The sequence below is a fragment of the Gordonia sp. CPCC 206044 genome (assembly GCF_048537895.1).
In the GTDB taxonomy this organism is placed as follows: Bacteria; Actinomycetota; Actinomycetes; order Mycobacteriales; family Mycobacteriaceae; genus Gordonia.
The window spans coordinates 57672-113892 of the sequence record NZ_JBCLVL010000005.1; the positions used below are offsets into that span (position 1 = coordinate 57672).

Sequence of the window (56221 nt, forward strand, 5' to 3'; positions counted from 1 at the left end):
ACCGCGCGGCCGTCGACCTCGGCGACAATGGAGCTGGTGGAGAAATCGTGACACCACAGGACATAGGAATAACTCGAGTTGACGTCGAGAACCTTTGAGTCCGAGGCGATTTCCCAGAGTCTCGCACCGTCGTCGACGGTGGGCTGTCGATAGTCGACAGAGATGGTAGTGGTTGCTGGGGCCGTGCTTGTTTGGGACGGGCTCATGACCTTTTCGACGTTAACAACGGGTTTCTGCGATGTCATGCTCCCTTCGAAATCGGTCATCAGAAGCCCGTCTAAGCCCCTGATCAGCACCTCTTTGTGATACGGGTCACACCCGTGTCACCCGGTGTCGACCCCGTGGTAAAAGCGTCCTGCTTGGCGCGGTCGGCAGCCAAGGGCAGAATGGCCTCAAATGACCAGGATCATCGCCGGAGAATTCCGTGGACGCCGACTGAGGGTTCCCGATGAGGGAACCCGGCCCACGTCAGATCGTGTACGCGAGGCCGTCTTCAACATCATCGATGCGCGGATCGACCTCGACGGTGCCCGTGTCCTCGACCTCTACGCAGGTTCGGGCGCGCTCGGTCTCGAGGCGTTGTCACGGGGTGCCGCGAGCGCCGAGTTCGTCGATTCCCGGCGTAAGGCCACGACGGTGATCGCGGCCAACGCCCGCGCGTGTGGCGTCGAGCGCCGGGTCCGGGTGACGGCGCGGCCGGTGGCCACCCAGCTCGCAGGCGATCCCTCGGAGCTGTTCGACATCGTCTTCCTCGATCCCCCGTATGACCTGGACAACGATGCGATGTCGGCGGATCTGGCGCGAGTGGCCGCCGCGTGGGCGGCGCCGGGCGCGCTCGTGGTGGTGGAGCGGGCCATACGGGCAGCGGTCACCGAGTGGCCGATGGGGCTGCGGGTGCTGGTGAGCAAGACCTATGGGGACACACGAGTGGAGGTGGCCGGACATGACTGACCGTACGGGCGGACCGATGCGCATCGGAGAACTCGAGGTGGCTCTGCCCATCGTGTGTGCACCGATGGCCGGCGGACCGACGACACCGGCACTCGTCGCCGGTGTGGGCAAGGCAGGAGGGCTCGGCATGCTGGCCGCCGGATACCTCGGCCCGGAGGTTCTCGACGGTCTCGCCACCGAGGTCGAGGCGCTGACCGATCGGCCCTACGGCGTCAACCTCTTCGTGTCCGGTCCGCAGTCGCCCGCAGGCCCCGACGGTGGGTCCGCGGTGGCGGACTATCGCGCAGAGATCGACCCCGACGCGCGCCGATTCGACGTCGCCCTCGGCGAGCCCCGCTACACCGACGAGTTCGTCGATGACAAGTTGGAGGTGCTCTCGACTCACCGGCCCGCGGTGGTGAGCTTCACTTTCGGTGATCCGGGTGCCGCGGTGGTGCGTCGCGTGCACGAGACCCTCGGCGTCCCCGTCGCCGTCACGGTCACCTCGATCGAGGAGGCGCGGACCGCGCTCTCGTCGGGAGCCGATGCGCTCGTCGCCCAGGGCATCGAGGCGGGCGGACACCGGGGGATCTGGGTCGACGATCCCACGGTCGAGGCCGGTGGTCCCCGGACCCCGACCGTCGAGTTGGTGCGCCGCATCGTCGCCGAGGTCGACGTGCCGGTGCTGGCCGCCGGTGGCATCGGTGACGGTGCCGCGATCCGTGCAGTCTGTACCCAGGGCGCGGTGGGGGCCCAGCTCGGTACCGCGTTCCTGTGCAGCGACGAGGCGGGCACGTCGGATGCCTATCGTCGGGCGTTGCTCAAGCGCTCGTACGTGGACACCGTGGTGACCCGTGCCTTCTCCGGTCGGTCCGCGCGATCGTTGCGCAACGGATTCGCGGCCCGTCATGTTCGCGCGCCTGCGGCGTACCCATATGTCCATCACCTGACGAAGCCGCTGCGCGCCGCAGCGGCGGCCGCCGGCGATTCCGACCACATCAACCTGTGGGCGGGGACCGCCTGGCGATCGGTGACCACCGGTCCGGTCGCGGCGATCATGGCCCGACTGACAGCAGAACTGCTCGACGAACCCTGACCGACTCCGACTCCTGGCCGACGCGCCGCAGAGAACCGCGATCCGCGGAACCTGTGAGCAACGATGTGTGCCGCTACATCCGCGGGTGTCTGGAGCGTCCGCAACCAGTCGGGTTCAGCGGGGTGCGCTCGCGTAGATTTCGCGTATGAGCTCAGCTGTGTTCCCCGGATCCTTCGACCCGTTCACCGTCGGCCACCGCTATGTCGTGGAGCGGGCCGCCACCCGCTTCGACACCCTCGTCGTCACCGTCGTGGTGAACCCCAACAAGCGTGGGATGTTCGACGTCGACGAGCGCATCGCCCTCATCCGTGAGGACTGCGCCGATCTGCCCAACGTCCGCGTCGACCGCTGGACCGGGCTGCTCGTCGACTATCTGCGCAACGAGGGCATCGACACCATCGTCAAGGGCCTTCGCTCGGGCACCGACTTCGACTACGAGGTACCGATGGCGCAGATGAATCGTGAACTCACCGACGTCGAGACGATGTTCCTGCTCACCGACCCGAGATTCGCCCACGTGTCGAGTTCGCTGGTCAAGGAGGTCGCGAAACTCGGTGGTGACGTCGCCCCGTTCCTGTCGCCGCACGTGCACGAGCGGTTGCAGGCGGCGCTCGCGGGGGAGCGGCGGGTCTGATCACCCGAACCGCGAGCTCGCGCGACACACCCCTCGCGCCTCACTAATCACACGCACACCATTCGGCACAATGGTCACAGTTGTTCCGGAACTGACCTAGGCAAACGCCGGATTGGGGTGGCTGTGTACCGCGTCTTTGAAGCGCTCGATGAACTCGTCGCGATCGTCGAGGAAGCGCGTAGCGTCCCGATGACCGCAGGTTGCGTGGTCCCGCGGGGTGATGTCCTCGAGTTGCTCGACGACATCAAGGATTCGATCCCCGGCGAACTCGACGACGCACAGGACGTGCTCGACGAGCGTGACTCGCTGGTCGCCAACGCCCGCCACCACGCGGACACCGTCATCACCAAGGCGGATTCGGAGTCCGAGGCGGTGATGGCGCACGCCCGCGCCGAGGCCGACCGCATCCTGTCCGACGCCAAGGCGCAGGCCGACCGCATGGTCGACGAGGCGGGCACCCACGGCCGCCAGCTCGTCGAGGACGCCACCGAGGAGGCCCACCGCCTCTCCACGAGTGCCTCACGAGAGTTCGAGGCGGTGACCGGGCGTGCTCGCGCGGAGGCGCAGCGCACCGTCGACTCCGCCAACAACATCTACGACAAGTCGGTGGCCGACGGTATCGCCGAACAGCAGCGTCTGGTGTCCGAGGCCGAGGTGGTGGCGGCATCGAAGTCGGAGGCCGAGCGGATCATCGACGCGGCGCACGCCGAGGCGGACCGCCTGCGTGGGGACTGCGACGTCTACGTCGACGAGAAGCTCGCGCAGTTCGAAGAGATCCTCACGGGCACCCTGCGGTCGGTCAACCGTGGTCGGCACCAGTTGCGGACCGGTGCGGCGATGCACGACTACGTGGAGTACCCGCGCAGCGTCGACGACGGGCCCGCGCCGCGGGGAGCGGAGCGAGGCCACGACCACGCCGACGACCAGGCATCCCGCCTGGCGGTCTGAGTGCGCCGGCCGTAGTGGCACGCGCCGCCGTGGCGGTCGTTCGATCCGCGTAGGACTCGGGCGTATCGTGCAACTGTGACCGATCACGTGAAGAGCCCGGAGACCGCGACCGGGGGCACCCCGGCCCGTCCGGCCGACGCTGCCGCGATACGCGATCCGTTCGTCCTCGATGTCCGCACACTGGGCCGCCGGCCCGGCACGATGTCCGAGGTGCACCGCACCCTGACCTCTCCGGAACGCCTCGGTGTGGACATGATCGGCATCCCCGCCGGGTCGGAGATCGAACTCGACCTGCGCCTGGAGGCGGTCAGCGAGGGGGTGCTGGTCACCGGCACGGTCAGCGGCGACACCGAGGGCCAGTGTTCCCGGTGTCTGGAACCGATCGACGGTGCCGTGACGGTGTTCCTCACCGAGCTGTTCGCCTACCCCGACAGCGAGACCGAACAGACCACCGACTCCGACGACGTGCACCGCATCTCCGACGAGCGCATCGACCTCGAGCAGTCGATCATCGACGCGGTGGCGTTGGAACTGCCGATCTCACCGCTGTGCTCGGAGGACTGCCTCGGCCTGTGTCAGCACTGCGGTGTTCGCCTCGCCGTGGCCGAGCCGGGACACTCGCACGAGGTCATCGATCCCCGATGGGCCGCCCTGCGGGACAAGTTCGCGACCGGTGATGCGACCGATGACGCACAAGGCGGTGACTGAGGCGCCGTGACGGAAGGACGAGGCGTGACCGACGGTGCTGTGAGTGACGGTGCCCTGGGCGACGGTGCCGTGGACCCGAAACCGCAGGACAGGTTCGTCGATCTGCTCGATGCGGTGGGGGCGCGCCTGTCACCCGAACTGTTGACCCTGGCCCTCACGCACCGTTCGTACGCGTACGAGAACGGCGGCCTGCCCACCAACGAGCGCCTGGAGTTCCTCGGTGACTCCGTGCTCGGGGTGGTCATCACCGAACGGCTGTATCTGCGTTATCCGGAGAAGTCCGAAGGCGAACTCGCGAAGATCCGTGCCAGCGTCGTCAACATGCATGCACTGGCCGAGGTGGCCCGCGGACTCGGCTCGGGCGGCCTCGGGCGTCACCTGTACCTGGGACGTGGCGAGGAACTGACCGGCGGACGGGACAAGGACAGCATCCTGGCCGACGGTCTCGAGTCGCTGTTCGGTGCCCTGTACCTGGAACACGGTCTGGCCGAATGCAAGACGATCATCCTCGGACTGTTCGACGAGATGATCGGACACTCCGGACATCTGGGCGCAGGCCTCGACTGGAAGACGTCGCTGCAGGAACTGTCCGCCGAGGGCGGGCTCGGCCCGCCGCATTACCAGATCACTTCCACCGGACCCGACCACGACAAGGAGTTCACCGCCGTCGCGGTGGTCGCGGGCGAGAGCCTCGGTGAGGGCATCGGCCGGACGAAGAAAGAGGCCGAGCAGAAAGCGGCCTCGCTGGCCTGGCGCACGCTCACCGACCGTGCCGCCGCGAACTGAACGGCGCTGACGTGCCGGAATTGCCGGAGGTCGAGACCGTACGGCGGGGACTCGTCGACCACGTGCAGGGCAAGCGCATCGTCGCCGTGGAGGTGCTGCACCCGCGTGCGGTCCGGCGGCACGTGCCCGGTGGTGCCGACCTCGCGGGGCGCCTGACCGGGCGCACGGTCGCCGGAGTGCATCGTCGCGGGAAGTACCTCTGGCTCGACATCGCCGACGACGCCGATTCGTTCCCGCTCGTCGTCCATCTCGGGATGAGCGGGCAGATGCTCATCACGGAGGCCGGCGCCGACGACCATGTTCACCTGCGCATCCGCGCGGTACTCGACGACGGACACGAAGTGCGGTTCGTCGACCAGCGCACGTTCGGCGGCTGGCACGTCGACGAGTACGCGGACGCTCCAGACGCGACGAAAGTCGTTGACGGGCAACATCTTCCCGAGTCGATCGCGCACATCGCCCCGGACCCGTTCGATCCGGCCTTTCGGCCGGAACTCGTGGTCGGCGCGATGAGGTCCCGACACAGCGAGATCAAGCGGGTGCTCCTCGACCAGTCGGTGATCTCCGGTGTCGGCAACATCTATGCCGACGAGGCGTTGTGGCGCAGTCGAATCCACGGTGGCCGCAGCGCCGACGGATTGAGTCGTGCAAAGCTGGCCGAACTGCTCGCCGCGGTCACCGCGGTGATGAACGAGGCTCTCGACGTCGGTGGGACGTCGTTCGACGCGCTCTACGTCAACGTGAACGGACAGTCGGGATACTTCGAACGCTCACTGAACGCCTATGGCCGGGAAGGTCAACCGTGCCGCCGATGCGGCGCGATCATGCGGCGTGAGCAGTTCATGAACCGCAGTTCGTACTATTGCCCCCGATGCCAACGGCGCGCGGCGGGCTCGCGGAAGCAATCCGGGGCCGTACGCGTTGTCGCAGCTGCCACGTCCGGCGGGCCACGACGAGAAGAAACGAGACAGTGATCATGACGACCGATCAGCAGACCGCCCAGCAGTCCACGGCCGAGCCGGGAGACAAGCCGCACACCGAACTCTGGGTGGAGCGGACCGGCACCCGTCGTTACGTCGGTCGGAGCTCGCGAGGTGCCGAGGTGCTCGTCGGGTCGGAGGACGTCGAAGGGGTGTTCACCCCCGGAGAACTGTTGAAGATCGCGCTCGGCGCGTGCACCGGCATGTCGTCGGATCGCCCGCTGGCCCGTCGCCTCGGCGACGACTACGACGCCACGATCCGGGTCAGCGGCGCCGCGGACCGGGAGAACGAGGTCTACCCGGCTCTCGACGAAGTGCTCGAGATCGACCTGTCCGAACTCGACGACGACGCCGCCGAACGGTTGCTCATCGTCGTACAGCGGGCCATCGACGCGGTGTGCACCGTCGGGCGGACCGTCAAGGCAGGCGCCGCGGTGAACCTGGCCATCACCACGGACTGACGATGAGCGCGAGCGAACGCGTCCGCCTCACCGCCCACGTGCACGGTCGTGTGCAGGGGGTGGGCTTTCGCTGGTGGACACGGTCGCGCGCCCTGGAACTCGGACTGGTCGGCTACGCGGCCAACCTCGTCGACGGGCGTGTCCTGGTGGTGGCCGAGGGCGATCGTGACGCCGTCGAGGCACTGCTGGACCACCTGCGTTCGGGGCAGACACCGGGTTTCGTGGACACCGTCGTGGAACGATTCGACCCGCCCCGCGGTGATCTGCAGGGATTCGTCGAGAAGTGAGGGCTGCACAGGTCCGCGTGGGGACACCGCTGAGGCCACGATGGTGAGTATTCTGTACCGTCGTGCACCTCAAAAGCCTCACCCTCAAGGGCTTCAAGTCGTTTGCGTCGTCGACGACGCTGCGCTTCGAGCCCGGGATCACCTGTGTGGTGGGGCCCAACGGGTCGGGTAAATCCAACGTCGTCGACGCCCTGACCTGGGTGATGGGCGAGCAGGGTGCCAAGGCACTGCGTGGCGGCAAGATGGAGGACGTCATCTTTGCCGGCACCTCGGGTCGGCCGCCGCTCGGTCGTGCCGAGGTCACCCTCACCATCGACAACGCCGACGGTGCGCTGCCCATCGAGTACTCCGAGGTCTCCATCACCCGCCGGATGTTCCGCGACGGCGCGGGCGAGTACGAGGTCAACGGCAACAAGTGCCGCCTCATGGACGTGCAGGAACTGCTCAGTGACTCCGGCATCGGGCGAGAGATGCACGTCATCGTGGGCCAGGGACGACTCTCGGCGATCCTGGAGTCGCGTCCCGAGGACCGACGGGCGTTCATCGAAGAGGCCGCGGGCGTGCTCAAGCATCGCAAGCGCAAGGAGAAGGCGGTCCGCAAGCTCGACGGCATGCAGGCCAATCTCGCCCGGTTGTCCGACCTCACCGCCGAACTGCGCAGACAGCTCAAACCGCTCGGCCGCCAGGCCGAGGTGGCGCGTCGTGCGCAGACGGTGCAGGCCGACCTGCGCGACGCGCGCCTGCGCCTGGCCGCCGACGACCTGGTGACCCGACGCGGCGAGATGGCCGAACACACGGCCGTCGAAGACCAGGTGCGCCAACAACAAGACGAGGTCACCGCAGCGCTCGACGAGGCGTCGGCCACGCTCGCCGAACACGAGGAGCACCTCGCCGCGGTCACGCCCGCCGCCACCGCGGCAGGACAGACCTGGTTCCGGCTGTCCGCGCTGGCCGAGCGCGTCGATGCGACATGCCGGGTCGCCGCCGAGCGCAGTCGCCACCTGAGCGAACCCGTCGCACACAACAGCGGTCCCGATCCCGATCAGCTGGAACGACAGGCGGAGGAGGCCGCGCTGACCGAGGCCGAACTCGACGCCGCGGTCACCACGTCGTCGGAGTTCCTCGAGGCGGCGCAGGCCGAACTGGCCCGCTGCGAATCCGAGGCAGCCGAGGCCGAGCAGGCACACATGGCAGCCGTGCGGGCGATCGCAGATCGCCGCGAAGGGCTGGCACGGCTGGAGGGCCAGGTCGCCAATCTGCGCACCCGATCGGAATCGGTGGATTCGGAGACCGATCGACTCACCGCCGCGATCAAGGCGGCCAATGAACGCGCCGAGGCGGCTCAGACGCAGCAGGATGCGACCGCGGCCACCCTGAGCCGGTACGAGGCCGCAGAGAAGGGCCTCGACGAACACCACGAGCGGTCGGTGACCGCACTGAACCTCTCCAACGAGCGGGTCGCGTCGTTGCAGACGGCCCAGCGTGAAACCGAGCAGCGGATCGCCTCGCTGGCCGCACGCATCGACGCATTGTCGGTGAGTCTGGAACGCAACGACGGTGGAGCCTGGCTGCTGGAACACGCTCCGGACGGTCTGGCGGCGCCGATGTCGGAGCTGCTGACCGTGGAGTCCGGATACGAAACCGCCATCGCCGGAGCCCTGGGGCCGGCCGCCGAGGCCATCGCCACCGTCGACACCCTGGCCGCGGTCCGCGCACTGGACGCACTCAAGACCGGCGACGGCGGCCGTGCGGCGCTGATCCTCGGTGGACTTCCCGAGGTGGCCGCACGCGACGACGTTCACCTCCCCGACGGTGCTCGGTGGGCGACATCGGTGGTGACCTGCCCGCCGTCGGTCCGGGGGGCCGTCGACCTCCTGCTCGCCGACACCATCGTGGTCGACACGCCCGAACAGGGCATCGAGCTTGCCCAGCGCCACCGCGTCAGGACGGTCACCCGCGACGGTGACCGGGTGGGTCCGGCCTCGATCGAGGGCGGATCGTCGCGGCGACCGTCGACGCTGGAGGTCCAATCCGCCATCGACGTGGCGACCAACGAACTCGCCGAGGCGAGACGCCGCGCCGAGGAGGTGGAGGCCGCGCTCGACGGCGCGCTCACCGATCAACTCGAACGACGCGAGGTCGCCGAGGAGGCGCTCGCCGCGCTGCACGAATCCGATGCCAACGTCGGCGGCACCTACGAGCAGATGGCCCGTCTCGGACACGAGGTCCGTGCTGCCCGCGCCGAGGGCGATCGGCTGGTGCGGCAGCGCGAGAAGGCCGAGGAAGGCCGGAGCGAGACACTTGCCAAACTCCGCGAACTCGACGAGCGCCTGCGGTTGGCCCGCGACGAATCCGAGACCACGCCTGCTGCGGCAGGCGACGACACACCGCGCGCGGCGGCCGCCGAAGCGGTCGCTGCCGCCCGATCCGCGGAGATGGAAGCCCGTCTGCAGTTGCGGACCTCCGAAGAACGGCTCGCATCCGTGCGCGGCAAGGCGGATTCGCTTCGTCGCGCCGCGCAGCGCGAACGCGAGGCGCGGGTACGAGCCGAGCGTCAGGATCGGGCGCGCAGACATGCGGCCGCGGTCGCCGAGGCGGTCGGATCGGCCGGCGCCGAGGTCTCGCGACGGTTGGCGCTCGCGGTGGCGACCGCCCAGCAGGGACGTGACGAGCTCGAACAGATCCGGGCCGAACGGACCGCCGCACTCGACGACCTCAAGCAGCAGGTCAACGATCTGACCGCACGACTCAACGCCCTGCGCGACACGGTGCATCGCGACGAGATGGCCCGCGCCCAGGCCACCCTGCGGATCGAACAACTCGAGGAACAGATCCTCGAGACATTCGCCATCGCCCCCGACGATCTGATCGCCGAGTACGGCCCGGACGTCCCGATGCCGCCATCCGCGTTGGAGATACACGAGTACGAGCAGGCCAAGGAACGAGGAGAGTCCGTCGTCGCGCCGGCTGCGATGCCGTATGACCGCGCGACCCAGGAAGCCCGTGCCAAGAAGGCCCAGAAGGACCTCAACACGCTCGGCAAGGTCAATCCGCTCGCACTCGAGGAGTTCGCGGCGCTCGAGGAACGCTACAACTTTCTGTCGGCGCAACTCGAGGACGTCAAGGCCGCGCGGCGGGACCTCCTCGCGGTGGTCGAGGACGTCGATGCGCGGATCCTGCAGGTGTTCACCGAGGCCTACGCCGACGTGGAGCGCGAGTTCGAGCAGGTGTTCGCCACCTTGTTCCCGGGCGGAGAGGGCAGGCTGGTCCTGACCGACCCCGGTGACATGTTGACCACGGGAATCGAGGTCGAGGCGCGGCCACCGGGCAAGAAGGTGAAGCGGCTCTCGCTGCTCTCCGGCGGCGAGAAGTCCCTGACCGCGGTGGCGATGCTGGTGGCCATCTTCCGTGCCCGTCCATCGCCGTTCTACGTGATGGACGAGGTCGAGGCCGCCCTCGACGACACCAACCTCCGGCGACTCATCGCGTTGTTCGAGCAACTGCGCGAGCGCTCCCAGCTGATCGTGATCACCCACCAGAAGCCCACCATGGAGGTGGCCGACGCCCTCTACGGCGTCAGCATGCGCGGGGACGGCATCACCACCGTGATCTCGCAACGGCTGCGGGGTGTGGACATCCCGGTGGCCACCGGGGCGCGGGCGCAGACCGAAGCCGAATAGGCTGCAGGGCGTCACCGCCGGGAAGCCGATCGGGGGAGTGGAACCCTCCGGAGAACAGGACAGCAGGAGTGAACACCGGAATCATCATCGGCATCGTCGTGGCGATCGTCGTGATCCTCGCGTTGATCGTGTTGGGCATCGTGCTCGCGCGACGCCGCCGAATCTCCCTGACCGACGACCGCACCACCCAGGTCGTCGACGGGACCACACCACAGGTCGACAGATCCGGTGGTTACCAGGCCGGATCGGGGTTCTCGTTCAGTCAGGGCGGTTCGTCGACGGCGCTCGCCGAGCCGCCGGAGCGCGTGCGTCCGCCGACCGAGCGGACCGAGGTCGACGGGCAGCCCGGCGTCGGCGACGACGCATCGGTGCCGCGTGATTCCGAACAGCGACCGATCACCGATCTCGACCTGCCCACCGACGAGCCGTCGTCGCAGGCGGGCGTGGGCACGCTGGAACCGGAGAGCACCACACCGGAGACGAGCACACCGGAGAAGACCGCACCCGATACGAGCACACCGGGGACCACCACACCCGAGGCGCCCGAATCGCAGACACCCGACACCCAGGCGCCCGAGGTGGTGCCGCCGACGGAACCGGCGCCGGTCGTCGACACGCCCGCTCCTGATGCCCCCGCTGCCGATATCCCCGCTGCCGATGGCGCACCGACGGTCGAACCCACGACCACCGAGCCTGACCTCGCGCCGGAAGCGGCGTCGGTCGCTCCTGAACTCGAAGAGATCGCCCCGACCTCGGGCCGCCTCGGACGGTTGCGCGGCAGGCTGTCCCGATCGCAGGGCGCGATCGGCAAGAGCGTCCTCGGATTGCTCGGCGCCGGCGACCTCGACGAGGACAGCTGGGAGGAGATCGAAGACACCCTGGTGATGGCCGATCTCGGTACGTCGTCGACGACGGCCGTCGTCGACCGACTCCGCAGCGAGTTGGCCACCAGCAATGTCCGCACCGCCGACGATGCGCGCGCCTTGTTGCGACGTGTCCTGGTCGAGCAGCTGCACCCCGAGCTGGACCGGTCGGTCCGGGCCCTGCCACACGCCGAAGGCCCCGCGGTGGTGCTCGTGGTCGGCGTGAACGGCACCGGCAAGACCACCACGACCGGCAAGTTGGCGCGGGTCCTGGTCGCCGACGGACGTCGCGTCCTGCTGGGCGCGGCAGACACCTTCCGTGCCGCAGCGGCAGACCAGTTGCAGACCTGGGGCGAGCGCGTCGGTGCCGATGTGGTGCGCGGCAAGGAGGCCGCCGATCCCGCCTCGGTGGCCTTCGACGCGGTCGCGAAGGGAATCGACACCGGCGTGGACGTCGTGATGATCGACACCGCGGGTCGCCTGCACACCAAGACCGGGTTGATGGACGAACTCGGCAAGGTCAAACGCGTCGTCGAGAAGAAGGCTCCCGTCGACGAGGTGCTGTTGGTGCTCGACGCCACCGTCGGCCAGAACGGGCTGACCCAGGCACGGGTGTTCGCCGAGGTCGTCGACATCACCGGCGTGGTGTTGACCAAGCTCGACGGAACCGCCAAGGGCGGCATCGTGTTCCATGTCCAAGAGGAGCTCGGTGTGCCGGTGAAACTGGTCGGGCTGGGGGAGGGCGCCGACGATCTGGCGCCGTTCGAGCCGGAGGCCTTCGTCGACGCGTTGCTGTGACCGCCGTATGCCCGAGACACGGTTTGCCGCGGACCGCTGACGTCTGAACCGGCGCCATCGGGGCGACCAGGGTTGTTACGTGGACGAAATACAATCCGTCCACTGGTTCACACGTCCGAAACCTCAGAGCACCACGGATGAAACCGTCTGCCGACAGTCTCTTTGCAGGCGCCGAGCCGTCGGCGCACTCTAGGAGGTTTCTACCGTGGTTTTGGCACTGCCAGACGACGCCTTTGCGGTCCCCGACACCGGAGATACGGCTTGGCTGCTCATCAGCGCGTCACTGGTCCTGTTGATGACGCCCGGCCTCGCCTTCTTCTACGGGGGGTTGTCGCGGGGTAAGTCGGTTCTGAACATGATGATGATGTCCTTCGGGTCGATCGCGACGGTCAGTGTCGTGTACGTCCTGTGGGGTTTCTCCATGGCGTTCGGCAACGGCATCACCGGTGACGACGACATCTGGGGCGTCTTCTCGAACCCGTTCGCGCTGTTCGGCTCCGACCAGCTGATGGAGACCCGGGAGGTGACACAGAACGGGGAGGCGGTCGAACAGGTCGTGACCGGCGGCCTGACCATCCCGTCGACGGTCTTCCTGGCGTTCCAGCTGACCTTCGCCGTCATCACGGTGGCGCTGATCTCGGGTTCGCTGGCCGAGCGCGTGAAGTTCTCCACCTGGCTGGTCTTCTCGGTCATCTGGGCAACCATCGTGTACTTCCCGCTCTCCCACATGGTCTGGGGCGGCGGCATCATGTCCGGAGCCGAAGACGGTTTCGCCGCATGGATGTTCGGTACCGAGGACGGCGCGGCCAAGGTGGCACCGATCGACTTTGCCGGCGGCACCGTGGTGCACATCAACGCCGGTATGGCAGGCCTGGTGCTCGCGCTGATCGTCGGTGCGCGTGTCGGATTCGGCAAGACCGCCTATCGTCCGCACAACATCCCGTTCGTGATGCTCGGCGCCGCGCTGCTGTGGTTCGGTTGGTTCGGGTTCAACGCCGGTTCGGAGCTCGCCGCGGACATGACCGCGGGCAAGGTGTGGATCAACACCACCGCCGCCACCGCGGCCGCGATGATCGGCTGGCTCGCCGTGGAATGGGTACGCGATCGTCACCCGACGAGCGTCGGTGCGGCCTCGGGTATCGTCGCCGGCCTGGTCGCCATCACGCCGGCGTGCGGTGCTCTGACACCGGTCGGTTCGCTGATCCTCGGCGTCGTCGCGGGCATCCTGTCGGCCCTCGCGATCAGTCTGAAGAACAAGTTCGGCTACGACGACTCGCTCGACGTGGTGGGCGTGCACCTCGTGTCCGGCCTGTGGGGCACCGTCGCGATCGGTCTGCTGGCCAAGGACACCGGCCTGTTCTACGGACACGACTACAAGCAGCTCGTGGTGCAGATCGTCATCGCAGCCTTCGCCCTGGTGTTCACCGGTGTGCTCACCGCCGTCATCGCGCTGATCCTCAAGCCGCTCGGCTGGAAGGTCGACGCCGAGGACGAGCACAACGGCATCGACGAGGCCGAACACGCGGAGACAGCCTATGAACTGGCATGAATCCCTGCACATCGACTACTACGCTGATTCTTGTGGAGAGGGATAACTGATGAAGCTGATCACCGCAATCGTGAAACCGTTCACGCTCGAAGACGTCAAGGCAGGCCTCGAACAGGCCGGAATCCTGGGCATGACCGTCAGTGAGGTCCAGGGCTACGGACGGCAGAAGGGCCACACCGAGGTCTACCGCGGTGCGGAGTACTCGGTCGACTTCGTACCGAAGGTGCGTGTGGAGGTGGTCGTCGACGATGCGGCCGTGGACAAGGTCGTCGACGTGATCGTCGAGGCCGCCCGCACCGGAAAGATCGGTGACGGAAAGGTCTGGGTCTCGCCGGTCGAGTCGGTCGTCCGGGTTCGTACCGGGGAGCGCGGCGCAGACGCACTCTAGACACCCGGCACAAGACGAACGCGCGGCCCCGCGTCTGATCGCATCAGGCGCGGGGCCGCGCCATCACCAAGGAGTGCGAAACACCCGTGTCAGCAACAGATCTCGCGGCCACGCGCCGGCAGCTCCTGGAGTCCGGAAGGGCCGGGAAGCTCGATGCCCCCGGCCTGCGGCAGGTGCTGGTGGACCTGCATGAGTTCTGGCTGACCAGCAAGGCCGCCGAACTCGGCATCCGGTCCGACAGCGGATTCGCGATCGTCGCGGTCGGCGGTCTCGGACGTGGTGAGCTGCTTCCGTTCTCCGACCTCGACCTGATCCTGCTGCACGACGATCAGCCGGTCGACCGCGTTGCAGAGGTGGCCGACGGACTCTGGTATCCGTTGTGGGACGCCAACATCCCGCTCGATCACAGTGTTCGCACCGTTCCGCAGGCGCTCCAGGTGGCGAGCGAAGACGTCGCCGCCGCGCTCGGATTGCTCGAGGCGCGCCACATCGTCGGTGACGAGGACCTGTCCGCCTTGTTGATCGGTGGCGTCCGGCAACAGTGGCGCACCGGGATCCGCGACCGCTTCACCGACGTGGTCGCGCACGCGCAGGATCGATGGCGACGGGCCGGCGACATCGCGCACCGTGCCGAACCCGATCTGAAGAACGGTCGAGGTGGTCTGCGCGACGTGCAACTGCTCGGGGCGCTGGCCGTCGCGCAACTCACCGACGGGATGGCGAGCCTGCGGCCGGACTCACCCGGCGCCGGACCGCAGGTCGCCTACGCGAGACTCCTGGACATCCGTACCGAATTGCACCGGATCGCCGGCAGGCCACGTGAACAGGTCCGCGCCCAGGACGCCGACGAGATCGGTGCGGCATTGCGGATCGGCGACCGTTTCGACCTGGCTCGGGTGATCAGCGATTCGGCCCGCACCATCAGCTACTCGATCGACGTGGGTCTGCGAACGGCGGGCAACGCATTACCGAGGCGTGGACTGGCCAAGTTACGTCGGTCGCCGATCCGCCGGCCCCTCGACGAGGGCGTGGTGGAGCACAACGGGGAAATCGTCTTGGCGCGCAACGCAATTCCCAGCAAGGACCCCGGGTTGATCCTGCGGGTCGCCTCGGCCTCGGCGCGCACCGGTCTGCCGATCAGTGCGTCGACGCTGAGCAGACTCGCCGACTACGCCCCCGAACTCCGCGAACCCTGGCCCGCCGAAGCACTCAGCGATCTGCTGGTCCTCCTGGGATCGGGCCATCACATGGTCGACCCGATCGAGGCCCTCGACCGCACCGGTCTGTGGGGTCGTCTGGTGCCGGAGTGGGGAGCGGTGCGCGACCTGCCGCCCCGCGACGCGATCCACACCTGGACCGTCGACCGGCACCTGGTGGAGACCGCCGCGTACGCCGGTTCGATGACCACCCGGGTGTCGCGGCCGGACCTGCTGGTGCTCGGCGCACTCGTGCACGACCTGGGGAAGGGGCGCGGTGCCGACCACAGCATCGTCGGCGCCGAACTCGCCATCCAGATCGGCAACCGTATCGGGCTGTGGCCGCAGGACGTGACCGTGTTGTCGGAGATGGTGCGCCATCACCTGCTGTTGCCGACCGTCGCGACGCGACGTGACCTCGATGATCCGGCCACCGCTGAGCTGGTGGCGGCCACGCTCGGATACAACCGGGTGCTGCTGGAACTGCTCTCGACCCTCGCCGAGGCGGATTCACTGGCCACCGGGCCCGGCGTGTGGGGTGAGTGGAAGGCCTCGCTCATCAACGAACTCGTCCGGCGCGCACTGCGCCTCATCGACGGCGGCGAACTGACTCGGCCCGATCCGCTCACCGCCGAACAGCTCGCACTCGCCGAGGCAGGCGGATTCGCCGTGCAATTGGTGGCCGGCGACGGACCGCACACCCATCGCGTGACGATGGTGGCACCCGACCAGCCGGGCCTGCTGTCCAAGATGGCCGGCGTGTTGTCGCTGAACGGCCTGCGATCCCACTCGGCCACCGTCCAGTCGGCGGCCGGTAGCGCGGTCAACACGTTCGTCGTCGTGCCGCTGTTCGGCGCGCCCCCCGAAGAGGGCCTCATGCGCCAGCAACTGATCGCCGCGGTCGAGGGCAAGATCGACGTGCTGGCCCGACTCGACACACGGGAGGCCGAGTCGCCGATCCCGACCATCGCGACCGTCCAGGTCACTCCGGGCGTATCGGCCGGGACGGGGGTGTCGGCCGGCAGTACCGACCCGGCCGTCGACGGTGCCGGACACCCGAAGAGTGCGGTACCTGCTCTGTTCGCCGTCGCGCCACCGCGGGTCCTCTGGGTCGACGAACCGACCGGCGACACCCTGATGGAGTTGCGCACCGACGACCGCATCGGTCTGCTCAGCCGAGTCAGTGCCGTCCTCGAGCGCCACGGGGCGCACGTGCACTGGGCCAAGGTCGCGACGCTCGGCAGCACCGTCGTGGACACCTTCTGCCTGCGGTTGACCGACGCGAGCGAACAGGCGCGCAAGGCCCTGGCCGACGACGTCATCGCGGTCTGTCCCCCGGAGCAGCCGCGTGCTGCAGCCGACCGCACGGACGGCGGTCCGGAGAGCTACGGCGGCACCGGACGCTCCGGCGTACCCATCAGCTGACCGGGCGTGACGACGAGCATGGAACACTAGAGGAATGTTCGATTCGCTTTCCGACCGGTTGTCCGGTGCGCTGAAGGACCTGCGGGGCAAGGGACGTCTCAGCGACGCCGACATCGACCGCACCTCGCGCGAGATCCGGCTCGCCCTGCTAGAAGCCGACGTATCGCTGCCCGTCGTCCGCGGATTCATCAGCAAGGTCAAGGAGCGGGCCAAGGGAGCCGAGGTCTCCGGCGCGCTCAATCCTGCTCAGCAGGTCGTCAAGATCGTCAACGAGGAACTCGTCGGCATCCTGGGCGGGGAGACGCGGCGGGTCACCTTCGCCAAGAAGCCACCGACGATCATCATGCTCGCCGGCCTGCAGGGTGCCGGTAAGACCACCCTGGCGGGCAAACTCGGACATTGGCTCAAGAAGCAGGGGCACACGCCGCTGTTGGTGGCCTGCGACCTGCAGCGTCCGGGCGCGGTGTCGCAGCTGCAGATCGTCGGTGAGCGCGCCGACGTCAAGGTCTTCGCCCCGCATCCGGGCACCAGCATCGGTGGCGAGGGCGAACTCGGTGTGACGTCCGGGGACCCGGTCGAGGTGGCTCGCGCCGGTGTCGCCGAGGCAACCGCACAGCACTACGACGTCGTCGTGATCGACACCGCGGGTCGCCTCGGTATCGACGAGGAACTGATGCGTCAGGCCTCCGACATCCGTACCGCCACCAGCCCCGACGAGGTGCTGTTCGTGGTCGACGCGATGATCGGTCAGGACGCCGTGAGCACCGCCGAGGCGTTCCAGGAGGGTGTCGGCTTCACAGGCGTCGTGCTGACCAAACTCGACGGCGACGCCCGCGGCGGTGCGGCCCTGTCGGTGCGAGAGGTCACCGGCAAACCCATCATGTTCGCGTCGTCGGGGGAGAAGCTCGACGACTTCGACGTCTTCCACCCCGATCGCATGGCCAGCCGCATCCTCGGCATGGGCGACGTGCTCTCGCTCATCGAGCAGGCCGAACAGCATTGGGACGCCCAGCAGGCCGAGGCGGCGGCGGCCAAGATCACCCAGGGCGAATTGACGCTCGAGGACTTCCTCGAGCAGATGCTGATGATCCGCAAGATGGGCCCCATCGGCAACATCCTGGGGATGCTGCCGGGTGCCGGTCAGATGAAGGACGCGCTGTCGCAGGTCGACGACAGCCAACTCGACCGCGTCCAGGCGATCATCCGCGGCATGACCCCTGCCGAGCGGGAGAACCCCAAGATCATCAACGCGTCGCGCCGTCTGCGCATCGCCAACGGTTCGGGTGTGGCCGTCAGCGACGTGAACCAACTGGTGGACCGCTTCTTCGAGGCGCGCAAGATGATGGCGCAGATGTCGGGCCGGATGGGCTTCGGCGGAGGCGGCGGTGGGCGCAAGTCGAACCGCAAGAAGGGCAAGGGCAAGAAGGGCAAGAACCGCGGGCCGACCCAGTCGAAGGCCGCGCGCAACGGCTTCCCGGGAATGCCCGGCATGCCGGGGATGCCGGGCATGCCCGCCGGTTTCCCCGACCTGTCCAACATGCCGGCCGGACTCAACGAACTGCCGCCGGGACTCGAGGGTATCGACGTCTCCCAGTTCCAGAATCCCAAGAAGGACAAGGACAAGTAGCGCCCGCCGACCGACCGCGGCCCTCGCACCGACCGTGCGCCACCCACCGAGGAGTGATCGAGCGTGTCCGATGTACGCCACTACCGTGGACGTGACCCCTTCACCGACGAGCAACTCGACCTGTGGGTGGTCGGGGACACCATCCGTCGAGAGCCGGTCGCGTCGGCGTCCACCGTCATCGACGGCGGCTGGATCATCCCGGGACTGGTCGACGCGCACAACCACGTCGGTATCGCACCCGGCCTCGGCGTCACCATCGATCGCGCCCGCGACTACGCGAAAGCCGATGCGCGCGCAGGCACCCTGCTGATCCGTGAAGTCGGCTCACCGCTGGACACCCATCCGCTCGACGACGATCCGTCGTGTCCGCGGTTCATCCGGTCCGGCAAGCACATTGCACGTCCCAAACGCTATCTGCGTGACTACGGGGTCGACTTGGACAACCCCGACGATCTCGCCGCCGAGGTGACCCGTCAGGCACGGGCCGGCGACGGCTGGGTCAAGATCGTCGGAGATTGGATCGACCGCGAGGTCGGCGACCTCGCCCCGCTGTGGACCCGCACACAACTCGATGCCGCGGTGGCGGCCGCGCACGCCGAGGGAGCGCGGATCACCGCGCACGTGTTCGGCTACGACGCGTTGCCGGATCTCATCGCGGCGGGTGTCGACTGCATCGAACACGGCACCGGTCTGACCACCGATCTGATGGATCAGATGGTGGAGCGCTCGATTGCGTTGGTGCCCACCCTGATCCAGGTGGAGAACTTCCCGGGTATCGCCGACGGCGCCGACCGGTTCCCGACGTATCAGGCCAACATGCGCAAGCTCCACCAGAATGCGGGTGCGGTGTTCGCGGCCGCTCGGGAGGCCGGCGTGCCGATCTTTGCCGGGACCGACGCCGGAGGATTCGTCGAGCACGGACGCATCGTCGATGAGATCGATGCCCTTGCCGACCTCGGGCTCGGCGCGCGTGATGCGCTCTTCGCGGCCAGCGCCGCACCGCGGGCGTGGCTCGGTGCCGGTGGCCTCGACGACGGTGATCCCGCGGATTTCATCGTGCTCGACGACGACCCGCGACAGGACCTCTCGAGCCTGCGTCGGCCGCGCGAGATCGTTTGCTCGGGGCTAACGGTCTCGTGACCGTCGGCGGCGCAAAACCCCAGTTCGGCATCGCGAATGTGATGTATTCGTGTGACGTATTCCACGTCTGTGGGACTGGTACCGCTAACTTACCCGCTGGTAATGTAGCGCCTGCGTTGCAAGGGGTTCGCGGTCGGCTGAAGCCCGCGCCGACGTCTGCTGTCGCATCCGGCCAGGGGAGGGCCGTGCCGACGCGGTCGGCGAATCGTGAGCATGCTCAGCCATCGGGTACGCGACATGTGGTTACCTTCTGCGGGGTGGGTAACCACATGTCGAACCCCCCTCTGAAGCGATGCCCCTCTGAAGCGGCTCCGCTGTGCGCCGCTCACCATGGTCGACGCAGTCGACGATTTCCTCTCGGACCCGCTCATCTGGCACAATGGCAGGTCGGTTCGCCGGACCCGGTCACGTACCGACCGGCGGTCACACCGAAACAGAACGCAAAACCGGGCTCGTCATACCGGGCGGGCCGCTGAATTGCGCAGTGACCACGAGGAAGAAGAGAAGACATGGCAGTCAAGATCAAGCTCACGCGGCTCGGCAAGATCCGCAATCCCCAGTACCGCATCGTCGTCGCCGACGCTCGGACCCGCCGCAACGGCCGGGTGATCGAGACCATCGGCAAGTACCACCCGAAGGAAGAGCCGAGCCTGATCGAGGTCGACTCCGAGCGCGCCCAGTACTGGCTGGGAGTCGGCGCGCAGCCGACCGAGCCGGTCGCGGCCATCCTCAAGGTCACCGGCGACTGGCAGAAGTTCAAGGGCCTGCCGGGCGCCGAAGGCACCCTGAAGACCGCCGAGGCCAAGCCGTCCAAGCTGGACCTGTTCAACGCCGCGCTGGCCGCTGCCGACAGCGCGCCGGTCGCCGAGGCGACCACCCCGAAGAAGAAGGCCGCCAAGAAGGCCGACGCCGACGACGCGCCGGCCGAGGGTGACGCCAAGGCGGACGCGTGAGCGCAGTCGTCGCCGACGCGGTCGAGCATCTCGTCCGCGGAATCGTCGCGAACCCCGACGACGTCCGGGTGGAACTGATCACCGGACGTCGCGGTCGACTCGTCGAGGTGCACGTCAACCCTGACGACCTCGGCAAGGTCATCGGCCGTAACGGTCGGACCGCGACCGCCCTGCGCACGCTGGTCACCGGTATCGGTGGCCGCGGGATGCGGGTGGACATCGTCGACACCGACCGCTGAGGGCCACCGGTCCGCAATGGATCTCGTGGTGGGCCGTGTGGTCAAGTCGCATGGCATCCGAGGTGAACTCGTCGTCGATGTCCGCACCGACGACCCCGAAGCCCGTTTCGCGCAGGATGTTTCGTTGCGTGGACGGCTGCCCAAAGGGGGCGGCGAGAAGACTTTCACGGTGACAGCCGCCCGGCAGCATGCCGGGCGGCTGTTGCTGTCGCTGGCCGAGGTGTCCGACCGGACCGCGGCCGATGCCTTGCGCGGCACCCTGTTCCTCATCGACAGCGCCGACGTCGAGTCCGGAGACGACCCCGATGAGTTCTACGATCATGAACTCGAGGGGCTGCCGGTGTCGACGGTGCAGGGCGACGAGGTCGGAACCGTTTCGTCGGTGCTGCACCTTCCGGGGGGCGAGGTTCTCACCGTGCGCACGCCCGACGACCGCGAGGTGCTCATCCCGTTCGTCCGTCAGATCGTTCCGGTCGTGACCCGCGAACGCATCGAGGTCGACCCGCCGGACGGCCTGCTGGACCCCGAGGCGTGATCTGATGCGCATCGACGTGGTCACGATCTTCCCCGAATATCTCACTCCGCTGCGAGTTGCCTTGCTGGGCAAGGCGATCGAATCCGAGCGGATCAGTGTTGACGTGCACGACCTGCGTGACTGGACCCACGACGTGCACCGCAGCGTGGACGACTCCCCGTATGGGGGAGGGCCGGGCATGGTGATGAAACCGGACGTCTGGGGCCCGTGCCTCGACGACGTGTGTCCCGACGACGCGTTGCTGGTGGTGCCGACTCCGGCCGGTGTCCCGTTCACCCAGCAGACCGCGGACCGGTGGAGTCGCGAATCCCACCTGGTATTCGCCTGCGGGCGCTACGAGGGCGTCGACCAACGGGTCTTCGACGACGCCGCGCGCCGGGTCCGGGTGGAAGAGGTCTCCCTCGGCGACTTCGTGCTCATCGGCGGTGAGGTCGCCGCCATGGCGATGATCGAGGCCACCGTCCGGCTGATCGACGGTGTGTTGGGCAATCCCCGGTCCCACCAGGAGGATTCGTTCTCGGACGGGTTGCTCGAGGGGCCGAGCTACACCCGGCCGGTCAGTTGGCGCGGTCTCGAGGTGCCGCCGATCCTGCTCAGCGGCGACCACGCCAAGGTCGCAGCGTGGCGTCACGAGCAGTCCCTACAGCGCACGCGGGCCCGCCGCCCCGACCTGCTCTCGCCCGTCCGGACCGAGCTCGACGACGATCCGCGCGACCCCGCGTGAGGTACGGCATTCGAGGATAGGATCTCGGCGACCGGGGAGAGGGGCGCCGATGGCGGATCGATGGTCGGCGATGCTCGACGAACTGGCGCGTCAGCGCGCCGAACTGACTCGTGTGGGCGATGCGGTCGGCCGATTGACCGCACGTGCCGTGAGTCCCGACCGACTCGTCGCGGTCACCGTGGACGCACGCGGACTGCTGGTGGACCTCACGATCGAACCGGCCGCCCTGCGTCGCCATCGTTCCGATCAGCTCGCCGATCTCATCACCGGTCTCGTCCGCGACGCCGACGATCGATTACGTCGGCAGCGGAACCAAGTCCTCGCCGCCGCCGTCCAACCCTCACCGGACTACGTCGATGTCCGGCCGGATGCGTCCGGTGATCGATGATGCGGGGACAACTATGGCGGGTTCCGACACGCGCACGGGTGAGACTTCGGCTGGTGATACTCCGGTGGGCGCCACTTCGGATCGCGGCGTACTCGCCGACCTCGATGCCCTGAGTGCACTGGGGGACAGGCTGGCGCGGCTCGACCAGATACTGACCGACGTCGTGGGCGACGTGACGAGGCTCGCCCGCGACATCGACGCGGCGGTCGGCGCCGACGCGGCGGCGCGGGCGTTCCGGGACGGATTCGGCTCGGCGATCACCGTTCTCCTCCATGATGCCGTCGCGGCTCACGCCGCGCTCGCCGAGCACGGCGAGTCGATCCGCCGGGGCGTCGATGCGCTGAGCGAGGGTGATCAGGTCTCGGCCCGGCACCTCGTCGCGGACCGGACATGATCGCCCCGGTACCGACACGACCGCCGCTACCCGACGAGATCCGCGCCCTCATCGAGCGCCTGGCTCCCGGTCGATGGCCCGGTGTGGACGTCGACGCACTGGCAGCACTCGCGGTGCGCTGCGGGGAGTCGGCGGCGGCCGTGGATCGACTGGTCACCGAGATCGACGATGCGCACCGCCGTCTCGGTGCCGGCGCCGGGGCGACACACGAGGCGATCATCGTCGGCGGAGCCCGCCTCACCGGTCCCGCCTCGGAACTGTCCGCGCTGTCGGGCCGGCTCGTCGCGGTCGGCCACCGCGTGCACGCGTACGCCGTCGCAGTGGCCACCGCACAACGGGACATGACCGTCGTCGCCGCGATCACCGAGCGTGAGTTGTTGCGCGCCGATCTGCGCGCCGCGTTGGGCGACGGCACGTCACGGATCGTCGCGGCCGGGGCGGGAGCGGGGGCACTGACGGCCGTTGCCGATGATCTCGCCGACCGTGCCCACGAGGCGGGACGGATGGACGTGGGCGGTGGCGACACGACGGTGTCGTCCGGCGCGGCGCCGGCTATGGCGGGCGCGGCTTTCCCGCGGGTCTCGGTGGTCGCGGGACCGGCCACGGGTCGGCACCCCTGCGTCGCTTCGGAGTCGGCAGACCGTGACCATTCCTGGTTGGCGGTGCGTGCACTGGCCCTGCAGTCGTCGCTACCCCCGGAGACGGCCGGGTACGTCCGGATCGCTGTCGGGGCCGGCCGGTCCGCCGACGGCACGCAGGTCATCGTCGTGGGCACCAGCGACCCCTATCCCTATCAGCGAGAAGGCATGGCGCTCGAGCGCGACGACATCCTGGTCGGTGACGGGCGCGCGCCCGAACTCGCCGTCGTCGACCATCTGATGTCACAGGGCGCGGCGGTGACGGCCATCGCGGCTGCGACGCCGAGCACACCCGATGTCGTCGAACGACTCACCGCCGACGACATCGAGGTCGTCACGGTCGATCGACACGATCCGACGGGACCCGATGCCGACCTCGTCGGCGACGGTCACGATGACTGACCGGCTCGATCGGCTGCCCGAGGTCGCAGATCTGGTGGGCCGTGTACCCGACGCCGATCTGCGTGACTGCGCGCATCTGTTGGCGATCACCGTGCTCTCGATCGTCGACATCGACGAGCAGGTCCGCGGCGTGCTCACCGACGCGCTGGCGGACGCCCGCAGGCGGGGGACGGTCGCCGTGGACCTGCGGCTCGCGGTCGGTGATGTACGCAACCGGTGCGAACACCAGGCCTTCGCGGCATCACGACGGGCCGACGGACACGCTCGCGACCGGGCCTTTCGCGCAGCCCGCACCGCGCATTGCATCACCTTCGTGATCGGGGCCGAGGGCGCCGCCGATCGAACGATTCGCGACAATCTCCGGGAGGCGGTGTACGAGGCGGCGGTCGCGACGCGGGGCACGGCAGCGGTCGTCGGCGTGCTGAGCCGTCATGCCGCATGAACGGTGCTCGCACGGTCCTCACCGGCGATTTCACCGGAGCGGGGTGCGTCTGGCACAATAGACGGGTTGCCTGGCCCCGACACCCCCATGGGTGTGGCGTCGGCGCACGCCATGACTCGGAATACGAACCGGTCGAACACCGACCATCAAGCCCCGATTCGTTCGGGCCTTGTGTGCGGTGCCGCCAGGTTCCTCTGTTCAGCACAAGCCAGATTGGACCAACCAACGATGAACACCCTGGACTTCCTCGACAAGCAGTCGCTGCGCGACGACATCCCCGAATTCGCTCCCGGCGACACCCTTGACGTCCACGTCAAGGTCATCGAGGGCTCGAAGGAGCGCGTGCAGGTGTTCAAGGGCGTCGTGATCCGTCGCCAGGGCGGCGGCGTGCGCGAGACCTTCACCGTGCGCAAGGTGTCCTTCGGCGTCGGCGTGGAGCGCACCTTCCCGGTGCACAGCCCGAACATCGCCAAGGTCGACGTCGTCACCCGTGGTGACGTGCGTCGCGCGAAGCTGTACTACCTGCGCGACCTGCGCGGCAAGGCAGCCAAGATCAAGGAAAAGCGCTGACGCGTCTACCCTGACGACGTGGCCGACACACATTCCACGGGTAGCGATTCCGAACCTTCCGCCCACCGGCCGTCGGATACGTCGTCGTCGGGGGCCGAGGACTTCGGTCGACAGCCCGGCGATGACCGTCCCGACGAACGCCCCTGGCGGAGCAAGGACGACAAACCCGAGAAGCGCCATTCGTTCCTGCGTGAACTCGTCATCATCGTCGGCTGCGTCCTGCTGCTGACCTGGTTGCTGCAGACGTTCGTCGGACGCCAGTACGTGATCCCGTCCGAGTCGATGGAGCCCACCCTGCACGGATGTGCCGGGTGCTCCAACGACCGGATCGTGATCGACAAGATCACCTATCGATTCGGCGATCCGGAACCCGGCGACGTCGTCGTGTTCAAGGCGCCGAGCGAATCCTGGGACGGCGCATGGCTGTCCCCGCGTTCGACCAATCCGGTCGTGCACGGCATCCAGGACGGACTGTCGTGGTTCGGTTTCGCACCGCCCGACGAGAACGATCTGGTCAAACGGGTCATCGCGACCGGAGGCCAGACGGTCGCGTGTCGCAACGCCGACAACGTGGGTGTGACCGTCGACGGAAAGCCGCTCACCGAGCCCTACGTGGATCGCGAACTGCAGGCGCAGGACGTGGCCCAGGGCAACGAGATGGCGGCCGCGCCCAACGGGCAGCCGAACGCCTGCTACGGACCCGACTTCGGGCCGATCAAGGTTCCTGACGGGAACGTGTGGGTGATGGGCGACAATCGCGCCAACTCGGCCGACTCCCGATTCCACACCGAAGACGAGTTCCATGGCACGGTGCCGGTCAGCGATATTCGTGGCAAGGTCAGATTCATCATCTATCCCTTCTCGCGGATCGGTGGTGTGTCCTCGGACAATCCCCAGCGATGACGGGACCGGGACGATGATCAGGTCTGTCTCGATGCGGGGAGGTGGCCGATGAGCCGGTGGCCGCCACGATTTCCGGTGCGCCGGGCCGCGAGCCTGCGCACCTTCGAGTTCGCATTGCATCGCAACGGACTCGGGCCCGTCGCCGGTGTCGACGAGGCGGGCCGTGGCGCCTGCGCCGGACCGCTGGTGGTGGCAGCCTGTGTGCTCAAACCGACCCAGCTCACCTCGCTGGCCGAACTCGACGACTCGAAACGGCTGACCGAGGCCACCCGCGAGACCCTCTACAAGGCCGTCACCCGTTACGCCCTGTCGTGGAGCGCGGTGGTGATCGGATCGGCCGAGATCGATCGGATCGGCATCCACGTCGCCAACATCGAGGGGATGCGCCGTGCGGTCGCCGGCCTCGAGGTCACGCCGGGTTACGTGCTCACCGACGGTTTCGCCGTTCCGGGACTCACCGTCCCGTCGCTGCCGGTGATCGGCGGCGACGGTGCTGCGGCATGCATCGCGGCGGCCAGCATAATCGCAAAGGTCACCCGAGACCGCATCATGGTCGCCATGGACGAGGAGCTGCCCGGCTACGATTTCGCCGTCCACAAGGGCTACAGCACCGCCCGCCACATGGCGCGCCTGGACCTGCACGGACCCTCCGCGCATCACCGGATGTCCTACCGGAATGTCGCCCTGCGTGCCACCTCCGACCCGAACCCGACCACGATAGGCTTGTCGAATGAGTGCTGAGGATCTCGAAAAGTACGAAACCGAGATGGAACTCTCCCTGTACCGCGAGTACAAGGACATCGTCGGTCAGTTCACGTACGTGGTGGAGACCGAGCGGCGCTTCTACCTTGCCAACGCGGTGGAGATGGTCCCTCGCAACACCGACGGTGAGGTCTATTTCGAACTCCGGATGAGCGACGCCTGGGTGTGGGACATGTACCGCCCGGCCCGATTCGTCAAGCAGGTGCGGGTGATCACCTTCAAGGACGTCAACATCGAAGAACTCGAGAAGCCCGAGCTCCGCCTGCCCGACGAGCCGTGAACAGCGGGTCTCACCGGATGAGTGCCGAACCCAATTGTGTGTCAACGGTTTCGAACGACGTCGCGGCCGCGCGACAGTTCCGCGCGAGTTCATTCAACGCCTGGATCTGACCCCGGAGGATCACACTCCAGCCGCCGTCGACGACGGCGTCACGGATGGCCGTGCGAAAGGCGATGCCCTCCAGACAGTCGGTGCCGAGGTAGTTGGAGTCGAGCATCGTCTGGATCGCGGTGAGAGATTCGGTGAGCCGGGCGGCCGACGCATCGGCGGTTCGGGCTCGCCGCAACCACATCTCACGATCGGAACGTACGCGACCCGCTGTCTCCCGGACACCTGCAGGCGCCGCCGGTGCGGGGGACCGCGTCCAGCCGGAGTCGTCGGGCGGCGGCGCGGTCTGCGGTACCTCGCGGGGTCGCGGGCGCATCGTCGCACCGACTGCACCCGCGAAACCGTCTGAGCCATCGGCGATGTCGTCCATGATGCTTGGACGCACCGGTGCACGGTCCGGTTCCGCCGCGGCCGGGCGTCGGCGATGTGAATGACAGGGCCCCTCGGACCGGACGCGGACAGTAGCATCACGCTCACTCGCGACGTTCCCGGTCGCGGTGGTGGCGCGACAGGGGGATTCGCCGGTGTCGGACGACGAAGTGGCGGTGCCGGTGGGCGGATGGACCGACTGGATGATCGCGATCAGCCAGATGATGGCGCGCGTGGCGTCGATGGATGCCGAGGCCGCCACCACAGACGCCCAGACACTGCGCGCGGCCGTCGACGCCGCGAACGATGCGGCCCGGGAGCTGCTGGTGTTCGCCGACGACGATCTGACCGGTGCGGCGGCAGATGCCTCCCGCGCACGGGCGCACGCCCTGTTCGGTCACATCGTCACCGGCGCCGAGTCGGTGAGCGGCGGCATCGAGGCGCTCGCCGGAGCCCAGGGGGTACTGGCCGAAGCCACCCGACACCAAACGGCGCTGCGTTCCTACCGTGACGCGATCGCCGAGCGTCCAGAGGATGCCGCCGAGATGGTCAGCCGTGCCGCCGCCCTGATGGAATCGATCTACAACGGACCCATGTCCGCAGCCCTCGCGCGGGTTCCGAATCCACAAGTGGCCGAACAACTCGCGACCACAACGGCTGCCGTGGGCATCGGAGTTCGCGACGACATCGGTACGCACGGCGAATCTCACGGAGGCGAGCTCGTCGCAGCCCCGACTCCGGACTCCGCGCCGACCCCGTATTCCGCCTCGAGCGCCGCGAGCCATTCCCCGGCGGGCCCGGTGGGTGGAGAATCGGCACCGCTGGTGACCGGGTCCGTTCCGGCGGCGCGGGCGACCGCAGACCGACAGGCGGCGGACAGATCATCGGCAAGCGCATCGCACGCAGACACCTCGACAACCAGCACGACGGGCCCGCGGTCGGCGACCTCCGACGGCACCGCGATGACCTCCGGCGCACGACCCGCCGATCCCGACGGGACGGATGCGAGAGGCCTGCGGGCGCGCTCCGGTGCCTCTGACGAGGCTGATCGCACCACACCCACATCTGCGGTCGCCTCCGAGAATCGCGCGGAAGCCGTCGCGGGACAGCGGGACCCGCTCGGACGCGGGATCGCGTCACCCACGCTCGGCGGCGCCGGAGCACCCGACGAGCCGTTGTCGGCACGACGGCCCGGTGGCCTGTCGGCGACGTCGGTGCCGCCGCCGACCACACCGATCCCGCCGGGCACCCGATCGTCGCCATTCGGGACGATGGGTGCGACACCGGCCGCCGCGCGCGGTCGCGGCAGTGACGATGTGCACACCGCCGCCCATCATCTGCGTGGTCGGGGCAATGGCAAACGTATCGTCGGTACTCTGCCACTCGTCGGTCCCGCGGTGATCGGCGAACGACCGCAGCGACGTGAGAGCACAGCGACAGCGGAGTCCGAGCGCGCCGTCGTCCCGGAGGCGTCCACAGCCGAACCGGACCGTCCGTCGTGACCGCGGTGCACGCACGTGCACGCGGACGTTGTGCACAAACGCCGCGGATTCCACAGATCCCGGGCTACGGTCGCCGAGAATCTGAACTGTCCTGCGCCGCAGCAATGCTGGAGAGATGACAGAGAACGAATCGTCGTCGCGACAGGCACGGGGCACGCGGAACACCGCGGACATCGGACGGCTCGGAGAGGATCTCGCCGCCGACCATCTTCGTGGGCTCGGCTGGACCATCCTCACCCGCAATTGGCGTAACCGGCACGGTGAACTGGACGTCGTCGCGGCCGACGGGTCGGTGTTGGTCATCGTGGAGGTCAAGACCCGCGCCTCCCACGTCTTCGCCGACCCGGCTGCTGCGGTCACTCCGCGCAAGCTCGCCCGGATGCGCAGCCTGGCGCGTATGTGGTTGAGCGAGAACCGGGAGGCATGGTGGAGCCGGATCCGGTTCGACGTGGTGTCGGTGCAGTTGGATTCGACCGACCCGTTCGCGACCGAACGCGCGGTGGTCCGGCACCATCGCGGTGTCTTCGAGTGACGATGCGGCAGACAGGATTCGGGCGGACGCACAGCGTGGGTCTCAATGCGTTCGCAGCACAACCGATCGAGATCCAGGCGAACTCGGGTCAGGGATTGCCCGGGTTCACCATCAGCGGTCTGATCGACGCGTCGTTGCGTGAGGCCCGGGATCGGGTGCGTTCGGCGATCACCAACTCCGAGTTGAGTTTTCCGGAGACCAAGGTGACGGTGTCGTTGGCGCCGGCGGACCTGCCGAAGGCGGGTGCGACCTTCGATCTCGGAATCGCCCTCGCGATCCTGGTGGCGACCGAGCAGGTGTCCGGGGCCCGACTGCCGCACACGGTCTTCCTCGGCGAACTGGCCCTCGACGGTCGGTTGCGTCCGGTGCGCGGTGTACTGCCCGCGTTGGTGCAGGCCCGGGCATGTGGGTTCACCCACGCCGTGGTGCCGATGGGCAACGTCACCGAGGCGGCGCTGGTCACCGATCTCGAGGTGGGGGGCGCACACGGCCTGCCCGAGGTCACCCGGTGGCTCGACGGCGACCACGTACTCGACACCGTTGCCGATCAGGAAGCCATTGCGCGGCCGGAGATCCCCGACATGGCCGACGTGGCCGGGCAGGCCGAGGCCCGGCACGCGCTCGAGATCGCGGCGGCCGGCGCCCACCATGTGCTGATGACCGGTCCGCCGGGCATCGGCAAGACCATGCTCGCGCGCCGGCTGCCGGGCATCCTTCCGCCGTTGGGGACCGAGGAATCGTTGGAGGTCACCGCCATACATTCGATCGCAGGGACACTGCGGGCCGGTCACCCGCTCATCACCGAGGCGCCGTTCATCGCACCGCATCACAGCACCTCGGTCACCGCGCTCCTCGGCGGTGGCACCGGGCTCGCCCGTCCCGGCGCGGTGTCGCGAGCGCATCGCGGTGTGCTCTTCCTCGACGAGTGCGCGGAGATGGGGGCCAAGGTGCTCGACTCGTTGCGACAACCACTCGAGGAGGGGGAGGTGCGGGTCTCCCGCCGTGACGGTGTGGCAACGTATCCGGCGCGGTTTCAGCTGATCATGGCGGCCAATCCGTGTCCCTGCGCGCCGGCCCACGACGTCGACTGTGTGTGCTCGTCGGTGACGCGCCGGCGTTACCTCGGCAAGCTCTCGGGCCCGCTGATGGACCGCGTGGACATCCGGGTACGGATGGATCCGCCGGGCAACACGGCGCTGATGAACTCGACGGCGGAGGCGAGCTCCGACATCCGGGCGCGGGTGGCGCAGGCGCGGGCCGCGGCCGTCGATCGATGGCGTGAACACGGATGGCTGACGAATGCGGAGGTTCCGGGTTCGGCACTGCGGCAACGGTTCCGACTGCCCACGCAGACGCTGCGGCCGGTGGAGTTGTTCCTCCGGGACGGACGGGTGACCGCGCGGGGCGCCGATCGCGCGATCCGGCTGGCCTGGACGTTGAGTGACCTGAAGGGAACCGACCGACCCACCGAGACCGAGATCGCCGAGGCACTTCTCTACCGCGATCGGGGTGGTCAGCGATGAGCACACCAGACGAGGCCGAGCGCCGGGCGTGGGCATATCTGAGTCGGGTGACCGAACCGCCCTGTTCCGCACTGGAATCGCTGTGTGATCGATTGGGTGCGGTGGATGCAGCGGCTGCGGTGGTGGCGCGTTCGGTCCCCGACGGGCACGAGGCCGTGCTCGACGCGACGGCAGCGCGCTTCGCGATCGACCGGTCGGCACGCGACCTCGACGATGCAGACCGGATCGGGGCCAGACTGGTCACCCGAGACGACGCGGAATGGCCGGGGTGGCCGTTGCTGGCGTTGAGTCAGGCCGATACGGCGGCCCGTGGCGGCGAACCGATCGCGTTGTGGGTGCGTGGACCGGGCCGCCTCGACGAGTTCGCCGCGGCCGGCATCGCCCTGGTGGGGTCGCGGGCGGCGTCGGGCTACGGCGAACAGGTCGCGTCCACGTTGGCATCCGGTCTCGCCGTGGAGAATTGGGCCGTCGTCTCCGGTGGCGCCTACGGTATCGACGGTGTCGCCCACCGGGCCGCACTCGCATCGGACGGGCCGACGATGGCGGTGATGGCCTGCGGCATCGACCGGGACTACCCGGCCGGGCACGCCCGACTACTGGCGGAGATCGCCGGTCGTGGTCTGGTCGTCTCCGAGTACCCGCCGGGCACGACCGCGGCCAAACATCGGTTCCTGACCCGCAACCGACTGGTGGCCGCGTTGTCGAACGCGGTGGTCGTCGTCGAGGCCGGACGACGTTCGGGTGCGGCCAACACGGCCGCGTGGGCTCGCAAACTGGGCCGGTCGCTCGGCGCGGTTCCCGGGCCGGTCACCTCGGCGACATCGGTGGGGTGCCATCAGATGATCGCCGACGATCTCGCCGTGCTCGTCACCGATGTCCGGTCGGTGATCGCGCTCGCGACACCAGACGGGGCGCCACCGTCGGGTCGCGGCCGTCGGCGGTCGACCGACGGGCTCACCACCGAGGCGCTGCGCGTACACGATGCCATTCCGGGTAGGGGAGCGGTGGCCATCGAGGAGATCGCGTTCTCGGCGGGACTGGACATCGCGACCGTGCGGTCGGCGTTGGCGCACATGGAGATCGACGGGCACGTCGTGAACGCCGATGGGCTGTGGCGACTGTCGTGAACCCACGGCGTCGGGTTGCCGCCGAGTGGGGCGGCTCGATCAGCGCCGCGTCAACAATTCGATGAACAGACGCTTGTCGTCGTCGGATGCCGGCGGCCCGTGGCGGGAATGGAGGTACCCGATGCCGGCGTAGAGCAGTGTGGTGGCGCGAGCGTGTGCCTCGCGTGCGTCGAAGCCGAGGTCGAGCATCGCCTGCTCGGTGACGGAGAAGATCTGTTCGTCCAGGGCCGTGACCGCCGCGGCCATCGACTCGTCGGTCTCCGCCCAGGTGCGGACCGCCGATTCCACGGTGGTCCGGCGGGGGTCGGAGGCCAAGGCGACCATCGACTCGATCCGTTCGACGGGAGGCAGCGACGACAGTTCGCCGAGCATCTGCCGTGCCGAATCCTCGACCTCCCGGCAATGCGCCGCGAGCGCCGACATCAGCGCGGCGATGTCGTTGAAGTGCCAGTAGAAACTGCCCTTCGTGACCCCGAGCCGCTCACAGAGTCGTGCGATCTTGATGGCCCCCACGCCCTCGCTGATGAGCAACTGCATCGCAGCGTCGAGCCAGTCGTCGACGTTGAGGCGGGAACCACGTCGCGACGACGGAGTCTCCGGCATGCTCCCCTCCATCGAACAGTCGTACGAAGGACGTCAGTATTCGACGTCGTGAACTTCGAGATTACTCTGCTTCACTGTGGACATCCTGAGATCGCTTTAACTTAGGATTACCTAAGCGCGCGTACTGTGATGTGCGAGAGGAGGCTTCATGGCCAAAGGAACCAATGTGTTGACGGTGTTGCGACGGGAACGGCTGAGCCCGCATTTCGTCCGGCTCTACCTGGGGGGCGACGGTTTCGACGACTTCCTACCCGACGGTGACCGTACGACCTGGGACACCGATCTGTACATCAAGCTGTTGTTCGCCCCGCAAGGGGTGGAGATCCCCGCGGAGTTCGACCGCGCCAGCCTGCGGACGCTGCCGCCCGAACAGCAGCCCGTACTGCGGACCTACACCGTCCGTCGAATCGACACCGAGCGTCGGGAGGTCCTGGTGGACTTCGTCGTCCACGGCGACGAGGGAATCGCCGGTCCGTGGGCTGCGACGGTGGAACCGGGAACCGAGGTGAAGTTCCTCGGGCCGGGGAGCGGTTATCGGCCGAACCCCGAGGCTCCCTGGCATCTGATCGCCGGCGACGAAGCGGGGCTTCCGGCGATCGCGGCCGCCCTCGAGGCGTTGCCCGCCGATGCGGTCGCGAAGGTGTTCGTCGAGGTCGCCGGACCAGATGACGAACTTCCCCTGACCGCTCCGGCAGGCGCCGAGATCGTCTGGGTGCGTCGCGGTGGAGCAGCAGGTGAGGTCGGTGACGACAAGGCCGGTGACAACGCGCCGCTGATCGCGGCGGTTCGCAACGCCGAATGGCTCGACGGTGAACCACATGTGTTCATCCACGGTGAGGCGCAGGCCGTCATGCACAACCTGCGGGCCTACGTCCGCAAAGAGCGTGGTGTGGGCGCGAAGAACGCATCGATCTCCGGATACTGGCGGCGCGGACGCACCGAAGAGGGCTTCCGAGAGTGGAAGGCCGAACTCCGTGCGGACGAGGAAGGGCAGGGCGCTCGCGACGGTGGACTCGCCGGAAAGCTCCGCCGTGGCGCCGAGACCATCGCCGGACGCTGATTCCTCGACACCGACTTCCTTGCCACCGACACCACGATCCGGCAACGGTCTCGCGTGGCCGGTTGCGTGATCCGATCGCGACCGGTTGGGTCGACTCCATGACGACACCGGCACCGTCGGACGGTGGGGTTCTCGACGACTTCGCCACCTTCCTGCGGTACGAGAAGGGCCACAGCGAGCACACCGTGCGCGCCTATGTGGGTGATGTCCGGGGCCTCGTGACGTTCGCCGGGGCGCGCGGGGTGACGGTGACCGACGTCGACCTGGCCCTGTTGCGGTCGTGGCTGGCCGAGACCACCCGGCGGGGAGCCGCTCGCACGACCGTTGCGCGGCAGGTGTCGTCGGCGAAGACGTTCTGCGCGTGGGCGACCCGTGACGGTCTGCTCGCCGCCGATCCGTCGACGCGCCTGCAGGCGCCCAGGGCGCACCGAACGCTGCCGTCGGTGTTGGCGCCCGAGCAGGCCGCGGCCGCGGCAGGGAGCCTCGCCTCGGAGACCGACGACGACCCGATCGCGGTGCGCGACCGACTCGTGGTGGAACTGCTCTATGCCAGCGGCATCCGTGTCGGGGAGTTGTGTGGCCTCGACCTCGGCGACGTCGACGGTCATCGACGAATCCTGCGGGTCGTGGGCAAGGGGGACAAGGAGCGGGCGGTGCCCTACGGTGCGCCAGCCGCCCAGGCCATCGAACGGTGGCTGCGGGTGGGTCGGCCCGCGCTGGCGGGGCCCACCTCGGGTGAGGCGCTGCTGCTCGGCGCCAAGGGCGGGCGCCTGAACCAGCGGATGGCTCGCTCGGTGGTGCACCGCGCGGTCACCGCGGCCGGCGGACCGGACATGGGTCCGCACGGGCTGCGTCACAGCGCGGCGACCCACCTGCTCGAAGGTGGTGCCGACCTGCGCGTCGTGCAGGAACTGCTCGGACATTCGTCGTTGTCGACCACGCAGATCTACACCCACGTGAGCGTGGAGCGTCTGCGGGCGGTGCACCGCCAGGCACACCCCCGGGCCTGACTGCTCACGGATCGACGGGTTTCAGGCGGACACGCACCGCGCCGAGCAGGGCCATCGGATTCAGATATGTCGCGTCGTGGCCGCGTCCGCGACGCGCTCCCCAATGCAGACATGCGGCGGCCGGGCACCCAGGATGGCCCGCTGCGACGATGCCGAGCAGATCGCCGCGGTCGACGTGTTCTCCGCGCCGCACCGACGCCCGCACCGGCTCGTAGGTGGTGATCAGGTCGCCGACGTGTCGGACGGACACCACCTCCCGGCCGGCCACCGAGCCCGCGAAGGCAACCGTCCCGGCGCCTGCCGCGCGGACCGTCCTACCCGGCGGGGCGGACAGGTCGACGCCACGATGGCCGGACTGCCATCGCATCTGCGGCGGGTCGTACGGCCGGGTCACGGTCATCGTGTCCAGCGGCGCCCGGAACTGCGGCGACACACCGAACGCGACCGCCGGCAGAGCCCACAGCAGCGCGACGACGAGTGCCGGCTCGGCGACCACGACCAGGGCTCGGCCCAGGGCGTGACGCCAGACGATACGGGCGGGTGCGCGGTGGGTCATGGACAGTCAGACGCACACGGACGGCATTCGGATCCATCGGTGCTCGACGCGCCCAGGTGAACAGTGGTCGACCAGCGTCGCCGCGTTTTGGTTTTCCGTTGCTGACCGGCGTAAACTCTCGGGCGCACCTTGTCGGCTTCGATGAGGTGACTTCGCGCGCCTGCGTGGCGACGGATCGACACCGCGGTGTCGAGGGTCGCAAGCAACCGGGTGGGCGGTCCCGGACGGAGACGGTTCCGATCGGGTTCCACCACGGTGCGGGCGCCAGGATCGGTACCGCCGGTACCGATGACAACTGCGACACAAAGGAAACACTCATGGCTGTCGTGACCATGAAGCAGCTGCTGGACAGCGGCGCACACTTCGGGCACCAGACCCGCCGTTGGAACCCGAAGATGAAGCGGTTCATCTTCACCGACCGCAACGGCATCTACATCATCGATCTGCAGCAGACGCTGACCTACATCGACAAGGCCTACGAGTTCGTCAAGGAGACCGTCGCCCACGGCGGCACGATCCTGTTCGTCGGCACCAAGAAGCAGGCCCAGGAGTCGATCGCCGCAGAGGCCACCCGCGTCGGTATGCCGTACGTCAACCAGCGTTGGCTCGGCGGCATGCTCACCAACTTCTCGACCGTCCACAAGCGCCTGCAGCGCCTGAAGGAACTCGAGACCATGGAGCAGACCGGTGGCTTCGAGGGACGCACCAAGAAGGAAATCCTCATGCTCACGCGTGAGAAGAACAAGCTCGAGCGCACCCTCGGCGGTATCCGCGACATGAACAAGGTGCCGTCGGCCGTGTGGGTCGTGGACACCAACAAGGAGCACATCGCCGTCGGCGAGGCCCGCAAGCTCAACATCCCGGTCATCGCGATCCTCGACACCAACTGCGATCCCGATCTCGTCGACTACCCGATCCCGGGCAACGACGACGCGATCCGCAGCGCCGCGCTGCTCACCCGCGTGGTCGCCTCGGCGGTCGCCGAGGGCGTGCAGGCACGTGCCGGTCAGTCGGCAGGCGACGCCAAGCCGGAGGCCGGCGGCGGCGAGCCGCTCGCCGAGTGGGAGCAGGAACTGCTCACCCAGGCCACCGCGCCCGCGGGTGACGAGGCCGGCACCACCCCGGCGTCCTGAATCACCGACATCCGTCACTTTCCCAAAGGAGGCTCGCCAACGATGGCGAACTACACCGCAGCCGATGTGAAGCGTCTTCGTGAGCTCACCGGCTCTGGAATGCTGGACTGCAAGAAGGCTCTGGAGAACAACGGCGGCGACTTCGACAAGGCCGTCGAGGAACTGCGTATCAAGGGCGCCAAGGACGTCGGCAAGCGTGCCGAGCGGTCCACCGCGGAGGGCCTCGTGGCCGCCAAGGGTGGCGTGCTGATCGAGCTCAACTCGGAGACCGACTTCGTCGCGAAGAACGCCGAGTTCCAGGAACTCGCCGACGCCATCCTCGACGCCGCTGTCGCGGCCAAGACGAACGACGTCGACGAGCTCAAGGCGGCCAAGCTGGGCGACGGCACCGTCGACGACGCCGTGCAGGCGCTGTCGGCCAAGATCGGCGAGAAGCTGGAACTGCGTCGCGTCGTGTCCTACGACGGTCCGGTTGCGGTCTACCTGCACAAGCGGGCGTCGGATCTGCCGCCGGCCGTGGGCGTGCTCGTGTCCTACGACGGTGACGGCGACGCCGCCGCCGAGGCTGCTCGCAATGCGGCGATGCAGGTCGCCGCACTCAAGGCGCGCTACGCCACACGTGACGACGTCCCCGCCGACATCGTCGACAACGAGCGTCGGATCGCCGAGGAGACCGCGAAGGCCGAGGGCAAGCCGGAGCAGGCGCTGCCGAAGATCGTCGAAGGTCGCGTGAACGGCTTCTACAAGGATGTCGTGCTGCTCGACCAGCCGTCGGTGCAGGACTCCAAGAAGACCGTCAAGGCGCTTCTCGACGAGGCCGGTGTCACCGTGAAGGGCTTCAGCCGCTTCGAGGTCGGCCAGTCCTGACCCGATCGGCCTGACCCGAATCGACGATGACGACCCCGTGTCAACCGTATGGTGACGCGGGGTCGTCTGGTGTCGGGGCACTAAGATGATCGCGGAGAGTGTTCATCTTTCGAACCGACCGTCCCACCAGTGAGGAAGTTGATGAGCGAAACGCCCGATCACGTCGACGGCGAGCGCCACGGTTATCGTCGTGTGCTGCTCAAGCTCGGCGGTGAGATGTTCGGCGGCGGAGCGGTCGGCCTCGATCCCGATGTCGTCGGGACGGTCGCCGATCAGATCGCCGAGGTCGCCCGTTCGGGTGTGCAGATCGCCGTGGTGATCGGCGGTGGAAACTTCTTCCGGGGAGCCGAACTCCAACAGCGGGGTCTCGACCGCGCCCGCTCCGACTACATGGGCATGCTCGGTACGGTGATGAATTGCCTTGCGCTGCAGGATTTCCTCGAGAAGCGCGGAGTGGCGACACGAGTGCAGACGGCGATCACGATGGGTCAGGTCGCCGAACCCTACATCCCGCTGCGCGCTCAGCGTCACCTCGAGAAGGGGCGCGTGGTGATCTTCGGTGCCGGCATGGGAATGCCGTACTTCTCCACCGACACGACCGCTGCGCAGCGCGCACTGGAGATCAAGGCCGAGGTCGTCCTGATGGCCAAGGCGGTCGACGGGGTGTACGACGACGACCCGCGCACCAATCCCGACGCCACGCTGTTCCGTGAGATCACGCACCGCGAAGCCCTCGAACGGCAGCTCAAGGTCGCCGACGCGACCGCCTTCAGCCTCTGTATGGACAACAAGATGCCGATGCTCGTGTTCAACCTGCTGGAACAGGGCAACATCGCCCGCGCCGTCGCGGGCGACCGGATCGGCACCCTGGTGGCCACCTAGCGGCACCGGCGGCCCGCCGGCCACCATCCCGTAGACCGAGTACCACCACCGCACACCGAGTAGAAGTAGGACGACCATGATCGACGATGCGCTCCTGGATGCCGAAGAAAAGATGGAGAAGGCGGTGAGCGTCGCCAAGGACGACATGGGTTCGATCCGGACCGGTCGCGCCAACCCGGCGATGTTCAACCGGGTCAACATCGAGTACTACGGCGCCGTCACGCCCATCACCCAGGTCGCCAGCATCACCACCCCCGAGGCGCGGCTCGTGGTGATCAAGCCCTATGAGGCGTCGATCCTGAACGAGGTCGAGAAGGCGATCCGCAACTCCGACCTCGGCGTGAACCCCACCAACGACGGCACGATCATCCGGGTCGCGATCCCGCAGCTCACCGAGGACCGTCGCAAGGAGTTGGTGAAGCAGGCCAAGGGCAAGGGTGAGGACGCCAAGGTCGCGATCCGCAACGTGCGTCGCAAGGCGGTCGACGAACTCAAACGCATCCAGAAGGACGGCGAGGCGGGCGAGGACGAGGTGTCTCGCGCGGAGAAGGAACTCGACAAGACGACGGCCGGTTACGTCACGCAGATCGACGAGCTCGTGAAGCACAAAGAGAACGAATTGCTCGAAGTGTGAGCGCGGAACCCACACGCGCGGCTATACCGGAATCGATGGCCACCGAATCGTCGGCGAACACCCCGTCCGGGGAGGACCCTGCCCCGACCGCCGGCTCGGATGACACGACGCCGGCGGCCGAGAAGAAATCTCGCGCGGGTCGTAACCTTCCCGCGGCGATCGGGGTCGGCCTGACGCTCGGCGTCTCGATCATCCTCATCCTGCTGTTCGCGCCGAAGATCTGGTACGGCGTCGTCGCCGTCGCCTTCGCGGTCGCCACCTGGGAGGTGGCCAAACGGCTACGCGACGGCGGGTATCAGGTGGCGTTCTGGCCCCTGCTGATCGGCGGGCAGGCGATCATCTGGTCCAGCTGGCCGTGGGCGCAGACCGGTGTGCTCACCGCGTTCGCCGGCACGGTGCTGGTCTTGATGGTGTGGATGTTGTTGGCGCAGGGCATCAACCGGGCCCCGGAAAACTATCTGCGCAACCTGGCTGCCAGCGTCTTCGTGTTGGCCTGGTTGCCGCTGCTGGCCTCGTTCGGTGCGCAGATGGTGGTCCAGGACGACGGCGCGGCGCGCGTGGCGACGCTCATGGTCGTCGTCGTGTGTTCCGACGTCGGTGGCTATGCCGCGGGCGTGCTGTTCGGCAAACACCCGATGGCACCGGCGATCAGCCCCAAGAAGTCGTGGGAGGGGCTCGGCGGGTCGTTCGTCGTCGGGACGATCGGTGCGATCGGCTGCGTGGTCTTCCTGCTCGACACCCACTGGTGGGTGGGCGCCATCCTGGGCGTGGTCCTGGTGATCTGCGCCACGCTCGGCGATCTCGTCGAATCGCAGGTCAAACGCGATCTCGGCATCAAGGACATGGGCACGCTGCTGCCCGGTCACGGCGGCATCATGGATCGGCTCGACTCACTGTTGCCGTCCGCGTTCATCGTGTGGGCCGTGCTGACCGCACTGCTGTGAACCAGCCCGTGTGACCGTCATCGAACCGGCGCGACCGAGCGTGGGCGGCGCGGCGGCCGGCTACTGCTTGGCCTTCTTGAGCGCTCGGCCCATCTGGAACATCCGGACCCCGCCGGCGAGGGCGACGATCAGCGCACCGGCGATCGCGGCGATGAGCAGGCTGACCCCGAGTGGGAGATTGACCTCCCAGAAGATCAGCGTGATCCGCTGCGAGTCCAGGTTCTGCAGGATGAACACGAGCAGCAGGATCCCGATGATCGCACCGATGACCAGTCCGAAGAAGGTGGCGCGGGCGCGGGTGTGTTCCACGCTCGCCACCTTGTGACGCAGCTTGTCACGTTCCTCGAGCAGCGCCTGATGGTCGGGATCGAACGGGGTCGGCTCGGCTGCGCCCAGATCAACCGACTCGTCCGGTGGCTGCGGATCCGGTGTCGTCATGGACCCATCATGACATGCGACAATGTCAATATGGTGTCAATACCACTCGTGTTCGACGCGCCCCGGCGAGGGCGCCCACCGTCACATTTCGTCGACCTCGACTCCGACGGTCGGGTCGCTGCACTCGCCGAGCTCGGGTTGCCCCGATTCCGCGCGAACCAGCTCGCCCGCCAGTACTTCGGCCGCCTCAACGGGGACGTCGAGGAGATGACCGACCTGCCTGCGTCCGCGCGTGACGCGGTGGGGGCGAAGCTTTTCCCGTCGCTGCTCACCCCGGTGCGTCACATCGCCTGCGACGACGGCGACACCCGCAAGACGCTGTGGCGTCTGCACGACGGCACACTGCTCGAGAGCGTGCTCATGCGCTACTCCGACCGCAACACCCTGTGCATCTCGAGCCAGGCGGGGTGTGGCATGGCCTGCCCGTTCTGTGCGACGGGGCAGGGTGGGCTGGACCGGAACCTGTCGACCGGTGAGATCGTCGACCAGGTCCGGGCTGCCGCGCGCGCCCTGCGCGACGGCGAGTTCGGTGCGCCGGGACGCCTGTCGAACATCGTCTTCATGGGGATGGGTGAGCCGCTGGCCAACTACAAGCGCGTCGTCAGCGCGGTCCGCCAGATCACGTCACCGGTTCCGGAGGGGCTGGGGATCTCCGCCCGCTCGGTCACGGTGTCGACGGTCGGTCTGGCACCGTCGATCCGTCGGCTCGCCGACGAAGGGTTGTCGGTGACGCTGGCGGTGTCGTTGCACACACCGGACGACGAACTGCGCGACACCCTGGTCCCGGTGAACAACCGGTGGTCGGTGTCGGAGGTCCTCGAGGCGGCCCGCTACTTCGCCGACACCACCGGTCGGCGTGTCTCGATCGAGTACGCGCTGATCCGCGACGTCAACGATCAGCCGTGGCGGGCGGACATGCTCGGTCGCAAGTTGCGCGCGGCGCTCGGTCCGCTCGTGCACGTCAATCTCATCCCGTTGAATCCGACACCCGGCTCGGAATGGGACGCCAGTCCCAAACCGGTGGAGCGGGAGTTCGTCCGGCGGGTCCGCGAACAAGGCGTGTCGTGCACGGTGCGCGACACCCGCGGCCAGGAGATCGCCGCGGCCTGCGGGCAGCTGGCCGCCGAGGAGCGGTAGCGCTACTTGGCCCAGCGGCCGCGCTTGCCGATCGTTCCCTTGACCAGGAAGTAGGCGACGAATGCGGCGATCACGACGAGCCAGATGTCCTCGACGTGGCCGATGTGGTTGCCGATCATCATGCACAGCAGGGCGATGACGCAGAACCAGCCGGCGATCATGAAGCTCTTGCGGGCCTGACCGTGCCAGCCGAAGCGGGCCGACGGTGCATCCACCGGTTCATGGGTCCAGCCGGTGTCGACGGGCTCAACCTCGGTGCTTGCCACGATGGCTCCTCCCTGTGCTCCCACACCCGTGGGCCGGCACAAGTCTGACGGTCGGTAGTAGTACCCGTCGAGCATAACCGGACGGGTCGCGGCATTCGTCGTCACACCCTGATTCGTGCCGCGCCGACGACCCGCAACGGTGACAGAATGCCGCCATGCCCGAATCCGTGCGCCGCCACCTGGCCGATTACCGTTCCGAGCACTATCCGCGCGACATGGTCGGCTACGGCGCGACCCCTCCGGACCCCCGGTGGCCGGGCGGGGCGCGGATCGCGGTGCAGTTCGTCCTGAACTACGAGGAGGGGTCCGAACAGAACGTCCTGGAGTCCGACGCCGGCAGCGAGGTGTTCCTGTCCGAGATGGTCGGCGCGCAGTCGTTCGGCAACCGGCACATGAGTATGGAGTCGCTCTATGAGTACGGTTCGCGCGCCGGGGTGTGGCGCATACTGCGGACCTTCTCCCGACGTGGGCTGCCACTGACGATCTTCGCGGTCGCGCAGGCGATGGCCCGCAATCCCGAGGTGGCGGCGGCGTTCGTCGAGCGGGGCGACGAGATCGCCTGCCACGGTTACCGCTGGCTCAATTACCAGCTGGTCGAGCCCGCCGTGGAGCGCGACCACCTCGACGCGGCCGTCCAACTGCTGACCGAGATCACCGGAGAACGTCCACGTGGCTGGTACACCGGACGCGACTCCCCGCAGACGCGGGGCCTCGTGGTCGAGCACGGTGGGTTCGCCTACGACGCCGACAGTTACGCCGATGATCTGCCCTACTGGGTGAAGGTGCCGCGCGGCGACGAGATCGTCGACCATCTGGTGGTGCCCTACACGATGGACACCAACGACATGCGCTTCGCCTCGCCGGGCGGGTTCGCCACCGGGGAGCAGTTCTTCGCGCACCTGCGTGATGCCTTCGATGTCCTCTACGCGGAGGGTGAGGCGGGGGCGCCCAAGATGCTCTCGATCGGCCTGCACTGCCGCATCGTCGGGCGGCCGGCGCGGTTGGCGGCGCTCGAGCGGTTCCTCGACCATGTGCAGTCGCACGACGCCGTGTGGATCACCCGACGCATCGACATCGCCGAGCACTGGCGTCGGGTGCATCCGGCGTCCTGAGGCCGGCGTGCGGTCACGGCCGCAGTGCGGCGTCGACGGCATGACACACGAGTTCGCGTGTCGTCGAGGCGGGTTCGACGGGATTCGGCCAGATGTCGAGCGCGTGGTCGGCGGTGAGTGCGGCGATGCCGTGCACGGCCGCCCACAACCCGGCGACGCGTAGCGGGTCGGCGGGTTCGCCCGACGCCTCGTCGACAACCGCGGCCACGGCCCGGAGAAACGGGATGCTGGTCTCGCGCAGGCGTTCTCCCGAACCCTCGAGGAGGTCGTGGCGGGTCATGAGGTCGAACATCGCACGCCTGCGACGAGCGAAGGTCACATAGGCGAGCGCGGCATCGACGAGACGATCCCGAGGGTCTGCCGACGAGCGCAGGATCGGCTGCACGACCCCGCGGAGATCCTCGACCCCGGTTCGGGCGACGGCGGCGAGCAGCGCCCGGTGGGTGGGGAAGTGCCGGCGCGGTGCGCCGTGGGAGACGTCCGCCCGTCTGCTGATCGCGCGCAGGCCGACGGCATCCGGCCCCGATTCGTCGAGGAGTTCGACGCCGGCGCGGATCAGTGCGGCGCGTGTGCCCGACGCGGGTGTGGCTTCCGACGATGCGCTCATGTAGACATTGTCTACGATCTCCCGTAGACAATGTCTACGGGACTGGACGGCGATGGGGGGCGACATGTGGTACCTCGTGATGAAGTACGTGCTCATCGGACCGATGCTGCGGCTCTGGACCCGACCGCGTGTGGTCGGCAGGGAGCACATCCCGGCGCACGGTCCGGTCATCGTCGCGGCCAATCACTGTGCCTTCGTCGACTCGCTGCTGCTGTGTCTCGTGGTTCCACGGCGGGTGACCTTTGTCGCCAAGGCCGAGTATTTCTCCCGACCGGGAGCGCTCGGCGCGTTGCAGCGGGGGTTCTTCACCGCGGTCGGGCAGATCCCGATCGATCGCCGGGGTGGGGCTCACTCCGCGGACGCGTTGTCGACGGCGACGGCCGTCCTGGCGGGCGGGGGTGTGTGGGGCATCCATCCCGAGGGCACCCGGTCGGCAGGCGACGGTGTGTATCGGGGCCGGACCGGTGTGATGCGGGTCGCGCATGCGACCGGCGTTCCGGTCGTGCCGATCGGTCTGCGCGGAACCGCGCGGATCAACCCGCCGGGCAAGGGTTTCCGGTGGCCCGGACGGGTGGACGTGGTGATCGGGCGGCCGATGCAGGCCGATGCGGTCGGAGATGACCCGCGCGCCGCGACCGATCGTTTGATGACCACTCTCTCGACGTTGTCCGGGCAGCGATACGTCGACGAATACGTGCACTGAGATGTGATCGTCGTCTCGGACCCTCGACTCGAGGGGATTGCGAGACCCGGCGTGCGGTGGCGGACAATGGGGTCGTGACCACACGTGTACTCATCCTCGGCTCCACCGGGTCGATCGGTGTCCAGGCCCTCGAGGTCATCGCCGAGCACCCGGAGCGTTTCTCGTTGGTCGGCCTCGGTGCCGGTGGCGCCAACACGGACCGATTGCGTGAGCAGGCACAGGCCTTCCGGTTGCCGGCCTCGGCGCTCGCCGTGGCCGACCCGATCGCCGCACGGCGACTCTCCGACGACCTCGACGGGCCGGTCCTCGGCGGACCCGACGCGATGTGTGAGTTGATCGACGCGGTCGCGGCCGATGTGGTGTTGAACGCGATTGTCGGCTCGATCGGACTGCGGCCGAGCCTGGCGACACTCCGGTCCGGAGCACGGCTCGCGCTGGCGAACAAGGAGTCGCTGGTGGCCGGGGGATCGCTGGTGCTCGACGCCGCGGCGCCCGGCCAGATCGTGCCCGTGGATTCCGAACACTCCGCGATCGCGCAGTGCCTGCGTGGCGGTACGGCGGCCGAGGTCGATCGGCTGATCCTGACGGCGTCGGGTGGTCCGTTCCGCGGCTGGACGCGCGAGGCCCTGCTCGATGTCACCCCGGAACAGGCCGGACGTCATCCCACGTGGTCGATGGGGCCGCTGATCACCCTCAACTCGGCGACGTTGGTGAACAAGGCCCTCGAGGTCATCGAGGCCCACCTGCTGTTCGGCGTCGACTACGACCACATCGACGTCACCGTGCATCCCCAGTCGATCGTGCACTCGATGGTGACCTTCGTCGACGGCGCCACCATCGCCAAGGCGTCACCGCCGTCGATGAAACTGCCCATCGCGCTGGCGCTCGGGTGGCCCGACCGCGTGCCGGGCTCGTCGTCGGCGTGCGACTTCTCCACGGCGTCGGCATGGACCTTCGAACCCGTCGACAACGAGGTCTTCGGCGCCATAGATCTGGCGCGCGAGGCCGGTCGGGGTGGCGGGTCGCTCACCGCCGTCTACAACGCCGCCAACGAGGCGGCCGCCGAAGGTTTCTTCGCAGGCGCCATCCGCTTCCCCTCCATCGTCGAGATCATCCGTGAGGTGCTCGGCGAGGCCGATCAGTGGCGTGCGGTGCCAGGTACTGTGGAGGACGTCTTGGCCGCCGACCAGTGGGCGCGTAGACGCGCAACGCGTCTGGTGGCGGCATATGCGGATGGAGTGAGTCAGTGAGTTTCGCGCTCGGCGTGTTGTTGTTCGCCGCGGCGCTGTTGCTGTCGGTGGCCTGGCACGAATGCGGTCACATGTGGGCGGCGCAGGCGACCGGTATGAAGGTGCGCCGCTACTTCGTCGGGTTCGGTCCCACGGCGTGGTCGACCCGACGGGGCGAGACCGAGTACGGCGTCAAATGGCTGCCGCTCGGTGGCTTCTGCGACATCGCGGGAATGACCCCGTACGAGGAGCTGACCGCCGACGAACGCAGCCGGGCGATGTACAAGCAGGCCGCCTGGAAACGCCTGGTGGTGCTCTTCGCCGGTCCGGCGCAGAACTTCATCCTCGGTTTCGTCCTGGTGTTGATCCTGGCCGTCGGCTGGGGACTGCCCAGCTTGGACGGCACCGCCAAGGTCTACGTCGACCGGATGATGTGCGTCGCCCCCACGACCGATGCACAGGGCAAACCGGTCGAGTGCACCGGCGAGGGCCCGGCGCAGCAGGCGGGGCTGGCCCCCGGCGATCAGGTCGTCGCCATCAACGGCCATCAGGTGCGCAACTCCGAAGACCTCGTCCTCGCCACCTGGGAGATCAAGGGCACCGCCGACGTCGAGGTGATCCGCGACGGGCAGACCCGGACTTTTGCCGTCCCGGTCACGCAGGTCCAGCGGATGAAGAAGGAATCCGACGGCTCGCTGTCGCCGGTCACCGTCGGCGCGATCGGCATCGGTCTGTCGCAGGACGGCATCACCCACTACGACAACGTGTTCACCGCGATCCCCGGTGCGATCGGCTTCACCGGAGACCTGTTCAAGGCGACCTGGGACGCGTTGCTGTCGTTGCCGTCGAAGGTCAGTGACCTGTGGACGGCGGTCACCGGTGGCGAACGTGCCGCCGACACCCCGGTGAGCGTCTACGGCGCGTCGGTGATGGGTGGGCAGGCTGCCGAGCGCGGCGCATGGAGCATGTTCCTGGCGCTGCTCATCAGCATCAACTTCTTCCTGGGTCTGTTCAACCTGGTGCCGTTGCTGCCGCTCGACGGCGGACACATGGCGATCGTGGCCTACGAGAAGGGTCGCAACGCCCTGCGTCGCCTGTTCGGACGCCAGGCGGGCGGCCCGGTCGATTACCTGAAGCTCATGCCGATCACCTATGCGGTGGTGATCGTGATGGGCGGATTCATGGTGCTCACGCTCACCGCCGACATCGTCAACCCGATCCAGATCTTCTGACACCGAACCGTGAACCATTCAGCCCCTTCGTCATTCGAGGTGAACCAGATGAACTCTCCCGCCCCATCAGGAGACCCGATCCCGGTCGGGCTCGGCCTGCCCACCGGTCCGCCGCCGGTGCTGGCCCCGCGCCGGGCGACACGTCAGATCCAGGTCGGCTCGGTCGGTGTGGGCAGCGACTTCCCCATCTCGGTGCAGTCGATGACCACCACCAAGACCCACGACATCAACGCGACCCTGCAGCAGATCGCCGAGTTGACCGCGTCCGGTTGTGACATCGTGCGGGTCGCGTGCCCGCGTCCCGAGGACGCCGACGCCCTGCCGATCATCGCGCAGAAGTCCAAGATCCCGGTCATCGCCGACATCCACTTCCAGCCGAAGTACATCTTCGCCGCCATCGATGCGGGCTGTGCTGCGGTACGCGTGAACCCGGGCAACATCAAGGAATTCGACGGCCGGGTCAAGGAGGTCGCCAAGGCGGCCGGTGCCGCCGGCATCCCGATCCGTATCGGCGTGAACGCCGGTTCGCTCGACAAGCGGATCATGGAGAAGTACGGCAAGGCGACCCCGGAGGCGCTCGTCGAATCCGCGCTCTGGGAGGCGAGCCTGTTCGAGGAACACGGGTTCGGCGACATCAAGATCTCGGTCAAGCACAACGACCCGGTGGTCATGGTCGAGGCATATCGGCAGCTCGCGGCGCAATGCGACTATCCGCTGCACCTCGGTGTGACCGAGGCGGGCCCGGCGTTCCAGGGCACCATCAAATCCGCCGTCGCGTTCGGTGCGCTGCTGTCCGAGGGGATCGGCGACACCATTCGGGTGTCGTTGTCGGCGCCGCCTGCCGAGGAGGTGAAGGTCGGCGACCAGATCCTGCAGTCGCTGAACCTGCGTCCACGCAAACTCGAGATCGTGTCCTGCCCGTCGTGCGGGCGTGCGCAGGTCGACGTCTACAAACTGGCCGACGCGGTGACCGCCGGACTCGAGGGCATGGAGGTCCCGTTGCGCGTCGCCGTGATGGGCTGCGTGGTCAACGGACCCGGCGAGGCGCGTGAGGCCGACCTCGGTGTGGCCTCCGGTAACGGCAAGGGCCAGATCTTCGTCAAGGGCGAGGTGATCAAGACGGTCCCGGAATCCGAGATCGTCGAGACCTTGATCGAAGAAGCGCTGCGGATCGCGGGCGAGTCGGGTGACACTGGTGGGGACAGGGAAATGGGTTCCCCGGTCGTCACGGTCAGCTGACCGGGACGGGTCGGGACGCCCGTCGCCGACGGCGTCCTGCCCGACGTGGCGACCTGCGGAATTGATGCAGAGGAGCGGTGGTGCTGAAGCTACTGGGCGACCGACCGCTTGGCGCGCGGGACAGCGTCGTCGTCGAACGCGTGCTGGCGTCCGACCCTGTGGCGATGTGCATGGTCGCCGCCCGGTTCGAATCCCACGGCATCAACCCGCGGCTGCTCGGCGGGGAACTGTGGACGAACGATGATCCGAGCACGTCGCTCTGCTTCTCCGGTGCCAATCTCATCCCACTCGTCGGCTCGCCGTCGGACATGGAGGGCTTTGCCGATCGCGCCGCCTCGGCGCCGCGCGTGTGTTCCTCGATCGTCGGGAGGGCCGAGCTCGTGCTGCCGTTCTGGGACCGCATCGCGCCGTGTTGGGGACCGGCCCGCGAGGTGCGTGACACCCAGCCGCTGATGGCGCTGACCGGGCCACCGGAGGTGGCCCCCGATCCGCTGGTACGTCCGGTCACCCTCGACGACCTCGATGCCTATCTGCCCGCCGCTGTCGACATGTTCATCGGCGAGGTGGGTGTCGACCCGTGCGCCGGCGACGGCGGGCGTTCCTATCGCCGCCGCCTGGCCTCGCTGATCACCGCCGAGCGCGTCTTCGCGCGGTTCGATCGCGGCGAAGTCGTGTTCAAGGCTGAAATAGGTTCTCTGTCAAGGCGAGTCGGCCAGATCCAAGGTGTCTGGGTGGCTCCTGATCGTCGTGGCGAGGGGTTCGGTGCGGCCGGGACCGCGGCGATCGCGTCGGCGATCCTGGCGTATGGGCGCACGCCGAGTCTCTACGTGAACAGCTTCAATCTGTCGGCGCGTGAGGTCTATCGCCGCGTCGGTTTCTCCGAGGTGGGGACCTTCGCGACCGTTCTCGTCGACTGAGCCCCGACTCCTCGCGCGTGGCGCGCCGGATTTGGTGTGCCGCCGCCTTAGGATCGCACTGATGTTGCAGATGAGACGGCGATTTTTCAGCGTGACGTGCGTGTCGGTGACTGCTGCCGTGACGTTGACGGTCGCCGGTTGCGCGACGGCCGACGACGGGCCGAGGCAGGCAGCCGAACGCTTCCTGTCGGCGTTCGGTCAACGCGACATCGCCGCCGCAGCGTCCCTCACCGACAACCCGCAGCTTGCCGGAACCGACCTCGACGCGGCGTGGGAGGGACTCGCCGCCGAGAAGATGTCGGCGTCGACGGGCAAGGCGCGGGTGACCGGCGACACCGCCGAGATCGACGTCGACTACACCTGGGGGCTACCGCGCGGACGCGCCTGGGAGTACCCGGCGAAGGTGCGCATGACCCGTTCCGACACTGGCTGGTCGGTACGCTGGACCTCCACCGACATTCACCCGGATCTCGGTGCGAACCAACGACTTTCGCTGCGATTCGTCGAGGCGCCGCGGGCGACGGTCAACGAGTCCGACGGGTCGGAGGTGATGGTCGACGGGTCGGTCATCGGGATCAACTTCGATGCACGCAAAGCGGTCGAGAGTGGGGGCTCGGTTGCCGATTCGGTGACCCAGTTGGTGTCGGTCTTGCGGCCGTACGCGGGTGCCCTCGATCCCCAGAAGATCGCGGAGGAGTCGACGGCGTCCGGCGAGGTGTATCCGATCACCCGACTCCCGCAGCAGACCTTCGATCGGCTGCGGGATCGGCTGGCGATTCCCGGCGTCGTCCACAACGAGCAGGCCGAGCTGGTGTCCAAGAACCCGACCTTTGCGCCCGCATTGCTGTCCGAGGTCAAGAAGGTTGTCGGCGGTGAGGTCGACGGCCGCGTGGGCTGGCGGGTGGCCACGGTCAATCCCAATGGGCTCGACGCCGACGTGCTGGCCGATCACGCCGCCGAACCTGCGCCGGCGGTCTCGCTCAGCCTGTCGCGGCGTGTGCAGGACGCGGCGCAGCGTGCCGTCGACGCCGCCAACCGCTTCCAGGTCGCGATGGTGGTGATCCAGCCGTCCACCGGCAACATCCTCGCGGTCGCGCAGAATCCCGCTGCCGACAAGCACGGTCCGATCGCGACGACGGGTTTGTATCCGCCGGGGTCGACATTCAAGATCGTGACGGCCGCGGCCGCCATCAGCCGCAACCTGGCGCATCCGGGATCGATGGTGCCGTGTCCGGGCGAGATCCAGATCGGCCCGCGACTGGTGCCGAACTACGACAGGTTCTCCCTCGGCACGGTGCCGATGCTGCAGGCGTTCGCGAACTCGTGCAACACGACGTTCGCGAAGCTCGCCAGCGAGATGGGGCCGTCGGATCTCGCGCACACCGCGGCCGCGATGGGGATCGGCCAGCAATACGAGATCGCCGGGCTGGATGCGGTTTCCGGATCGGTGCCCATCGCACCGGAACTGGTGGCGCGCAGCGAGGACGGCTTCGGGCAGGGCAAGGTGCTGGTGAGCCCGTTCGGTCTGGCGTTGGTCGCGGCAACTGTCGCGCACGACGGCAAGGCGCCGGTGCCGCAGCTGATCCTCGGCAAACCGACCAAGGTGATCGGCCCCACGGCCACGTTGAAGCCGTCCGTCGTCGGCGAATTGCGTCCGATGATGCGAGCCGTGGTGACGCAGGGGACAGGCACCACCATCGCGCAGATGGGCGATGTGCTCGGCAAGACCGGTGAAGCGGAGTTCGCAGGCGGATCACACGCGTGGTTCGCGGGCTACCGCGGCGACCTCGCATTCGCCACCCTGGTGGTCGGCGGCGGCGACTCGAACAACGCGGTCGGTGTCACCCGAGACTTCTTCGCATTCCTTCCACCGGGATACGCCACAGCGGGTCGATCCTGACGCTCCCGCCCGGAGGAGACCCGACCCGATACTGTGGCCGGAGAAAACGTCGTGCAGTCGAGTGAGGGGGAGTGTGTCATGACCGGTCCGGAACCCCAGGACGGGCAGCAGAATCCGAATGTCCCGCCCAGTGGCTCATCGCAGCCGGGGGCAGGACCCGAGTCGGAGTCGGGGAAGGCCACCACCCCGCCCGAAGGCGCACCCGGCGCTGGGTCACCCCAGTACGGGACCCCCGGGTACGGAACCGGCCAGGCCGGGGCGCCCCACTACGGGGCCACTCCGTACGGTGCGCCTCAGTACGGGGCCCCGGGCTACGGAACACCGCAGCAGGGAACACCGCAGCAGGGAACACCGCAGCAGGAAGCGCCCCAGTACGGCACGGCGCCCCAGTACGGGAGCACGTCTCAGCCGACGCCACCGCAGTACGGCGCTCCGGCCTACGGCACGCCACCCCAGGCCGGTGCACCGTACGGGACACCTCAGTACGGGAGCGCGCCCCAGCCGACACCCCCGCAGTACGGGGCACCGCACTACGGCGCCGCACCACAGTACGGCTCACCCCAGTACGGTGCGGCTCCGCAGTACGGGGCGTCCCAGCCGGGAACTCCCGAGCAGACAGCGCAGGGCGGGGCACCACAGTATGGCGCGCCGCAATACGGTGCGCCCCAATACGGTGCACCGCAGTACGGGAGCGTGCCGCAGCAGGGCGCACCTGCGACCGATCCGGCGCAGTACGGCTCGGCGGGCGCGGGGTCGTCGGTTCCGGGTACCGCACCGCAGTACGGTGCGCCGGGCGGGCAATACGCGTCGCAGCCGCCTCAGGGACAGGGGCCCGTGACCCAGAACCCCTATGGGCAGAACCCGTATGCGCAGAATCCCTACGCACAGAATCCCTATGCCCAGACCCCTGCGGCGACCACCCAGTTCGGCTCGATGCCCGGGGCGCGGGGCAAGCTCGCCGGGCTGGTGCCTGCTGTCTATTGGGCCATCGTCGCCATCGCCGTGGTCATCGCCATCTCGGCATTCCTTCCCTGGGCGACCAGCAAGGGCGGCGGGCAGTCGTTCACCGCCAACGGTTTCGGCGGTGAGGGAGCCTCGGCGACCGACGGCATCTGGACACTGGTGCTCGCTCTCGCGGCGGGCGCGGTGGCCGCGGCCGCCGCACTCATCACCAAACAGCGCAATCTCGGCTTCATCGCCGGTGCCGTCTCGGCGCTCGCCGGCATCATCATCACCATCATCGCGATCAACGACATCAGCGGTGTCGGTGATGCGAAGGACAAGCTCGACGATCTGCAGAGCCAGCTCGGTCCGTACGGTAGCCAGGTCTCGATGGACGTCGACGTCACGGTCGGGATCGGCCTGTGGCTCACGCTGTTCCTCGGGATCGTGCTGATCGTCGCGGGCGTCATCGCGGCCATCCCCGGTTTCGGGGCGCTGAACAAGAAGCCCTGACGACCGACCCCGGGTCAGGTGCGCCGAGGTAGCACGATCGGCTGCCCTGACTCGGGGTGATCCCAGATCTCGACCGGGTGGTCGTAGGTCGTCGACAACAACTCGGCGGTCATCACGTCACGAGTCGGTCCTTCCGCGAGCAGGTGACCGCCCTTCATCAACGCCACCCGGTCGGCATAGGCGGCCGCCAGCGACAGGTCGTGGACGACCAACAGCACCGCCGCGCCGCCGTCGCGGGCCGCACGCAGGATGTCCAGCACCGATTCCTGATGCCGGATGTCGAGTGCAGCGGTCGGCTCGTCGAGGAGCATGACCGGCGCCTGTTGCGCGATCGCGCGGGCGATCGACACCCGGGCCTGCTGACCACCGGAGAGTTGCGAGAACGGGCGGTCGACGATCTCGGCGAGATCGCATGCCTGGATCGCCGACTCGATGATCTCCGGCGACCGCTGCGCCTCCGGCTCGCGCAACCAGGGATAGCGGCCCATCTCCACCACCTCCGCGACGCTGAACGGCGTATCGGTGCGGTTGTGCTGCGTGACGAACGAACGTAGCCGCGCCAACTCCCGCGACGACACGGTCGCCACCGACCGCCCGTCGATCCGGACGTCGCCGCTGTCGGGGGTGCGCAGACCGGCGATCACCGACAAGAGCGTCGATTTTCCGCAGCCGTTGGGACCGACGAGCGAGAGCAGACATCCTCCGTCGACCCGCAACGACACTTCGCGGACCACCTGGCGTCCACCCAGGGTCACCGTCACGTCGTCGGCGACGACACCCGTCGTCGAGTTCATGGTCACCGTCGAACTCATGGTCACCACCCCGCCCCGGCGTGACGGCTGCGTCGCAGCAGGATGAAGAACACCGGACCGCCGATCAGCGAGGTGAACATGCCTATCGGCAGGTCGGCATCGCCGAGCATCGTGCGCGCGGCGAGGTCGGCGGCAGTGATCACCAGCGCACCGCCCACGACGCTCGACGGCAACAGGATCGCGTGGCGGGGCCCGACGATGAGCCGCAGGACGTGCGGAACGATCAGGCCGACGAACATGATGATCCCGGCGAAGGACACCGCCGCGGCCGTCAGGATCGACACCAGGACGATGACCTGCCTGCGCACCACCTCGACGTTGACGCCCAACGAAGCTGCCTGGACCTCGCCGAGGGCGAGTAGGTCCAGCTTGTGGGCGAGCACCAGGGACGCGGCGATCGCGGCGACGATCAGCGGCAGCGACACCCACACCTCGTCCCAGGTGGTGCCGGCCAAGGAACCCAACTGCCAGAACACGATCTGCTCGCGGGCGGCCGTGGACGCCACGAAGGTCAGATACGCGATGATGCCGAGGGTGAACGCGTTGACCGCGATCCCGGTGAGCACCAGCATGATCGTCGAGGCCGAGCCGTCGCGCAGCGACAACAGGTAGATCGACGCCGCGGTGAAGAGGCCGAACACGAATGCCGCACCCGCCAGTGCCCAGTCGTTGGCGGCACCACCGCCGATCACGATGGCCAGACATGCGCCGACCGCCGCCCCCGATGACACTCCGATGATGCCGGGCTCGGCCAACGGGTTCGCGAGGACACCTTGGAGCAGACAGCCGCCTGCTCCGAGGGCGGCACCGACGAGCAGTCCCAGCACGATGCGAGGGAACCGGACGTTCCACAGCGCGGCCTCGCCGTTGGGATGGCCGGGCAGCGGCCCGAGGTCCAGATGGAAATGGTGGGCGAGACTGCCGAGCACCTCGAGTGGCGGCACGGAGACCTTGCCCATGCCGGCCGAGATGATCACCAGGGCGAGAGTGCCGAGTATCAGCGCGGCCAGCACGGTCAGGTTGCGGGTTCGGTGCCGCCGACGGGGCGTGTCGGCGACGACCGCATCGCGGGTATCGGTCGATGGTGTGCTCATGTGTAGATCGCCCGCGCGAGTGAGCCGATGACCTCGCCGACATCGGGGCCGAAGGCGAGGATCTTGGTCTCGTCCATCTGGACGATCCGGCGGTTGCGGCCGGCGTCGGTTTCGGCGATGCCGGGCAGAGTGAGCACGCCCTCCAAGCCGCCGACGGTGTCGGCTCCCTGGCTCATCACCATGATCACGTTGGGGTCCGCGGTGATCATCGCCTCGGCGCTGACTGCGGTGAATGCCCCGGTGAGTTCGGCTGCGGCACCGGCGTCACGGCCACCGAGCGTGGCGATGAGGTCGTCGGCCCCGGACCCCGGACCGGCGAGCAGGATCAGATTGCGGCCGCGGATGTAGACGAATGCGATGGTCGGGTCGCCGGACGGATCGGGGACGAACTGTCGGGCGGCAGCAACCTCCCGGTCGGTGCGCGTGACCAAGGCATCGCCCTCGCGTGGCACGCCGAGCGTCGCGGCCACCGACCGGATCAGGTCGTCGTTGCTGTCCAGACTGCGGGTTCCGGGAAACGCGACCACGGTGACCCCGGAGGCGCGGATCTGGTCGACCGCGGCGGTCGGGACGGTGTTCTCGTCGACGAGCAGCACGGTGGGATCCAGCGCGAGCACCGATTCGGCGTTGAGGCTGTGCCCCCGGTCGGTGACCACCGGAAGGCCGACGGCCGACGGGAACGCTGTGGAGGTGTCGCGGCCCACCACGTGTGGTCCCAAGCCCAGGGCGAACACGATGTTGCCGAGGGTGCCGTTGATGTCCACCGCGATGATGCGATCGGTGTCGGTGACGGTGACCTTGCCGAACTTCGCCGAGTCGACGGTGACAGGCAACGTCTGGGTCGGGTTCTGCGCCACCGGCACGACGTCGCGACGGGGAACCGTGGCGGTCTGTGGCCCGGTGCGCAGGTGCGCGGTGGGCGAGACCGATTCACCGGCCTGCTCGATCGGGGTCACGAAACACGCCGAGGTGGCGCCGACCATGAGCAGCACGGCCCCGATCAGCAGGCACCGCAGCACTGCCCGCATCCGCGTCATGAGATCACCCGAGTCACGAAGCCTCCATCACCGTGTACTGAGGGCCACCTTAGTTCGATGTCGGAATCGCGACGGCGCCGCATCCGTCTCGCGCCGCCGGGCGGATAAGCTGGCCCCATGACTGTTCGCGCTGCACTGCGGCCCGGCACCGTGTCGCCGGTCCGGCCGGTTCCCGACTCCATCGAACGACCCGAGTACGTGTGGAAGTCCACGGCGAACGAGGGACACGAACCCTGGGTGCAGACTCCCGAGACCATCGAGAAGATGCGGGTGGCCGGAAAGATTGCCGCGAATGCGCTCGCCGAGGCGGGCCGCGCGGTCGCGCCGGGGGTGACCACCGACGAACTCGACCGGATCGCGCACGAGTACATGATCGATCACGGCGCCTATCCGTCGACGTTGGGGTACAAGGGTTTTCCGAAGTCGTGCTGCACCTCGCTGAACGAGGTGATCTGCCACGGCATCCCGGATTCGACCGTGATCGAAGACGGCGACATCGTCAACATCGATGTGACCGCCTACATCGACGGCGTGCACGGTGACACCAATGCCACCTTCCTGGCAGGCGACGTCTCCACCGAGGCCGCAGATCTCGTGGAACGGACCCGCATCGCCACCGAACGTGCGATCAAGGCGGTCAAGCCCGGCCGCGAACTCAACGTCATCGGCCGGGTCATCGAGGCGTACGCGAATCGGTTCGGCTACACGGTGGTGCGCGATTTCACGGGTCACGGGATCGGTGAGACTTTTCACAACGGACTGGTGATCTTGCACTACGACCAGCCGAACGTGGACACCGTCATCGAGCCGGGGATGGTCTTCACGATCGAGCCGATGATCAACCTCGGTGGTCTGGGTTATGAGATCTGGGACGACGACTGGACGGTGGTGACCACCGACAAGAAGTGGACCGCGCAGTTCGAGCACACGCTCGTCGTCACCGACTCCGGCGCCGAGATCCTGACCCTGCCCGATCAGTGATGGCGACCCATCGTCCGTCCCGTGTCGGCACGGTCTGCTCGCCCGGGGGCGCGGTGGACGACCGCGCAGTCGCGGGACCCGTCGCCCCGAGTCGGTAGGGGTGCACGGGGCACTGCTCGTCGGTGGGACGAGTTCGGATGCGGGCAAGAGTCTGCTCGTCGCAGGCCTGTGCCGGCTGCTGGCGCGCCGCGGTGTCCGGGTCGCGCCGTTCAAGGCGCAGAACATGTCCAACAACTCGGTCGTCACCCTCGACGGCGGGGAGATCGGACGGGCGCAGGCCTTGCAGGCCTTCGCGTGTGGCCTGCCGCCGTCGACCCGGTTCAACCCGGTTCTGCTCAAACCGGGAAGTGACCGCCGATCGCATGTCGTGGTGCGTGGTCGACCGGCAGGTGACGTCGGCGCCCGCGACTACCATGCGCGGCGGGCCGCGCTCGCGACGATCGTGGCCGACGAACTCGCCTCGCTACGTGACGATTTCGATGTGGT

General features: G+C 68.1%; 59 protein-coding genes and 2 pseudogenes (2 of these 61 only partly in view). 51 read left to right on the forward strand and 10 right to left on the reverse strand.

What is annotated here, in order from left to right; all coding sequences use genetic code 11:
- Positions 1 to 206: the beginning of a diaminobutyrate acetyltransferase gene (gene ectA / locus AAFP35_RS08900; protein WP_419221553.1), read on the reverse strand. Its footprint begins 325 nt before the window's first position; the window shows 206 of its 531 coding nt (coding positions 1-206); its start codon is at positions 204 to 206; the stop codon falls past the left edge of the window.
- Positions 207 to 396: 190 nt separating this feature from the next.
- Here ectA and rsmD point away from each other — a divergent pair, with 190 nt between their 5' ends.
- The 29 genes and pseudogenes from rsmD (at position 397) to AAFP35_RS09045 (ending at position 26726) form a co-directional block, all read left to right on the forward strand.
- Positions 397 to 951 carry a 16S rRNA (guanine(966)-N(2))-methyltransferase RsmD gene (rsmD, locus tag AAFP35_RS08905; RefSeq protein ID WP_419221214.1) on the forward strand — a complete coding sequence of 185 codons (555 nt, stop codon included), beginning with the start codon at positions 397 to 399 and terminating at the stop codon, positions 949 to 951.
- On the forward strand, positions 944 to 2026 hold the full coding sequence (locus AAFP35_RS08910; RefSeq protein ID WP_419221215.1) for an NAD(P)H-dependent flavin oxidoreductase: 1083 nt from the start codon (positions 944 to 946) through the stop codon (positions 2024 to 2026). Before rsmD ends, AAFP35_RS08910 begins: the two co-directional genes overlap by 8 nt.
- 145 nt (positions 2027 to 2171) lie before the next feature.
- Entirely contained in the window at positions 2172 to 2660 is a 489-nt protein-coding gene (coaD, locus tag AAFP35_RS08915) for a pantetheine-phosphate adenylyltransferase (RefSeq protein ID WP_419221216.1), read from the forward strand.
- Between the two features lie 123 nt (positions 2661 to 2783).
- The gene (locus tag AAFP35_RS08920) at positions 2784 to 3608 is read left to right on the forward strand and encodes a DivIVA domain-containing protein (protein WP_419221217.1); all 825 of its coding nucleotides are present in this window, start codon (positions 2784 to 2786) and stop codon (positions 3606 to 3608) included.
- Positions 3609 to 3683: 75 nt separating this feature from the next.
- Positions 3684 to 4316 (forward strand): YceD family protein, encoded by a 633-nt coding sequence (locus AAFP35_RS08925; RefSeq protein WP_419221218.1) that lies wholly within the window; start codon positions 3684 to 3686, stop codon positions 4314 to 4316.
- 69 nt (positions 4317 to 4385) lie between these two features.
- Positions 4386 to 5102, forward strand: coding sequence for a ribonuclease III (gene rnc, locus AAFP35_RS08930; protein WP_419221554.1), 717 nt, complete (start codon positions 4386 to 4388; stop codon positions 5100 to 5102).
- A gap of 68 nt (positions 5103 to 5170) precedes the next feature.
- Positions 5171 to 5923, forward strand: a pseudogene (gene mutM / locus AAFP35_RS08935) (bifunctional DNA-formamidopyrimidine glycosylase/DNA-(apurinic or apyrimidinic site) lyase); the annotation flags it as partial.
- 3 nt (positions 5924 to 5926) lie between these two features.
- A complete protein-coding gene (locus tag AAFP35_RS08940; protein WP_419221555.1) occupies positions 5927 to 6076 on the forward strand; it encodes a hypothetical protein in 150 nt (49 codons plus the stop codon).
- A 2-nt stretch (positions 6077 to 6078) separates the two neighbouring features.
- A complete protein-coding gene (locus AAFP35_RS08945; protein WP_419221219.1) occupies positions 6079 to 6543 on the forward strand; it encodes an OsmC family protein in 465 nt (154 codons plus the stop codon).
- Between the two features lie 2 nt (positions 6544 to 6545).
- Positions 6546 to 6830, forward strand: coding sequence for an acylphosphatase (locus AAFP35_RS08950; RefSeq protein ID WP_419221220.1), 285 nt, complete (start codon positions 6546 to 6548; stop codon positions 6828 to 6830).
- Positions 6831 to 6892: 62 nt separating this feature from the next.
- On the forward strand, positions 6893 to 10510 hold the full coding sequence (gene smc, locus AAFP35_RS08955; RefSeq protein ID WP_419221221.1) for a chromosome segregation protein SMC: 3618 nt from the start codon (positions 6893 to 6895) through the stop codon (positions 10508 to 10510).
- A gap of 68 nt (positions 10511 to 10578) precedes the next feature.
- Positions 10579 to 12171 carry a signal recognition particle-docking protein FtsY gene (ftsY, locus tag AAFP35_RS08960; protein WP_419221222.1) on the forward strand — a complete coding sequence of 531 codons (1593 nt, stop codon included), beginning with the start codon at positions 10579 to 10581 and terminating at the stop codon, positions 12169 to 12171.
- A gap of 205 nt (positions 12172 to 12376) precedes the next feature.
- The gene (locus AAFP35_RS08965; protein WP_419221223.1) at positions 12377 to 13720 is read left to right on the forward strand and encodes an ammonium transporter; all 1344 of its coding nucleotides are present in this window, start codon (positions 12377 to 12379) and stop codon (positions 13718 to 13720) included.
- A gap of 49 nt (positions 13721 to 13769) precedes the next feature.
- The gene (locus AAFP35_RS08970) at positions 13770 to 14108 is read left to right on the forward strand and encodes a P-II family nitrogen regulator (RefSeq protein WP_005176661.1); all 339 of its coding nucleotides are present in this window, start codon (positions 13770 to 13772) and stop codon (positions 14106 to 14108) included.
- A gap of 42 nt (positions 14109 to 14150) precedes the next feature.
- A pseudogene (locus AAFP35_RS08975) lies at positions 14151 to 16729 on the forward strand ([protein-PII] uridylyltransferase).
- Between the two features lie 34 nt (positions 16730 to 16763).
- On the forward strand, positions 16764 to 18356 hold the full coding sequence (gene ffh, locus AAFP35_RS08980) for a signal recognition particle protein (RefSeq protein WP_419221224.1): 1593 nt from the start codon (positions 16764 to 16766) through the stop codon (positions 18354 to 18356).
- Positions 18357 to 18419: 63 nt separating this feature from the next.
- Entirely contained in the window at positions 18420 to 19496 is a 1077-nt protein-coding gene (locus AAFP35_RS08985; protein WP_419221225.1) for an amidohydrolase family protein, read from the forward strand.
- A gap of 509 nt (positions 19497 to 20005) precedes the next feature.
- Positions 20006 to 20449: a 30S ribosomal protein S16 gene (gene rpsP / locus AAFP35_RS08990; RefSeq protein WP_419221226.1), complete on the forward strand. Its 444-nt coding sequence runs from the start codon at positions 20006 to 20008 to the stop codon at positions 20447 to 20449.
- Positions 20446 to 20688, forward strand: a complete 243-nt coding sequence (locus tag AAFP35_RS08995) for an RNA-binding protein (protein WP_006331321.1) — start codon at positions 20446 to 20448, stop codon at positions 20686 to 20688. Before rpsP ends, AAFP35_RS08995 begins: the two co-directional genes overlap by 4 nt.
- 16 nt (positions 20689 to 20704) lie before the next feature.
- On the forward strand, positions 20705 to 21223 hold the full coding sequence (gene rimM / locus AAFP35_RS09000) for a ribosome maturation factor RimM (protein WP_419221227.1): 519 nt from the start codon (positions 20705 to 20707) through the stop codon (positions 21221 to 21223).
- A 4-nt stretch (positions 21224 to 21227) separates the two neighbouring features.
- Positions 21228 to 21947, forward strand: coding sequence for a tRNA (guanosine(37)-N1)-methyltransferase TrmD (gene trmD, locus AAFP35_RS09005; RefSeq protein WP_419221228.1), 720 nt, complete (start codon positions 21228 to 21230; stop codon positions 21945 to 21947).
- A gap of 49 nt (positions 21948 to 21996) precedes the next feature.
- Positions 21997 to 22335: a YbaB/EbfC family nucleoid-associated protein gene (locus AAFP35_RS09010; protein ID WP_419221229.1), complete on the forward strand. Its 339-nt coding sequence runs from the start codon at positions 21997 to 21999 to the stop codon at positions 22333 to 22335.
- A gap of 64 nt (positions 22336 to 22399) precedes the next feature.
- Positions 22400 to 22729: a hypothetical protein gene (locus AAFP35_RS09015; RefSeq protein ID WP_419221230.1), complete on the forward strand. Its 330-nt coding sequence runs from the start codon at positions 22400 to 22402 to the stop codon at positions 22727 to 22729.
- Positions 22726 to 23769, forward strand: a complete 1044-nt coding sequence (locus tag AAFP35_RS09020; RefSeq protein ID WP_419221231.1) for a hypothetical protein — start codon at positions 22726 to 22728, stop codon at positions 23767 to 23769. The genes AAFP35_RS09015 and AAFP35_RS09020 overlap by 4 nt, the downstream gene beginning before the upstream one ends.
- Entirely contained in the window at positions 23762 to 24211 is a 450-nt protein-coding gene (locus AAFP35_RS09025) for a hypothetical protein (protein ID WP_419221232.1), read from the forward strand. The genes AAFP35_RS09020 and AAFP35_RS09025 overlap by 8 nt, the downstream gene beginning before the upstream one ends.
- Before the next feature lie 228 nt (positions 24212 to 24439).
- A complete protein-coding gene (rplS, locus tag AAFP35_RS09030) occupies positions 24440 to 24781 on the forward strand; it encodes a 50S ribosomal protein L19 (protein ID WP_419221233.1) in 342 nt (113 codons plus the stop codon).
- 18 nt (positions 24782 to 24799) lie between these two features.
- Positions 24800 to 25684 carry a signal peptidase I gene (lepB, locus tag AAFP35_RS09035; RefSeq protein ID WP_419221234.1) on the forward strand — a complete coding sequence of 295 codons (885 nt, stop codon included), beginning with the start codon at positions 24800 to 24802 and terminating at the stop codon, positions 25682 to 25684.
- A 48-nt stretch (positions 25685 to 25732) separates the two neighbouring features.
- A complete protein-coding gene (locus AAFP35_RS09040) occupies positions 25733 to 26425 on the forward strand; it encodes a ribonuclease HII (RefSeq protein WP_419221235.1) in 693 nt (230 codons plus the stop codon).
- Positions 26415 to 26726: a DUF2469 domain-containing protein gene (locus AAFP35_RS09045; RefSeq protein WP_005176689.1), complete on the forward strand. Its 312-nt coding sequence runs from the start codon at positions 26415 to 26417 to the stop codon at positions 26724 to 26726. The genes AAFP35_RS09040 and AAFP35_RS09045 overlap by 11 nt, the downstream gene beginning before the upstream one ends.
- A gap of 10 nt (positions 26727 to 26736) precedes the next feature.
- On the opposite strand, the gene AAFP35_RS09050 is transcribed toward AAFP35_RS09045, so the two are convergent.
- Positions 26737 to 27219, reverse strand: coding sequence for a hypothetical protein (locus AAFP35_RS09050; protein WP_419221236.1), 483 nt, complete (start codon positions 27217 to 27219; stop codon positions 26737 to 26739).
- A gap of 139 nt (positions 27220 to 27358) precedes the next feature.
- Here AAFP35_RS09050 and AAFP35_RS09055 point away from each other — a divergent pair, with 139 nt between their 5' ends.
- The 4 genes from AAFP35_RS09055 (at position 27359) to dprA (ending at position 31887) form a co-directional block, all read left to right on the forward strand.
- Positions 27359 to 28705: a hypothetical protein gene (locus AAFP35_RS09055; protein ID WP_419221237.1), complete on the forward strand. Its 1347-nt coding sequence runs from the start codon at positions 27359 to 27361 to the stop codon at positions 28703 to 28705.
- A gap of 115 nt (positions 28706 to 28820) precedes the next feature.
- The gene (locus AAFP35_RS09060; RefSeq protein WP_419221238.1) at positions 28821 to 29237 is read left to right on the forward strand and encodes a YraN family protein; all 417 of its coding nucleotides are present in this window, start codon (positions 28821 to 28823) and stop codon (positions 29235 to 29237) included.
- 2 nt (positions 29238 to 29239) lie between these two features.
- A complete protein-coding gene (locus AAFP35_RS09065; RefSeq protein WP_419221239.1) occupies positions 29240 to 30760 on the forward strand; it encodes a YifB family Mg chelatase-like AAA ATPase in 1521 nt (506 codons plus the stop codon).
- A complete protein-coding gene (dprA, locus tag AAFP35_RS09070) occupies positions 30757 to 31887 on the forward strand; it encodes a DNA-processing protein DprA (protein ID WP_419221240.1) in 1131 nt (376 codons plus the stop codon). Before AAFP35_RS09065 ends, dprA begins: the two co-directional genes overlap by 4 nt.
- Positions 31888 to 31926: 39 nt before the next feature.
- Here the strand turns inward: dprA and AAFP35_RS09075 are convergent, their stop codons facing one another.
- Positions 31927 to 32490 (reverse strand): TetR/AcrR family transcriptional regulator, encoded by a 564-nt coding sequence (locus AAFP35_RS09075; protein ID WP_419221241.1) that lies wholly within the window; start codon positions 32488 to 32490, stop codon positions 31927 to 31929.
- Between the two features lie 148 nt (positions 32491 to 32638).
- Between AAFP35_RS09075 and AAFP35_RS09080 the strand changes: the two genes are divergently transcribed.
- Both AAFP35_RS09080 and AAFP35_RS09085 read left to right on the forward strand, forming a co-directional pair.
- Positions 32639 to 33550 carry a siderophore-interacting protein gene (locus tag AAFP35_RS09080; RefSeq protein ID WP_419221242.1) on the forward strand — a complete coding sequence of 304 codons (912 nt, stop codon included), beginning with the start codon at positions 32639 to 32641 and terminating at the stop codon, positions 33548 to 33550.
- A 98-nt stretch (positions 33551 to 33648) separates the two neighbouring features.
- Positions 33649 to 34560, forward strand: a complete 912-nt coding sequence (locus tag AAFP35_RS09085; RefSeq protein ID WP_419221243.1) for a tyrosine recombinase XerC — start codon at positions 33649 to 33651, stop codon at positions 34558 to 34560.
- Between the two features lie 4 nt (positions 34561 to 34564).
- Here the strand turns inward: AAFP35_RS09085 and AAFP35_RS09090 are convergent, their stop codons facing one another.
- Complete coding sequence (locus AAFP35_RS09090) at positions 34565 to 35116, reverse strand: M23 family metallopeptidase (RefSeq protein ID WP_419221244.1); 552 nt, start codon at positions 35114 to 35116, stop codon at positions 34565 to 34567.
- A 317-nt stretch (positions 35117 to 35433) separates the two neighbouring features.
- On the opposite strand from AAFP35_RS09090, the gene rpsB reads away from it, so the two are divergent.
- The 5 genes from rpsB to AAFP35_RS09115 all read left to right on the forward strand — a co-directional run bounded on the left by rpsB (position 35434) and on the right by AAFP35_RS09115 (position 39576).
- Positions 35434 to 36249, forward strand: a complete 816-nt coding sequence (gene rpsB / locus AAFP35_RS09095) for a 30S ribosomal protein S2 (RefSeq protein WP_419221245.1) — start codon at positions 35434 to 35436, stop codon at positions 36247 to 36249.
- Between the two features lie 42 nt (positions 36250 to 36291).
- Positions 36292 to 37116, forward strand: coding sequence for a translation elongation factor Ts (gene tsf, locus AAFP35_RS09100; RefSeq protein ID WP_419221246.1), 825 nt, complete (start codon positions 36292 to 36294; stop codon positions 37114 to 37116).
- 141 nt (positions 37117 to 37257) lie between these two features.
- Positions 37258 to 37998, forward strand: a complete 741-nt coding sequence (gene pyrH / locus AAFP35_RS09105; RefSeq protein WP_419221247.1) for a UMP kinase — start codon at positions 37258 to 37260, stop codon at positions 37996 to 37998.
- Between the two features lie 76 nt (positions 37999 to 38074).
- A complete protein-coding gene (gene frr / locus AAFP35_RS09110; protein ID WP_419221248.1) occupies positions 38075 to 38632 on the forward strand; it encodes a ribosome recycling factor in 558 nt (185 codons plus the stop codon).
- A gap of 35 nt (positions 38633 to 38667) precedes the next feature.
- Positions 38668 to 39576, forward strand: a complete 909-nt coding sequence (locus tag AAFP35_RS09115) for a phosphatidate cytidylyltransferase (RefSeq protein WP_419221249.1) — start codon at positions 38668 to 38670, stop codon at positions 39574 to 39576.
- A gap of 60 nt (positions 39577 to 39636) precedes the next feature.
- Here AAFP35_RS09115 and AAFP35_RS09120 read toward each other — a convergent pair whose 3' ends face one another.
- Positions 39637 to 40014 (reverse strand): LapA family protein, encoded by a 378-nt coding sequence (locus AAFP35_RS09120; RefSeq protein WP_419221250.1) that lies wholly within the window; start codon positions 40012 to 40014, stop codon positions 39637 to 39639.
- Between the two features lie 30 nt (positions 40015 to 40044).
- Between AAFP35_RS09120 and rlmN the strand changes: the two genes are divergently transcribed.
- Positions 40045 to 41151 carry a 23S rRNA (adenine(2503)-C(2))-methyltransferase RlmN gene (gene rlmN / locus AAFP35_RS09125; RefSeq protein WP_419221251.1) on the forward strand — a complete coding sequence of 369 codons (1107 nt, stop codon included), beginning with the start codon at positions 40045 to 40047 and terminating at the stop codon, positions 41149 to 41151.
- Positions 41152 to 41153: 2 nt separating this feature from the next.
- On the opposite strand, the gene AAFP35_RS09130 is transcribed toward rlmN, so the two are convergent.
- Complete coding sequence (locus tag AAFP35_RS09130; RefSeq protein ID WP_419221252.1) at positions 41154 to 41417, reverse strand: DUF2631 domain-containing protein; 264 nt, start codon at positions 41415 to 41417, stop codon at positions 41154 to 41156.
- Between the two features lie 155 nt (positions 41418 to 41572).
- Between AAFP35_RS09130 and puuE the strand changes: the two genes are divergently transcribed.
- Positions 41573 to 42529 carry an allantoinase PuuE gene (gene puuE / locus AAFP35_RS09135; protein WP_419221253.1) on the forward strand — a complete coding sequence of 319 codons (957 nt, stop codon included), beginning with the start codon at positions 41573 to 41575 and terminating at the stop codon, positions 42527 to 42529.
- Between the two features lie 13 nt (positions 42530 to 42542).
- Here the strand turns inward: puuE and AAFP35_RS09140 are convergent, their stop codons facing one another.
- Positions 42543 to 43136, reverse strand: a complete 594-nt coding sequence (locus AAFP35_RS09140; protein ID WP_419221254.1) for a TetR/AcrR family transcriptional regulator — start codon at positions 43134 to 43136, stop codon at positions 42543 to 42545.
- 64 nt (positions 43137 to 43200) lie between these two features.
- Between AAFP35_RS09140 and AAFP35_RS09145 the strand changes: the two genes are divergently transcribed.
- From AAFP35_RS09145 to AAFP35_RS09175, 7 genes are all read left to right on the forward strand, one after another.
- Entirely contained in the window at positions 43201 to 43839 is a 639-nt protein-coding gene (locus AAFP35_RS09145; protein WP_419221556.1) for a lysophospholipid acyltransferase family protein, read from the forward strand.
- 74 nt (positions 43840 to 43913) lie between these two features.
- Positions 43914 to 45089, forward strand: a complete 1176-nt coding sequence (gene dxr, locus AAFP35_RS09150; protein WP_419221255.1) for a 1-deoxy-D-xylulose-5-phosphate reductoisomerase — start codon at positions 43914 to 43916, stop codon at positions 45087 to 45089.
- The gene (locus tag AAFP35_RS09155) at positions 45086 to 46300 is read left to right on the forward strand and encodes a M50 family metallopeptidase (RefSeq protein WP_419221256.1); all 1215 of its coding nucleotides are present in this window, start codon (positions 45086 to 45088) and stop codon (positions 46298 to 46300) included. The genes dxr and AAFP35_RS09155 overlap by 4 nt, the downstream gene beginning before the upstream one ends.
- Before the next feature lie 48 nt (positions 46301 to 46348).
- Positions 46349 to 47539 (forward strand): flavodoxin-dependent (E)-4-hydroxy-3-methylbut-2-enyl-diphosphate synthase, encoded by a 1191-nt coding sequence (gene ispG, locus AAFP35_RS09160; protein WP_419221257.1) that lies wholly within the window; start codon positions 46349 to 46351, stop codon positions 47537 to 47539.
- Between the two features lie 80 nt (positions 47540 to 47619).
- A complete protein-coding gene (locus AAFP35_RS09165; protein ID WP_419221258.1) occupies positions 47620 to 48456 on the forward strand; it encodes a GNAT family N-acetyltransferase in 837 nt (278 codons plus the stop codon).
- A gap of 61 nt (positions 48457 to 48517) precedes the next feature.
- A complete protein-coding gene (locus AAFP35_RS09170) occupies positions 48518 to 50356 on the forward strand; it encodes a penicillin-binding transpeptidase domain-containing protein (protein ID WP_419221259.1) in 1839 nt (612 codons plus the stop codon).
- A 78-nt stretch (positions 50357 to 50434) separates the two neighbouring features.
- Positions 50435 to 51811, forward strand: coding sequence for a hypothetical protein (locus tag AAFP35_RS09175; protein WP_419221260.1), 1377 nt, complete (start codon positions 50435 to 50437; stop codon positions 51809 to 51811).
- 14 nt (positions 51812 to 51825) lie between these two features.
- Here AAFP35_RS09175 and AAFP35_RS09180 read toward each other — a convergent pair whose 3' ends face one another.
- From AAFP35_RS09180 to AAFP35_RS09190, 3 genes are read right to left on the reverse strand one after another with little or no spacing between them, the layout of a single operon-like run.
- Entirely contained in the window at positions 51826 to 52623 is a 798-nt protein-coding gene (locus tag AAFP35_RS09180) for a heme ABC transporter ATP-binding protein (RefSeq protein ID WP_419221261.1), read from the reverse strand.
- Between the two features lie 2 nt (positions 52624 to 52625).
- Positions 52626 to 53717: a FecCD family ABC transporter permease gene (locus tag AAFP35_RS09185; RefSeq protein ID WP_419221262.1), complete on the reverse strand. Its 1092-nt coding sequence runs from the start codon at positions 53715 to 53717 to the stop codon at positions 52626 to 52628.
- Positions 53714 to 54745, reverse strand: a complete 1032-nt coding sequence (locus AAFP35_RS09190) for a heme/hemin ABC transporter substrate-binding protein (RefSeq protein ID WP_419221557.1) — start codon at positions 54743 to 54745, stop codon at positions 53714 to 53716. Before AAFP35_RS09190 ends, AAFP35_RS09185 begins: the two co-directional genes overlap by 4 nt.
- 126 nt (positions 54746 to 54871) lie before the next feature.
- Here AAFP35_RS09190 and map point away from each other — a divergent pair, with 126 nt between their 5' ends.
- Together map and AAFP35_RS09200 are read left to right on the forward strand one after the other, a co-directional pair.
- A complete protein-coding gene (map, locus tag AAFP35_RS09195; RefSeq protein ID WP_419221263.1) occupies positions 54872 to 55735 on the forward strand; it encodes a type I methionyl aminopeptidase in 864 nt (287 codons plus the stop codon).
- A 100-nt stretch (positions 55736 to 55835) separates the two neighbouring features.
- Positions 55836 to 56221: the 5' portion of a cobyric acid synthase gene (locus AAFP35_RS09200; RefSeq protein ID WP_419221264.1), read on the forward strand. 1135 nt of this gene lie beyond the right edge of the window; the window shows 386 of its 1521 coding nt (coding positions 1-386); it begins with the start codon at positions 55836 to 55838; its stop codon lies off the right edge, out of view.

What these genes read in the sequence shown, in the direction of transcription:
- AAFP35_RS08945 (WP_419221219.1), top strand. Translation starts at nt 6,079, where the DNA reads ATGACGACCGATCAGCAGACCGCCCAGCAGTCCACGGCCGAGCCGGGA.
- AAFP35_RS09180 (WP_419221261.1), bottom strand. Translation starts at nt 52,623, where the DNA reads ATGAGTTCGACGGTGACCATGAACTCGACGACGGGTGTCGTCGCCGAC.
- AAFP35_RS09140 (WP_419221254.1), bottom strand. Translation starts at nt 43,136, where the DNA reads ATGAGCGCATCGTCGGAAGCCACACCCGCGTCGGGCACACGCGCCGCA.
- AAFP35_RS09120 (WP_419221250.1), bottom strand. Translation starts at nt 40,014, where the DNA reads ATGACGACACCGGATCCGCAGCCACCGGACGAGTCGGTTGATCTGGGC.
- pyrH (WP_419221247.1), top strand. Translation starts at nt 37,258, where the DNA reads ATGAGCGAAACGCCCGATCACGTCGACGGCGAGCGCCACGGTTATCGT.
- rpsB (WP_419221245.1), top strand. Translation starts at nt 35,434, where the DNA reads ATGGCTGTCGTGACCATGAAGCAGCTGCTGGACAGCGGCGCACACTTC.
- frr (WP_419221248.1), top strand. Translation starts at nt 38,075, where the DNA reads ATGATCGACGATGCGCTCCTGGATGCCGAAGAAAAGATGGAGAAGGCG.
- AAFP35_RS09040 (WP_419221235.1), top strand. Translation starts at nt 25,733, where the DNA reads ATGAGCCGGTGGCCGCCACGATTTCCGGTGCGCCGGGCCGCGAGCCTG.
- AAFP35_RS09170 (WP_419221259.1), top strand. Translation starts at nt 48,518, where the DNA reads ATGTTGCAGATGAGACGGCGATTTTTCAGCGTGACGTGCGTGTCGGTG.
- AAFP35_RS08970 (WP_005176661.1), top strand. Translation starts at nt 13,770, where the DNA reads ATGAAGCTGATCACCGCAATCGTGAAACCGTTCACGCTCGAAGACGTC.
- rpsP (WP_419221226.1), top strand. Translation starts at nt 20,006, where the DNA reads ATGGCAGTCAAGATCAAGCTCACGCGGCTCGGCAAGATCCGCAATCCC.
- AAFP35_RS08940 (WP_419221555.1), top strand. Translation starts at nt 5,927, where the DNA reads ATGCGGCGTGAGCAGTTCATGAACCGCAGTTCGTACTATTGCCCCCGA.
- rsmD (WP_419221214.1), top strand. Translation starts at nt 397, where the DNA reads ATGACCAGGATCATCGCCGGAGAATTCCGTGGACGCCGACTGAGGGTT.
- ispG (WP_419221257.1), top strand. Translation starts at nt 46,349, where the DNA reads ATGAACTCTCCCGCCCCATCAGGAGACCCGATCCCGGTCGGGCTCGGC.
- AAFP35_RS09115 (WP_419221249.1), top strand. Translation starts at nt 38,668, where the DNA reads ATGGCCACCGAATCGTCGGCGAACACCCCGTCCGGGGAGGACCCTGCC.
- AAFP35_RS09020 (WP_419221231.1), top strand. Translation starts at nt 22,726, where the DNA reads ATGATCGCCCCGGTACCGACACGACCGCCGCTACCCGACGAGATCCGC.
- AAFP35_RS09010 (WP_419221229.1), top strand. Translation starts at nt 21,997, where the DNA reads ATGGCGGATCGATGGTCGGCGATGCTCGACGAACTGGCGCGTCAGCGC.
- AAFP35_RS09085 (WP_419221243.1), top strand. Translation starts at nt 33,649, where the DNA reads ATGACGACACCGGCACCGTCGGACGGTGGGGTTCTCGACGACTTCGCC.
- AAFP35_RS09145 (WP_419221556.1), top strand. Translation starts at nt 43,201, where the DNA reads ATGTGGTACCTCGTGATGAAGTACGTGCTCATCGGACCGATGCTGCGG.
- AAFP35_RS09090 (WP_419221244.1), bottom strand. Translation starts at nt 35,116, where the DNA reads ATGACCCACCGCGCACCCGCCCGTATCGTCTGGCGTCACGCCCTGGGC.
- rimM (WP_419221227.1), top strand. Translation starts at nt 20,705, where the DNA reads ATGGATCTCGTGGTGGGCCGTGTGGTCAAGTCGCATGGCATCCGAGGT.
- AAFP35_RS09075 (WP_419221241.1), bottom strand. Translation starts at nt 32,490, where the DNA reads ATGCCGGAGACTCCGTCGTCGCGACGTGGTTCCCGCCTCAACGTCGAC.
- rplS (WP_419221233.1), top strand. Translation starts at nt 24,440, where the DNA reads ATGAACACCCTGGACTTCCTCGACAAGCAGTCGCTGCGCGACGACATC.
- AAFP35_RS09060 (WP_419221238.1), top strand. Translation starts at nt 28,821, where the DNA reads ATGACAGAGAACGAATCGTCGTCGCGACAGGCACGGGGCACGCGGAAC.
- coaD (WP_419221216.1), top strand. Translation starts at nt 2,172, where the DNA reads ATGAGCTCAGCTGTGTTCCCCGGATCCTTCGACCCGTTCACCGTCGGC.
- AAFP35_RS09190 (WP_419221557.1), bottom strand. Translation starts at nt 54,745, where the DNA reads ATGCGGGCAGTGCTGCGGTGCCTGCTGATCGGGGCCGTGCTGCTCATG.
- AAFP35_RS08950 (WP_419221220.1), top strand. Translation starts at nt 6,546, where the DNA reads ATGAGCGCGAGCGAACGCGTCCGCCTCACCGCCCACGTGCACGGTCGT.
- AAFP35_RS09185 (WP_419221262.1), bottom strand. Translation starts at nt 53,717, where the DNA reads ATGAGCACACCATCGACCGATACCCGCGATGCGGTCGTCGCCGACACG.
- puuE (WP_419221253.1), top strand. Translation starts at nt 41,573, where the DNA reads ATGCCCGAATCCGTGCGCCGCCACCTGGCCGATTACCGTTCCGAGCAC.
- trmD (WP_419221228.1), top strand. Translation starts at nt 21,228, where the DNA reads ATGCGCATCGACGTGGTCACGATCTTCCCCGAATATCTCACTCCGCTG.
- AAFP35_RS09065 (WP_419221239.1), top strand. Translation starts at nt 29,240, where the DNA reads ATGCGGCAGACAGGATTCGGGCGGACGCACAGCGTGGGTCTCAATGCG.
- AAFP35_RS08910 (WP_419221215.1), top strand. Translation starts at nt 944, where the DNA reads ATGACTGACCGTACGGGCGGACCGATGCGCATCGGAGAACTCGAGGTG.
- tsf (WP_419221246.1), top strand. Translation starts at nt 36,292, where the DNA reads ATGGCGAACTACACCGCAGCCGATGTGAAGCGTCTTCGTGAGCTCACC.
- AAFP35_RS09025 (WP_419221232.1), top strand. Translation starts at nt 23,762, where the DNA reads ATGACTGACCGGCTCGATCGGCTGCCCGAGGTCGCAGATCTGGTGGGC.
- rlmN (WP_419221251.1), top strand. Translation starts at nt 40,045, where the DNA reads ATGGTGTCAATACCACTCGTGTTCGACGCGCCCCGGCGAGGGCGCCCA.
- AAFP35_RS09175 (WP_419221260.1), top strand. Translation starts at nt 50,435, where the DNA reads ATGACCGGTCCGGAACCCCAGGACGGGCAGCAGAATCCGAATGTCCCG.
- ffh (WP_419221224.1), top strand. Translation starts at nt 16,764, where the DNA reads ATGTTCGATTCGCTTTCCGACCGGTTGTCCGGTGCGCTGAAGGACCTG.
- AAFP35_RS09080 (WP_419221242.1), top strand. Translation starts at nt 32,639, where the DNA reads ATGGCCAAAGGAACCAATGTGTTGACGGTGTTGCGACGGGAACGGCTG.
- AAFP35_RS09045 (WP_005176689.1), top strand. Translation starts at nt 26,415, where the DNA reads ATGAGTGCTGAGGATCTCGAAAAGTACGAAACCGAGATGGAACTCTCC.
- map (WP_419221263.1), top strand. Translation starts at nt 54,872, where the DNA reads ATGACTGTTCGCGCTGCACTGCGGCCCGGCACCGTGTCGCCGGTCCGG.
- dprA (WP_419221240.1), top strand. Translation starts at nt 30,757, where the DNA reads ATGAGCACACCAGACGAGGCCGAGCGCCGGGCGTGGGCATATCTGAGT.